The sequence below is a fragment of the Sphingomonas sp. H160509 genome, assembly GCF_024124765.2.
Lineage (GTDB): Bacteria > Pseudomonadota > Alphaproteobacteria > Sphingomonadales > Sphingomonadaceae > Sphingomonas.
Window position 1 is genome coordinate 773,756 of sequence record NZ_JAMXSR020000002.1, and the last position, 57,671, is coordinate 831,426.

Sequence of the window (57,671 nt, forward strand, 5' to 3'; positions counted from 1 at the left end):
GGACGGTGGCGCGGTCGGAGATCAGCGTGTTGACGCGGAGGTCTAGCGTGGCGCGGCCGGCTAGGTCTGTAAGGGCGGCGCCGTCGAGGCCGGAGGCGCGGAGGGCCTTGCTCAGCCACTGTGGCGCGACGCCGACACGGGCGCGGGGTTCATCCTTGGCGATCGGGGCTGGGGCGTGGGTAGAGCCGTCGAAGGTGGCGGCGACTTCCGGATCGGCATCGGCGACAAGCAGCATCGCGGTGCGGCCGTTTTCGGGGCGGTCTCCGGCCTTGCGGATCGCGGCGTAGACGAGTTCGCGGACGGCGCGGCGGTCCTTCGAGCCGGCATAGCGGCGGGTCGCGAAATAGCGCGCGATCAGCGTGTCGGCGGCGGCGCCGGACTCGCGGGCTGCGGCGATGATCTGGTCGAGGAGTTCGATCGCGGCTTGCGTGCGTGCGGGGGGAGTCACTTCTGGGCTCCCGACTTCGCGTGGGTTCGGGGGGGAGGCTTGGTACGGAGTGTTCGTCATCATCCCCTCCCCTAGCCCCTCCCGCGGGCGGGAGGGGAATAATTTCGGAACCCCGCCTCCAGCCCAGTCGCGAGCGGGGGGCTCGGCCCTTCCCTCCGTCATCCCGGCGAACGCCGGGACCCATGGACAGGGTGGCCCCGGCGATAGCGTTCAACCATCACCCGGGCCGCAACCATGGGTCCCGGCGTTCGCCGGGACGACGGAGGGGGGCGGCGGGACGACGGAGGGGGGCGGCGGTCTGTGAGTTAGCCTGCGGCCTGTGGAGCACCGCCCAGGCAAATATAGTTCGTCATTCCCGCGCAGGCAGGGATCCATATTCTCTAACGGTTGCGATCTAACTGCGACGTTAGCCAATATGGGTTCCCGCCTTCGCGGGAATGACGGGGAGCGTGGGAGCGAGCATCTACCTGCTCCCCTCCCTGGAAGGGAGGGGTTGGGGGGTGGGTTGACTCGTTTTAGCCACCGGCAGACGAGCTTGGGGAAGCCGACCCACCCCCGGCCCCTCCCTTCAGGTAGGGGAGAAGTTCCCGCCCCTAGCGCGTTGGGTAGTTCGGGGCTTCCCGCGTGATCGTCACGTCGTGGACATGGCTCTCCATGAGCCCAGCACCGGTGATCTGCACGAACTCCGCGCGCGCCTGAAGGTCAGGGATCGTCGCGGAGCCGGTATAGCCCATCGCCGCCTTGATCCCGCCGACCAGCTGGTGAACGACATCCCGCGCCGGGCCCTTGTACGCGACCTGACCCTCGATGCCCTCGGGGACGAGCTTCAACTGGTCCTTGATGTCGCCCTGGAAATAGCGATCCGCCGAGCCGCGGCCCATTGCGCCGACCGAGCCCATGCCGCGGTAGGATTTGTACGCGCGTCCCTGATACAGGAACGTCTCGCCGGGAGCTTCGTCGGTACCTGCAAGCAGCGACCCGATCATAACGGTCGATGCGCCAGCAGCGAGCGCCTTCGCCATGTCGCCCGAGGTGCGGATGCCGCCGTCGGCGATCACCGGCACGCCAGCCTTGTGGCCAGCCTCCGCGCAATCCATCACCGCAGTCAGCTGCGGCACGCCGACGCCGGCCACCACCCGCGTCGTGCAGATCGAGCCAGGGCCGATGCCAACCTTGATCCCGTCCGCGCCTGCACCGATCAGCGCGCGCGTCGCTTCGCCGGTCGCGACGTTGCCCGCCACCACCTGTACCGAGTTGGACAGCTTCTTCACCCGCTCGACTGCGCGGCCGACGTCGCGGTTGTGGCCGTGCGCGGTGTCGATCACGATCAGGTCGCAGCCGGCGTCGACCAGCTGTTCGGTACGGTCGAAGCCCTTGTCGCCGACCGTCGTCGCGGCGGCTACGCGCAGGCGGCCTGCTTCGTCCTTGGTGGCATCGGGGAACATCACCGCCTTCTCGATGTCCTTGACGGTGATCAGCCCGACGCAGCGGTACTGCGCGTCGACCACCAGCAGCTTCTCGATGCGGCGGGCATGGAGCAGGCGGCGTGCCTCTTCCTTGCCGACTTCGGTCGAGACGGTCGCGAGATTCTCGTGCGTCATCAGCTCGCTGACGGGCTGTTTCGGATCGCCCGCGAACCGAACGTCGCGATTGGTGAGGATACCGACGAGCTTGCCGTCCGCCTCGACGACCGGGATCCCGCTGATGCGGTGGCCCGACATGAGGGCCTGCGCCTCGGCGAGGGTGGCGGTCGGCTTGATCGTGATCGGGTTGACTACCATGCCCGACTCGAACCGCTTGACCTGACGGACCGCGATGACCTGCTCCTCGACGGTCAGGTTGCGGTGGAGCACGCCGATGCCGCCGAGCTGTGCCATGACGATGGCCATGTCGGCTTCGGTGACGGTGTCCATCGCGGACGAGAGGATCGGGATGTTGAGCGCGATGCCGCGCGTCAGCTGAGTCCGGGTATCGGCCTGGCTTGGCAGCACGTCCGATTCCCCCGGATACAGGAGGACGTCGTCGAATGTGAGGCCGAGGCGGATATCCATGAGAGCTGCCGTTCCTGGGTGTGAGGTGGCGCGCCATGTAACCAAAGCGCGCCCGTACGGCTAGGCCCTGTCGCGCGTGACGTGCTATAGCGGTGCGATACACGGATGGGGATGTTCGATGGGCTTGACCGTTGCCGCACTCTTATTGGCGCTGGTGCTGCTGTACCTCTTCACCAGCATCAAGATCGTCCACCAGGGCTATCAATACACGATCGAACATTTCGGGCGCTTCACGACGGTCGCGCGGCCCGGCTTCAATTTCTACCCGGCGTTCTTCTACCGCGTGGGACGGAAAGTGAACATGATGGAGCAGGTGATCGACATCCCCGGCCAAGAGATCATTACCAAGGACAATGCGATGATCTCGACCGACGGGGTCGTGTTCTTCCAGGTGCTCGACTCGGCCAAGGCGGCGTACGAGGTGTCGGATCTGTACCAGGCGCTGTTGCAGCTCACGACGACGAACCTACGCACGGTGATGGGGTCGATGGACCTCGACGAGACGCTGTCGAAACGCGACGAAATCAATGCGCGGCTGCTCAACGTGGTCGATCATGCGACGACGCCGTGGGGGGGTGAAGATCACGCGCGTCGAGATCAAGGACATTCGGCCGCCGGCGGATATCGTCAACGCGATGGGGCGGCAGATGAAGGCCGAGCGCGAGAAGCGGGCTAACATCCTCGATGCGGAGGGCTCGCGGGCTTCCGAGATCCTGCGGGCTGAGGGGCAGAAGCAGGCGCGGATTTTGGAGTCCGAGGGGCGCAAGGAGTCGGCGTTCCGCGATGCCGAGGCTCGCGAGCGGGCGGCGGTGGCGGAGGCTTCGGCGACGCGGGCGGTGTCGCAGGCGATCGAGGAGGGCGGCGCGCAGGCGATCAATTACTTCATCGCGCAGAAATATGTCGAGGCCATCGGCAAGTTCGCGACCTCGCCCAATGCGAAGACGATCCTGTTTCCGGTTGAGGCTACTCAGTTGATGGGGACGCTTGGGGGGATTGGGGAACTGGCTAAGGATGCTTTGCGCGATGCGGTCGCGTCGCCGCCGGCCAAGCCTGAACCGCGGAAGGGTCCGTTCGAGTTGCCGAAAAGCTGATGGACGCGATCGGGGCGGCCGGCGCGTGGCTGATCGCGGCGCTGGTGCTGGGGATCGCCGGGCTGGCGGTGCCGGGGGTGTTCCTAATGTTCCTCGCCATCGCTGCGGCGGTGACAGGGGTAGCGGTGTTCGTGTTGCCGGACTTGCCGGTGGCGGCGCAACTGGCGGCGTTCGGGATCTGGAGCGCGGTTGCGGTGCTGATCGGGAAGCGCTGGTATCGGGATTATCCGGTCGAGGGCGGGGATCCGATGTTGAACGATCGCTCTGCTCGGCTGGTGGGTCAGGTTGTGGTGGTGGAGACCGCGCTGGTTAGCGGGCGTGGCCGGGTATTGGTGGGCGACGGGAGTTGGCCGGCTCGGGGTGAAGATGCCGCGGTTGGAGTGCGGGTTCGCGTTGCTGCGGTTGTCGATGGCGAGGTGGTGGTGGAGCCTCTCTAAACCCTCTCCCTTCAGGGGAGAGGGAAGCCGCGTAGCGGCGAGGGTGAGGGCATGCCAAGCAGGGCCGTGCCCTCACCTTCCCACCCGACTTCGTCGGCCGGGCCCCCTTCCTCTCCCCCGAGGGGAGAGGAGTTTAGGCCGCCTCTCTCACCTCTGGCGCCGCCTGTCTTACACCCTCGTCGACATGCTCGGCGAACTGGGCGAAGTTTTCCACGAACAGGTCGACCAGTTTGGCTGCGGTCGCATCGTACGCGTCCTTGTCCGCCCAGGTCGTCCGCGGATCGAGGATCGCGCTGTCGACCCCGGCACGCTCACCGGCACCTGGAAACCGAAGTTCGGATCGGTCCGGAACTCGGCATCGTTTAAGCTCCCGTCTAGCGCCGCGTTCAGCAACGCCCGCGTCGCCTTGATCGGCATGCGGGTGCCGACGCCGTATTTGCCGCCGGTCCAGCCGGTGTTGACCAGCCAGCAATCGACGCCGCCCTTGGCGATCCGCTCCTTCAGCAGGTTGCCGTACACCGACGGATGTCGCGGCATGAACGGTGCGCCGAAGCAGGTCGAGAAGGTCGCGTCGGGCTCGGTCACGCCGATCTCGGTCCCAGCGACACGTGCGGTATAGCCAGAGAGAAAGTGGTACATCGCCTGGTCAGGCGTGAGCTTCGCGATCGGCGGCAGCACGCCGTACGCGTCCGCGGTCAGCATCACGATGTTGCGCGGCACCGGCCCCATGTTCTCCGCGGACGCATTCGGGATGAAGTCGATCGGATACGCACCGCGGCTGTTCTCGGCGAGCGTGTGGTCGTCGAGGTCAAGCAGCCGCGTCGCCGGATCCATCACGACGTTCTCCAGCACCGTGCCGAAGCGCTTCGTCGTCGCGAAGATCTCCGGCTCGGCATCGGCGGAGAGGCGGATCATCTTGGCGTAGCATCCGCCCTCGAAATTGAAGACGGCGGTGTCGGACCAGCCATGCTCGTCGTCGCCGATCAGCGTCCGGCTGGCATCGGCCGACAGCGTCGTCTTGCCGGTGCCCGACAGGCCGAAGAACACCGCGGTGTCGCCGTTCGCGCCCATGTTCGCCGAGCAGTGCATCGGCATCACGCCAGTCGGTGGGAGGAGGTAGTTGAGCAGCCCGAACACCGACTTCTTCATCTCGCCGGCGTATTTGGTGCCGCCGATCAGGATCAGCTTGTCGGTGAAGTTCACCGCGATCACCGTCTCGCTGCGGCAACCGTGGCGCGCGGGATCGGCACGGAAGCTCGGCAAGTCGACGATCGTGTAGTCCGCTACGAAGTCTTTCAGCGCAGCCTGCTCGGGCCGGACCAGCATCGTCCGGATGAACAAATTGTGCCAGGCCAGTTCGGTGACGACGCGAACGTTGACGCGGTGGTCCGCCTGCGACCCACCGTACAAATCCTGCACGAACAGCTCGTCCTTGGCGGCGAGCGCGGCGAAGAAATCCTCCTTCAGCGCGGCGAAATGCGCGGGCTCCATCGCCTTGTTGCTCTTGCCCCACCAGACCGTCGCGTCGGTCTCGGCATCGCGGACGATGAACTTGTCCTGCGCCGAGCGACCGGTATGCGCGCCCGTCTCGACGACCAGCGGGCCGTCCGCGGACAGCGTCCCCTCGTTCCGCTCCAGCGCCGCCTCGACGAGCTGCGCGGTGACCAGGTTCCAGTGTAAATTGGCGCGGGTTTCGATCCCCTGCGCGGATAGGCCGACGGCCGGAATACGCTCGCTCGACACGGGCTCTCTCTCCTAAGTTTTATCGCATACGTATGTATGTCGTTGCGGCCGGCTGTACGGGGCAGTTTTCCACCGGTCAAATCCACTGATCCGCAGCGCCGTCCCGATACGGCTCTAGTTGAGTGCGGCGGCGGTTTGCCCTACGCCGACACGCCAACGACCGAGGCAAAGCTCCCCAGATGACGGCAACGATCGCGCTGGTCGACGACGACCGCAACATCCTGACCTCCGTGTCGATCGCGCTGCAGACCGAGGGCTTCGTCACGCGTGTCTATTCGGACGGCGAGACCGCTCTGAAGGCGCTGACCGACAACCCGCCCGATCTTGCGGTGTTCGACATCAAGATGCCGCGGATGGACGGGCTCGAACTGCTCCGTCGGCTGCGCGAGAAGAGCCAGATCCCGGTGATCTTCCTGACCAGCAAGGACGACGAACTCGACGAGGCGCTCGGCCTTGCGATGGGCGCGGACGACTACATCGCCAAGCCGTTCTCGCAGCGCCTGCTGATCGCCCGCATCCGCGCGATTTTGCGGCGTACCGAGCTGACGCAGTCGCCGGGCACGGAGACCGAGGCCGAAGCCGCGGGGCCGCTCGATCGCGGGCGCCTCAGCATGGATCCGGCGCGGCACCGGACGTTATGGGGTGGCGAGCCGGTCACGCTGACTGTTACCGAGTTCATGATCCTCGAGACGCTCGCGCAACGGCCCGGGATCGTTAAGACACGCAACCAGCTGATGGATGCGGCGTACCAGGACGATATCTATGTCGACGACCGGACCATCGACAGCCACATAAAGCGACTCCGCCGCAAATTCCGGCAGGTCGACCCAGCCTTCGACGTGATCGAGACATTATATGGTGCCGGGTATCGATTTTCTGAGGAATGAGCTCGGCGTCGACGGCCGCGATCTCACACTGCGGTGGTCGGGCCAGATCTCGCTCACTCGGCGTATCCTGGCCGTCAACATCTTCGCGCTGTTGCTGCTCGCGGGCGGGTTCTTCTATCTCGATTCGTATCGCAGCCGGGTGGTCGACAACCGCGTGGCGCAGACCGCGCGTGAAGTACGACTGATCGGCGAGGCAATCGCCGCGGTCGATCCGGCGTTGCGCGATCCGCTGGTGTTGCGGCTTGCACGCGATACGGGGTCGCGGATTCGACTGTTCGATGCGGCAGGGCGGACGATCGCCGACAGCCGCGCGCTTGGCTTGCGCAACTTCGTGCTGATGGATCCGGACAAGGAAGACTGGGACCAGACGATCGCCCGGTTTCTCGACGCATCGATCGACGTGATCGTGATGGCCCCGCGCCCGCCGCTGTACCGGGAGCGTAGCGGTGCGCAGCAATGGCCCGACGTGAGCGCAGTCCGCGGCCGCAGCGCCGTCTCCACGACAGTCTGGCGCGCGCCCGACCGGACGCCCGTGCTGACCGCCGCCGCGCCGCTCAGCGCCGGCGGGGTCGTGATGACCACGGTCAACGCGCGGGACATCACAAAGACGGTCCGGATCGAGCGGTTCCGGCTCAGCATGGTACTGCTCGGCGTTTCCATCGTCTCGGTCCTGCTGTCGCTGTTCCTAGCCCGAACGATCGTCCGGCCACTCCGCCGTCTCGCCCGGGCGGCGGTCCGAGTCAGATTAGGTCGTGCACGTGAAGTCGTCGTGCCGCGCCTCCCCTCGCGCCGTGACGAACTCGGAATGCTCGCGCGCGCGCTTTCGGACATGAGCCTCGCACTCCGCGCTCGCATCGACGCGACCGAGGCGTTCGCCGCGGACGTCACGCACGAGATGAAGAACCCCCCTTGCCTCGCTCCGGTCCGCGGTGGAGGGACTGTCGCGCGTGAAGGACCCGGCGCTCCAGGCGCAGTTGCTCGCTATCGTCCGCGACGACGTACACCGGCTCGACCGGTTGCTCTCCGACATCTCCGAAGCCTCGCGACTCGACGCCCAGCTCAGCCGTGCGAAGTTCGAGCCGGTCGATATCGCCGCGATGATCGACGGCCTGGTCGCGCAACGCGACGCGCGTGGGGTCGAGCGCGGCATCCGCCTCCGGTTCGATCGCAACCCCGACGACCGAACGATCATACTCGGCGAAGGCGCGCGGCTTGAACGCGTGTTCGAGAACCTGATCGACAACGCACTCTCCTTCTCGCCCGACGCCGGCCTGATCGCCATCTCCGCGATCCGGGAAGGCGAGGATCTGGTCATCCGCGTCGAGGACGAAGGCCCCGGCGTTCCCGAGGACGCGCGCGAGGACGTATTCAAGCGGTTCCACTCGGTCCGCCCCGACAGCGAAACATTCGGGCAGCATTCCGGCCTCGGCCTCGCAATCGCGCGCACCATCGTCGACGGACACCAGGGAGCGATCTTCGTCGAATCGCGTGAGGACAGGCTTGATGGCGCGCGCTTTGTCGTAAGGCTACCGCTCGCCGAATTGACGGAGTAAGGACGCCGCGTGGTCGTCCCCTCCTCCGACAGGCTCCACGCCACCACGGTCGCCATCGACGGCATGGCCGTGTTGATCGAAGGCGCATCGGGATCGGGCAAGTCCGACCTCGCGCTGCGCCTGATCGACCGTGGCGCGATCCTCGTCAGCGACGACCAGACGCTAGTGGTCCGCGACGGCGAAACCTTGCTCGCGCGTGCACCGATGACGATCGCAGGACGGATCGAAGTCCGCGGAATCGGCATCCTTGCCATGCCCTATGTAGAGGACGTACCGGTCGCCCTGCTCGTCCACCTCGGTGGCGCGACCGAACGGATGCCCGACCGCCGCGCGCGGAAAATCGCCGGGGTCGACGTCCGCGAGGTCGCGATCGCCCCCTTTGAAGCCTCCGCCCCGATCAAAGTCGAACTCGCATTGCGCAATCCGGAGCCCATAGAATGACGCGTCCCAAGGACATCCTGCTCGTCACCGGCATGTCCGGGGCGGGCAAGTCCACCGTCCTCAAGACGCTGGAGGATCTCGGCTGGGAAGTGGTCGACAATCTTCCGCTGTTGCTGCTCGACCGCCTACTCGACGCGCCGCTCCCCGAAGGATCGACCAACGACTCGCAGCCGCTCGCGATCGGCATCGGCGCCCGCACGCGCGACTTCGACCCCGAACGGATCGTCGGCCGCATCCGTGATCTCCGCGACCGTCATGGGCTCGAGATCGGAATGCTGTTCCTCGACTGCTCGGGCGCCGAACTCGAGCGGCGTTATTCCGAGACCCGACGCCGCCATCCACTCGCACTAGACCGTCCCGCAAACGACGGGATCAGCCGCGAGCGCGAGCTGCTCGCGCCACTTCGCGACTGGGCGAACCGCCTGATCGATACGACCGACATGGCCGCCAACGAACTCGCGCAACAGATCCGCGCGAGCTTTGCGAGCGGGGAACTCGGCGCGCCGACGCTGTCGATCCGCTCGTTCGGTTTCGCCCGCGGCCTGCCCCGCAACGCCGACCTCGTGTTCGACATGCGCTTCCTCCGCAATCCGCACTGGGACCCGAAGTTGCGCCCCGGCACCGGGCTGGATGCGGACGTGTCCGCCTACATCATGGACGACCCCGCCTATGAAGCCGCGGTAAGTCGGATCGAGGAGCTACTGATACTGTTGCTTCCGCGCTACAGGGCGGAAGGCAAGTCCTATGTCACCGTCGCGTTCGGGTGTACCGGAGGGAGACACCGGTCGGTCCACGTCGCTGACCGCGTGGCGCGACGGTTGCGCGACGCGGGATTTTCGCCCAGTATCGCACACCGCGACCTGGGGGGCCGCTCCACAAGATGCGCTCGAAGGATCACCGGTCGTCTTATGAGTATGAAACGCTGACATGATCGGCCTTGTTCTGGTAACGCACGGTCGACTGGCCGAGGAATTCGTTCGCGCGATGATCCATGTCGTCGGCCCGCAGGAGCGCGTCGCGCCGATCGCGATCGGTCCCGACGACGACATGGAGGAGCGCCGCGCGGATATCGCCGCCGCCATCCAGGCGGTAGATGTCGGGCGCGGCGTGATCGTGCTGACGGACCTGTTCGGCGGCACCCCGTCCAATCTTGCCATCTCGCTCATGGAGCGCGGGCGGATCGAAGTGATCGCGGGCATGAACCTGCCGATGCTGATCCGGCTCGGGTCGGCGCGAAAGTCGATGACCGTCGTCGCGGCGGTTGCTGCAGCGCGTGAGGCCGGGCGCAAATACATTTCGGTAGCCTCCGAGGTTCTCGGCGAGGCCGCGGCGTGAGCGAGGTCTCGCGCACCGTCCAGATCACCAACCGTCGTGGGCTGCACGCGCGTGCGAGTGCCAAGTTCGTGACGCTGGCCTCGTCGCATCCGGTCGAGGTCAGCGTGACCAAGGACGGGTCGGATCACGTCACCGGCACCTCGATCATGGGATTGATGATGCTGGGTGCGGCGATGGGCGACGCGATCACGATCAGCGCGAGCGGCGATGGCGCGGAACATACCGTCGCCGCGCTCGCCGAACTGGTCGAGGCGAAGTTCGGCGAGGATTGACGATCTTCCCCCTCCCGCTTGCGGGAGGGGTCGGGGGAGGGCATGAGCGACGGCGTGTTTACAAACCCCTCCCCCACCCCTCCCGCAAGCGGAAGGGGCGCTAGATGCCCCGCGAGATAACCGCCTTTTCGAACCCGCTGATCAAGTACGTCCGCGACCTGCGCGACAAGCGGCATCGGCGTGCGGCCAAGCAGTTTCTCGCTGAGGGCCTGCGCATCCTCACCGAAGCGCGAGAAACCGGCCGCCTGCCCCGCACGCTGTTCTACGCAGCGGCGAGTGCGAACCATCCCCTCGTCCACGCGCTGTCGATGGACGTCGAGGATGCCGGCGGTGATTCGATTCAGACCACGCCGGATATTCTCTCGAAGCTGTCCGGCAAGGACAACCCGCAGGCGGTCGTCGGTGTTTTCGACGAGTTCGACGCGACGCTCGAAGACGTCGATCGCACCACCTCCGGCATCTGGCTGGTCGCCGAACGGCTGCGCGATCCGGGCAATCTCGGCACGATCCTGCGTACCGGCGATGCGGTCGGCGCGGGCGGACTGATCCTGATCGGCGAGTCGGTCGACCCCTTTTCGGTCGAGGCGGTCCGCGCGAGCATGGGTGCGCTGTTCACGATTCCTGTCGTGAAGACGGAGTGGGAGCTATTCCACACCTGGTTGCGCACCGGCCCCGGCCAACTGGTTGGTCTCAGCCTCGATACCGACACCGATTACCGGGCGGCGACCTATACCGGCCCGACCTTCCTGCTCACGGGCAACGAAGCGCAGGGCATGCCGCCCGAGATGGCCAAGGCGTGCGACGTGCTGGTCAAGATCCCGATGCTCGGCAAGGCAGACAGCCTCAATGCCGCCGTCGCGACCGCCGTGATGGCCTATGAAGTGCTAGCCCGGCAGGAAAAACCTGCTCTCCTGGCCTGAACCGTTAATTTTGCCCGATTGGCGATGCTTAGCGAGTCCGGTTCAGCTAAGGGAGAGCTACGTCGTGCGAAAGCATCGACCAGATACAAGACAGGACGATTATGGCTCGCGGTTTCGATGATGGACGAATGAAGACTGGCGTGATCCGGTCGGTGCTCGCGGCAACACCGCTGTTGATGGCGACCGCGTCGTTCGCGCAGGTTACGCCGCCGCCGGTCGTTCCGACCACGCCCGCTGCAATGCCTACGCCGACGCTCGCGCCGCCGGTAATCACCGTGCCGCCGTTGAGCGACCCGCAGGCCGCGCTGCTCGACAGGCTGCTCAATGGCGACATCGTCGCGCAGGGCCTGAAGTCGGCCGCAACCGCGTCGACCACCGCGCCGAGCAAGGACGAACTCGTCCGCGCGGCACTCGATCATGCGCGCGCGGTGCATGCCGGGCGGCTGAGCGAAGCCGACTTCCAGCGGGATTGGGGCCTGCGTCCACCGGCCTATGATCCGACGCCTGCCTTTGCCGACGCCGTGCGTCTAGACCGGATCGCGGCGTGGTTCGCATCATTGCCACCGCCTTATGCAGGGTATGACGGCCTGCGGAAGGGCCTCCAGAACTATCGCTCGATCGCGTCTGCTGGGGGGTGGGCACCGCTCGCGTCCGGTCCCGACTTCACGATCGGCGCGACCGGTCCTCGCGTGATCGCGCTGCGCAAGCGTCTCGCGGCGGAGGACAAGGACGTCTCGACCAGCGGCGACCGGTTCGACGCGCCGCTGGTCGAAGCAGTACGCCGTGCCCAGCGTCGCTATGGCCTCAACCCCAGCGGGATCGTGTCGACGCAGACGCTCGCCGCGCTCAACGTCACCGCCGGCGGCCGCGTGCGCCAGATCATGGCGAACATGGAGCGCTGGCGCTGGCTGCCGCAGGACCTGCCGCGCGACCGTATCCAGGTGAACATTGCCGCGGCCGTGCTGACGGTGTTTGACGGCGATACCCCCGTGCAATCGATGCGCGCAGTCACAGGCCGTCCGGGCGACGAGACGCCGATGCTGTCCTCGACGATCCACAGCATCGTGATCAATCCGCCGTGGAACGTGCCGACGTCGATCGCGACCAAGGAGCTATGGCCGAAGGAGCGCGCCAACCCGGGCTATTTCAAGCGCAACGGCATCAAGGTGATCGACGGCACGCGGTTGCAGCAGCAGGCCGGTGACCAGAGCGCACTGGGCCGGTTCAAGTTCGATTTCGCCAACGACTATTCGGTCTATCTCCACGATACGCCGAGCCGTGCGAAGTTCGCGAGCTTCAGCCGGCTTGCGAGCCATGGCTGCGTTCGCCTTGAAAAGCCTGAGGAACTCGCCGACCTGCTGCTCAAGGGTGATCCTGCCTGGACGCCCGAGATGGTCGATGCCGCAGTCGCCAAGGGTGACACGGTCCGTGCTCGCCTGACCAAGCCGGTGTCGGTGTATCTGCTCTACTGGACCGCATTTGCCAGCGGCAACGGCCAGATGAACTTCCGCGCCGATCCCTATAACTGGGACGGCACCCTCGCTTCCAAGATCGAGGCGCGCACGGCTCGCCAGACGATCGCCGCTCGTTGAGAGGACCAGACATGACGATTTCCAACCGCACGCGTACCGCCATTGCCGGCGGCCTGCTTGCCGCAATGACCATGGCCGGCTGCTCGCGCTCGGAGCCCGATCAGCCGCCGACCGATACCAATATGGTCGAGGATACCGGCGTCACCGAGTCCGAAGCGGCGCCGACGCCCGCGCCGGCGCCGGTCGAGACTGCACCGGTCGAGACTCCCCCGACGGTGAACGCCGTCGAGCCGGAACGCGAACCGCCGGTCGCGCCCGACGAGCAGATGCGCGACGACGCCGATGCGACGGGTATGACGGCACGCGTGACGCGCGACGAAGCGCCGGTCGAGAACGACACCGTTCCTCAGCAGTAAGCAAAACTATTCTACAACAGCGGCTTGGCAGCGTTACCTCGGTGGAGCTGCCAAGCCTGTACGCTGTTAGACGTTAGTCGAGCAGCAAGGGCGCGTGGCGATCGACCAGCGTTTCGCTCGCTGCGTTGAGCCCGACGACTTCGACGATCGTGCCGTGACGCCGCAGCTTGGCCACTACGTCTTCCAGCGCGGCGACGGCGGTGACATCCCATAGATGTGCTCTCGTCAGGTCGATCCGCACCGCACGCGCGGTCTCGCGAAGATCGAAGCGGTCCGCGAAGATATCGGCGCTGGCGAAGAACACCTGACCGCCGACACGGTAGATCCGCGTGTCGCCCGCCGCGTCGTGCTCGACCGTGACGTCCATCAGCCGCGTGACCTTCCATGCGAAGAACACGCCGCTGAGCAGCACGCCGACACCGACGCCGAGCGACAGGTCGTGCGTCGCAACGGTGACGATAACGGTTGCGACCATCACCACGCTCGACATCTTGGGATGCCGCGCAAGGTCGCGGATCGAGCCCCAGGAGAAGGTGCTGATTGACACCATGATCATGATCGCGACCAGCGCCGCGACCGGCACCTGCGCGACCCACGGCCTCAGCGGCACCATCACGACGAGCAGGAACACGCCGGCGACCAGCGTCGACAGCCGCCCGCGCCCGCCATAGCGGACGTTGCCGACGGTTTGCCCGATCATCCCGCACCCGGCGATACCGCCGAACGCACCCGCGGCGATGTTGGCGAGCCCGAGCCCGGTGCACTCGCGCGCCTTCGAACTGGTCGTCTCGGTCAGGTCGTCGACCACACTGGCGGTCATCATCGACTCGAGCAGCCCAACCGCCGCCATGGCGAGCGCATAGGGAGCAACGATCCGCAGCATGTCCCAGGTGAACGGCACGTCGGGAAGCCCGAACGACGGCAGCGTGGAGGGCAGCTTGCCGAGATCGCCGACTGTCTTCAGCGGCATCGGCACCCACATCGCGATCGCGGTCAGCACGACGATGCAGATCAGCGGCGACGGGATGGCGTTCGAGATGCGCGGCATGAGGTAGATGATCGCGAGACCACCGGCGATCATCGCATAGGCCTGCCAACTGACGCCGACCATCTGCGGCACCTGCGCGGAGAAGATCAGGATTGCGAGTGCGTTGACGAACCCGGTGCGGACCGACTTCGAGACGAACCGCATCAGCACGTCGAGCTTGGCGAGCCCGAACGCGATCTGGAGTGCACCTGCGAGCATCGTCGCGATGAGCAGGTATTGCAGGCCATGGGCGTGAACCAACGCGGCCGCGACGAGTGCGACGGAGCCGGCTGCGCCCGAGATCATCGCGGGGCGACCGCCGGCGAACGCGATGACGATGCCGATCACGAACGACGCGAACAGGCCGACTTCGGGATCGATTCCGGCGACGAACGAGAAGGCGATCACCTCGGGGATAAGCGCGAACGTGCCGACCATGCCGGCGAGCACGTCGCGGCGTGCGGCGGTCGGGCCGCTAAACCATTCGGCGCGGTAACGAGAAAGAGATAAGGATGTCATGGATTTATCCGCATAGGACGCACGAACCGCAGCGCTGTCTTGGCAGGCGGTTCACTTCAGAGGCGTCGTTGCGTTGTCCGGCGGATCGGCGGCCGGAATAGCCACCCGGAATTGCACCGGGTCCAGGGCGAATGGGTGCTCGTTAGCGGCGACTGGGGCTCGATGCAACTTTCGGCCATGAACCCCTGCACGTCATCCTGACGAAGCGTTTGAAGCGAGTTCGACCTTTCCTAGGTAAACAGATCCACCACTTCGGCCCCCTCACCCACCGCCTGCAGCAGCAAGGTGCGGTGGCAGTGGCAAGGGTCGCGCTCGTAGCAGAGCAGCGCGCTCGGCTTCTCGGCTGCCAGCCCCGGAGCATGATCGCCGCAGCAGCCTGAGCCTCGGGAAGCTCGAGCTGTTCGTCATAGACCGCGGTCAGGGTCGCGACGTCGCCCTTCTTGGCCGCATCGCGCCCGCGCTTCGGCGTCCCGAGCGCCTTCAGGTGCACGTAATCGATCTCGACCTCACGCAGCGACGCGGCGAGCGAGGTCTTCGAAAACCCCTGGTCGCCGCGACAACGGAAGCGCCCGGACGTCGATCACCCGCTCGACCCCCGCCGCCTTCAATGCCGCGAGGAAATCGGCCATCGTCGTGGCCTCATAGCCGATCGTGAAGATCTTCGTCGGGTCTGTCATGCAGGCGAAGTGGTATTGCGGACCTGACACGGCAAGCGTCCGTCGCTATCTGACCCGAATGACCCACGATATCCATGTCATCGGCGGCGGGCTCGCCGGTTCCGAAGCCGCCTGGCAACTCGCTGAAGCCGGCCTCAAGGTCCGCCTGTCCGAAATGCGCGGCAGCGGCGAAGAGACGCCTGCGCACCAGACCGACGGCCTCGCCGAACTCGTCTGCTCGAACAGCTTCCGGTCGGACGATGCCGAAGCCAACGCGGTCGGGTTGCTCCACCAGGAACTCCGTACGCTCGGCTCGCTGATCATGCGGCAGGCTGACATCCACCGCGTTCCGGCCGGCTCCGCACTCGCCGTCGACCGCGACAATTTCTCGGCCAGCGTGACGGAGGCGATCGACCAGCATCCGAACATCACGCTCGTCCGCGAACGCATCGACGCACTGCCCGATGGCCCGACGATCATCGCCACCGGTCCGCTGACCGCCGCCTCGCTCGCCGCGGGGATCGGCGCCGAGACCGGCCGCGAGGCGCTGGCGTTCTTCGACGCGCTCGCGCCGATCGTCCACCGCGACTCGATCGACATGGACACCGCGTGGTTCGCGTCGCGCTGGGACAAGGGCGCCGATGTTGAAGGGGGCGGCAAGGACTACATCAACTGCCCGATGGACAAGGACCAGTATCTGGCCTTCCACCAGGGCCTGATCGATGGCGAGAAGACCCCGTTCAAGGAATGGGAGAAGGACACGCCCTATTTCGACGGCTGCATGCCGATCGAGGTGATGGCGGAGCGCGGCGTCGACACGCTGCGCTACGGCCCGATGAAGCCCGTCGGGCTCGACAACCCGAAGACCGGGCGCTGGCCGCACGCCGTCGTCCAGCTTCGCCAGGACAATGCGCAGGGCACCCTGTGGAACATCGTCGGCTTTCAGACCAAGATGAAGCATGCCGACCAGGTCCGCCTCTTCCGCACGATCCCCGGCCTGGAGAACGCTGAGTTCGCCAGGCTGGGCGGTCTGCACCGCAACACGTTTATCCGCTCGCCAGAATTGCTGGACGAGACGCTGCGACTGAAGTCTCGCCCGCACATCCGTTTCGCCGGGCAGATCACTGGCTGCGAAGGGTATATCGAGAGCTGCGGGATCGGCATGCTCGCGGGACTGTTCGCGGCGGCCGAACTCACTGGCAAGACTCTAACGCCCCCGCCCTACGCGACTGCTCTCGGCGCGTTGCTCGGCCACATCACAGGCGGCGCCGAGGTCGAGACGTATCAGCCGATGAACGTGAACTTCGGGCTGTTCCCGCCGATCACGGGCCGCACAAAGAAGGCGGATCGCAAGCGGATGTACACGGATCGCGGTCGAGCGGCGCTCGCGGAATGGCTCAACTCTCCTCGGCCACAGGCTGAACTGGCGGACAATTCGCCCGAGCTGGCCCCTTCCGCTTGACCGCCGTCGTGGCAAATTCCGGGGCGGTCATCGCGCCGGATTTGTCACGGTCGGCGTCGGCGAACTTGGTTGTCGCCTTCACCGCCCATTCGTCGAACGACAGCTTGCCATCGCCGTCCACGTCCAGCCGCGCGTAAGCCTTGCGCCGCTGGACCAGATATTCCTCGCGCGTGATCTTCGCATCCCGATCCTTGTCGTAGCGATCGAACCGCTTTTGCTCGCGCGTCTTGTCGGTCGCCTCGGGCGCGGCATCAGGTAGCGGATCGGACGCGCCCGTGCCGCCACTCACCTGTGCCATCGGCTGAGGCGGTAGCAGCGGCCCCGGCCGCGCCTTCCCGCTAAAAAACATGAACCCCGCAGCGATCAACGCGATCACCGCCGCCCCACCCGCCAAATACCGCCTCATCGCCGCCGCCCCCATTGCCCAGCCTGCACGCTAGGCCTGACCGCAGACGATCCCCATCCGATTGGTCAGTATCCGGTCAATCTATGCCACGCCAACCGCGCCACGCGCCGAGCAGGGCTCGGCAAAGCATCCGATTCAACGGCGATATCGAACCTCGCTATCAACGCAACCGCGCCCAACGCGCGGGCAGCGCGTGGCCAGCGCGTCCCGAACGCCGTGTCAAACCGTGCTTTGGCCAACGACCGCGCGAGATCGGCCAACGACGCATCCGTTACGCTGCAAGCAAGATCCGCGAGCGCCCATCCTTCCCCCGCCGCGCCGATATTTCGATCCTCCACTCCGAGGACTTTCAACGCCGCTTCGAACAGTCGACCGCCCCGTTCCGTAGCAAACGCTTCGATCGTAGCTGGACCGACCTCCGCCTGAAGAAGCATCTCCCAACCGTCGGTCATTGAAGCAAGTGACGTCCCCAATACGCCGCTGGGCAACACCGAACAAGTGATCGCTTGCAACACTGGTTCCTGCGGTGCGGGTACCGAGTCGAGGCGTGTCAACGCCTCATGCCACCAGGTCAACCGCATCTGACCGACCAGCGGCTCACGCGTCGATCTGACGATTGCGGCTAGCGTATCGTCCAGCGTGAACAGGGCCGTTATCCCGTCGCGCGCGGAGGGTGACGCGTAACTCAATGCGAGGGGCGAATGCAGCGGTGTCGCGGTTCATGCCGACGCGATAGCCCACTGTATCAGGCGAGATAAGTCATGTCCGACAACCACTACGGTAGTTATTTGACCATTAACCATGTCTCTTGAGTTCGACTTACGGGCTTGCAGTTCAAAGCCTGTCACAGATCAACCCCTGATCGGATACGGAAACCGACGATGCGAAGTAGAGCGGCGGCGACAGGCACTTTTCTTGCACGCCTGCGCCGCGACACCGGAGGCAATACGCTGGCAATCATGGCAGCGGCGTTGATTCCGATGTGTGCGATTGCCGGGTCCGCGATCGACATGGCGCGACTGTATGTCGTCAAGAGCAGGATGCAACAGGCCTGCGATGCGGGCGTGCTCGCCGGTCGCAAGTTCATGACCGACGGCAACGATGCCACGCTGGACAAGACTGCGTCGGATCAGGCCAAGGTGTTCTTCAACAACAACCTTCGTTCAGGTTGGATGGGCACGAAGAGCATTAGCTTCGTACCGACGAAGACCAGCGAGAACCGAGTCGCAGGCACGGCGAAGGTGCTCGTCCCGATGACGATCATGAAGATGTTCGCAGCGCCCGACATCACCCTAAATGTCGCTTGCGAAGCCCGCTACGACGTTGCGGACACCGACATCCTGTTTGTCCTCGACACGACCGGATCCATGGCCTGCCTGCCCGCGGATAGCGACAGCGTCTGCAACGCATATGTCAGCAGCATGCTCAACAACAACCAGATCAGGAGTTACAAGCGTCCTGCACAGGTAAGCGCGGACTCCCTCCTCAGGCTATTCGGGGCTCCCAGACCAGACCAACGGCTATGCTGGCACGACGGGATACGCCGTTCCGGAAAAAACGGGTCACGCATCGCGGCGTTGCGCCAAGCCGTCGTCGATTTTTACAAGACGATGGACGCGAACGTCCAGGCGACTACGCATGTGCGCTATGGTTTCGTGACGTACAGTTCCAGTGCGAACGTCGGCGCGGCCATCCAAGCGAAATCGTCGAGCTATATGCTGGGCGGTTCGGGCGCTGGATCGACCTGGAGCTATCAGTCTCGCAAGGTGACGAACGACTTCAACGACGGCAACCCGGTCCTCACCTATGACAACCGGACATCGCAGAACTGCCCGTCGACGACAGTCCGGACACCGGCTGGCACGACGAACACCCCCTATGCGTACAACACCGGGACGCAGCGTGCGTCAATCGCTACGCAATATTGGGACAGCGGGGCGAGGCGGTGCACGACGTCGACCCAGCGTGTCGGTGCGGTCTGGACCTACAAGCAATGGCCGTGGGACGTAACCAGCTATGTCGCCGGTGCAGCGGCCCCCCGACCCCACCGAAATCAACGGCGCAACATCGTCGTGGCTCGGCTGCATCGAAGAACGGGCAACGACCGCGAGGGCGATGACGTTCGACACCGACGATCTCCCGGCGGATCTGGATCCGGATCTGGTTCCGAACAGCGACGACACGCGTTGGCGCCCTCTTTGGCCGGACGTCGAATATGAACGCTTCACTCTGAACCGGTACAACCAGTCGAGCTATACGACCAACACCGTCGTTGCGAACGACAACGCGTCACCAACTCCTGCTACCAACATGAACTCGGTCGCCAAGCAACAGGCCGGTTTCGTCGCCTGCGGCAAACCCGTGCAACGCCTGACGACGATGACGCAGGCGCAGGTCGATTCGTACGTCAATGCCGTGGACTTCGTGCCGCTCGGCGGCACCTATCACGACGTCGGTATGATCTGGGGCACCCGCATGCTGTCGACGGACGGGATTTTCTCGAACGACAATGCCGCATGGGGCGGTCGCGGGGCAACCAACAAGGTTATCGTCTTCCTTACCGACGGCGATATGTCGCCATCGCCCTATTCCTACGGGCTTTACGGCATGGAATATTATGACGGACGGGTCACCGACGGTGACTGGGCGAGCGCGAACGATCGTCAAAAACAATACCACAACGCGCGTCTGCTTGCGGAATGTGCGAAAGCTCAGGACATGCACATCGACGTCTGGACCGTATCGATCGCGCCGAGTGCGACCGCGGAAATGACACAGTGTGCGACGACGTCGGACCAGGCATTGTTCACGACCAGCGGCGCCGATCTTTCCGCGGCCTTCGTTCGCATCGCCAAGCAGGTCGCCAGGTTGCGACTGTCCAAATGAATAGGTCTCGTCGGTACGATATCCTTTTGGGCCGCAGGATCGCTGCCGATCGTCGCGGCGCCACGATCATCGAATTCGCGATGGTCATTCCGGTACTGATGATTCTACTGATGGGATTGTTCGATCTGCTCCACCAGATCTACGTGCAGTCGATTCTCGATGGCGCGCTGCAAAAGGCGGCGCGTGATTCGGCGATCGAAGGCGGCGCCGCGAATGCCGACATGTTCGACAAACAGGTGTGGAACATGGTCAAGATCGTCGCGCCCGGCGCAACATATAAGGCCACGCGAAAGAGCTATTCGACGTTCCAGGGCCTCAAGCCCGAGGACTTCACCGACAAGAACGGGGATCGGATTTGCAACAAAGGTGAGTCTTTCACGGATATCAACGGTAACGGTACATGGGATGCCGACCCCGGACTGACGGGCCAGGGTGGCGCCGAGGACGTGACGCAATACACCATGACCATCACCTATCAGCGATTGTTTCCCGTCGCGGGCTTGATGGGCTTGCCGCCCACGATGAACATCGCCGCGACCACGCTGCTCAAGAACCAGCCCTATGATTCGCAACGCGTGCCCCCCCTGCCCCGAAGACCTGCACATGATACCGCGCCGTACTCTCCGCTCCGCACCTTCGATCGTATCCGGCCGGTTGCTACGCGAACTGCGCGGGGACCATAGTGGCCTCGCTCTGCTCGAGTTCGCGCTCGGTCTCCCGCTGGTGCTGTCGCTCGGACTTTATGGCGTGGAAACAGCGAACTTGGCGCTTGCCAACCTCCGCGTAAGCCAGGTCGCGATGAACCTCGCCGACAACGCTTCGCGTGTCGGAATCGCTAGCAACTTGACCACAGTCCAACTTCGCGAAGTCGACATGAACGACGTGCTGCAGGCGGCACGCATCCAGGGGACCAGAATCAATCTATCCAAGTATGGACGGGTCATTGTCTCCAGCCTGGAGAACATGTCGGGCACACAGCGCATTCATTGGCAGCGATGCTTCGGCCTGATGAAGGGGACGAGCTACGACTCGAGCTACGGCACGACCAAGGTCGCGGACGGCACCGACGGTTCGGCAACCAACAGAGGCACCGACACGACAACGAGTACCGATTCGGGCATGGGCGACAATGGTGCGAAGGTTACAGCACCGCCCAATTCAGGCGTGATGTTCGTCGAAGTGAATTATCAGTATCAGCCGATCGCCCCCAACTGGCTGATCGGGCCGACACGACTTCATTACATCGCATCGTTCATTGTTCGCGATAACCGCGACTTCACGCAAATCTATAACCCAAACCCGACCGCAACCGCCTCGACCTGCGACAAATACACCGTCTAAGTTTGAACTGGCGAAGACAGGGTCGCGGCAAATGGCCGCGACCCTTACGCGATTACTTGTATGTAACCTTCTTCACCGCCGTCACGACCTTAGCCACGTCGACCAGCATCAGCTTTTCCAGGTTCGCCGCATACGGCATCGGTACGTCTTCGTTCGTCACGCGGAGTACCGGTGCGTCGAGGTCGTCGAAGCCGTGCTCCATCACCACCGAGACAATCTCCGAGGCGATCGAGCAGGTTGCCCAATTCTCTTCGACGATGATCATGCGGTTGGTCTTGGCGAGGCTCTTCAGGACCGTCTCGGTGTCGAGCGGGCGCAACGTGCGCAGGTCGATGACCTCCGCGTCGATGCCCTCCTCGGCGAGCTTCTCGGCAGCTTCCAAGGAAATGCCGACGCCGATCGAGTAGCTGACGATCGTCACGTCCTTGCCCTCGCGGACGATCCGCGCCTTGCCGATCGGCAGGACGTGGTTGTCCAGCTTGGGAACGTCGAAGCTGCGGCCGTACATCAGCTCGTTCTCGAGGAACACGACGGGATCCTCGGTGCGGATCGCAGCCTTGAGCAGGCCCTTCGCGTCCGCCGCATCATACGGCGCAATCACGATCAGGCCGGGGACGCTCGCATACCACGCCGCGAAGTTGTGCGAATGCTGTGCTCCCACGCGCGACGCCGCGCCGTTCGGACCACGGAACACTATCGGGCAGCGCATCTGGCCACCCGACATGTAGTTGGTCTTGGCGGCCGAGTTGATGATGTGGTCGATCGCCTGCAACGCGAAGTTGAAGGTCATGAACTCGACGATCGGGCGAAGGCCGCCCATCGCCGCGCCTGCACCGATGCCGGCAAAGCCGTATTCGGTGATCGGCGTGTCGATCACGCGACGGTCGCCGAACTCGTCGAGCAGCCCCTGCGTGACCTTATATGCGCCCTGATACTGCGCGACTTCCTCGCCCATCACGAAGACGCGGTCGTCCTCGCGCATTTCCTCGGCCATCGCGTCACGAAGGGCTTCGCGGACGGTCGTCTTGACCATCTCGGTGCCCTCGGGAATCGCCGGGTCGGAGATGCCGACCTTCTCGGCCGATGCGACGAGCTGTTGCGTGCCGCTCTCGGCCTTGGCGGGCGACGCGCCTTCGGGAACCGGTGGAGCCTTGTCGTCCGACGGCGTTTCCTTCGGCGCGGCGTTGGCCGCATAGCCCGAGCGTACCTCGGCGGGCTTCTGGTCGCTCGCGCTCTCGCCCTCTTCGAGGATCGTCGCGATGACGGTGCCGACCTTCACGTTGTCGGTGCCCTCGGCGACGCTGATCGAACCGATCGTGCCTTCGTCGATCGCCTCGAACTCCATCGTCGCCTTGTCGGTCTCGATCTCCGCGAGGATATCGCCCGACTTGACGCTGTCGCCTTCCTTGACGAGCCACTTGGCCAGCGTGCCCTCTTCCATCGTCGGGGAGAGCGCGGGCATCTTGATCTCGATCGCCATCAGTACTTCTCCACCAGAACATCGGTGTAGAGCTCGGCAGCATCCGGCTCCGGGGTCTGCTCGGCGAAATCGGCGGCTTCGTTCACGATTTTCCTGATTTCCTGTTCAAGGGACTTGAGGTCCGCCTCGGTCACGCCCTGCGCGTCGAGCAGCTTCTTCATGTGATCGATCGGATCCGACTTGTCGCGAACCGCCTGGACCTCGTCGCGCGTGCGGTACTTGGCCGGATCGGACATCGAATGGCCACGGTAGCGATAGGTCTTCATCTCGAGGATGACGGGGCCCTTGCCCGCGCGGACCCACGCCAGCGCTTCCTCGGCGGCACCGCGGCAGGCGAGCACGTCCATGCCGTCGACCTGGATGCCGGGAATGCGGAAGCTCTCGCCGCGGCGATACAGCTGGTCCTCGGCCGAAGCGCGATTGACGCTGGTGCCCATTGCGTACTGGTTGTTCTCGATCACGAAGATGATCGGCAGCTTCCACAGCTCGGCCATGTTGAAGCTCTCGTACACCTGGCCCTGGTTCGCGGCGCCGTCGCCGAAATAGGCCATGCAGATGCCGCCGTCGTTCGAGTATTTATGCTTGAACGCGAGGCCGGTGCCGAGCGACACCTGCGCACCGACGATACCGTGGCCGCCGTAGAATTTATGCTCGGTCGAGAACATGTGCATCGACCCGCCCTTGCCCTTCGAGATCCCCGAATTGCGTCCGGTCAGCTCGGCCATGATCACCTTCGGGTCGATCCCGTAGGCGAGCATGTGGCCGTGATCTCGGTAGCCGGTGATCACCGAATCGGTCTCGCCGTTGAGCGCGGACTGAAGGCCGACGGCAACCGCTTCCTGGCCGATATACAGATGGCAAAAACCACCGATCAGACCCAAGCCATAGAGCTGGCCCGCTTTTTCCTCGAAACGGCGGATCAGCAGCATCTGCCGATACATTTCGAGCAGTTCGTCCTTCGACGCCTCGTACGGCTTTGGTTCGGCCGGTCGTTCGCGGTTCGTAATCGGCGGTTCGGCGATTGCGCGTGCTGGTGGGGGGGGTCTTGGCCACGATGTGGGAAACCTCGTTTTCCGTAGGGGAGTTGAGGGAGCCTATAGGCGCGGACGGGGCGGAACATCAATTCCCGTCTGGGGTATGTTAGTTTTCGGGGTGTGGGATGGGGCGCTCGACAGGTCGCGCGAGCCCTACCGCGCGAGCAAACCACCCCGGCGAAGGCCGGGGCCCAATTGGAGAGGTCGCAGTAACGACGTGCATCGCTCAGTTGGCGCCGTCCCCCAATTGGGCCCCGGCCTTCGCCGGGGTGGTGCTGATATGATGGACGAGTGATCGCACGGGCACGCCTGTCACAACGTGCACCCGCTCCCCCTCCTTGTTCTCCCGCGAAGGCGGGAGCCCATTCTGGGTCCCCGCCTTCGCGGGGAAACAAGACTTCTTCGGTTAAGCATCCTCGGCCAGTCCTCTATCCCCACCCCAAGCAAAGCTCCGGTTGCCCTTCCCTCTCGCCACCGCCTAAAGCCAGTCGCGATGGACTCCACCGCAGACCCCCCACCAGCATCCCTTACGGATCGCCAATTTCCGCGCTTATTGGCTGTCCCGCTTCACCGGCACCATAGCCGTCAGCGCAATGTCGATCGTGATCGGGTGGCAGGTCTACAACATCGCCCGCGAAACGATGGACATCCGCCAGGCCGCCTTCATGCTCGGCATGATCGGGTTCGCACAGTTCGTGCCGTTGTTCCTCCTCACCCCAATCACCGGCCTCGTCGCCGACAGCTTCGACCGCCGCTGGATCGTCCGCGGCACGACCGCGCTGCTGGTGCTAACCGCCGCGACGCTGTGGTTGCTGACCTGGACCGGCCACCTCACGCTCGGCGTGCTGTTCGTCGCCGCGGTCGCGTTCGGCGTCGCACGCGCCTTCTCCGGCCCGGCCTATTCCGCGCTCGCCCCCAACCTCGTCCCCCGCGCGGTCCTCCCCACCGCGATCGCGATCAGCTCGATCGCTTGGCAGGTCGGCACGATCGCGGGCCCCAGCGTCGGCGGGCTCCTCTACGCGATCCACCCGGAGGTCGCGTACGGCGTCGCGACGATCCTGTTCGTCGTTGCGCTGCTCTTCATGTTCCTGATCGGCCCGGTGCCGCAGCCCGCCGCGCAGACCGATCACCGCCCCCCTCGCCCGCATCATCGAGGGCTTCACCTATGTCCGCCGCAACCGCCTCGTCCTCGCGACCATCACGCTCGATTTGTTCGCGGTGCTGCTAGCCGGGGCGACGTCGCTTCTCCCGGTCTATTCGCGCGACATCCTCCACGTCGGCTCGCAGGGGCTAGGCGTCCTCGCGGCGGGCATGGGGATCGGCGCGGCGGTGACGGCAATCTGGTTCTCGGTCCGCCCGATGAGCACCAATGTCGGCGTAAAGATGCTGATCGCCGTCGTCGTGTTCGGCCTCGCGATCCTGACTTTCGGCGTCGCCACGCCCATCGTAAACCTGCTCGGCATCGCACCCGGCACCATAGCCGGCATCCCCGTCCAGCCTGCCTTCGTCCTCAGCCTCGTCGCGCTGATCGTCGCGGGCGGCGCGGACATGATCTCGGTCTATGTCCGCCAGTCACTGATCCAGCTCCACACGCCCGACGCGATGCGCGGCCGCGTCAGTGCGGTGTCGCAGCTCACGATTTCGGCCTCAAACGAACTGGGCGAATTCGAGAGCGGGGTGATGGCATCGTTGCTCGGCCCGGTCGGCGCGGTGGTGTTCGGCGGCGTCGGTGCTATTGCGATCACGATCGGCTGGGCGCGACTGTTCCCGGAACTAGGCCGCGCGAAAACCTTTGATCCCCCAGAGATCCTAGAGACCGAACCCGAACACGGAGAAGCCAAGCCATGAAGGCCAACTCGATCCTCGATACGATCGGCAACACGCCGCACGTCCGCCTGTCGAAGCTGTTCCCCGAATCCGAAGTCTGGGTGAAGTCCGAGCGTTCGAACCCCGGCGGGTCGATCAAGGACCGCATCGCGCTCGCGATGATCGAGGCTGCCGAGAAGGACGGCCACCTCCAGCCCGGCGGCACGATCATCGAGCCGACCAGCGGCAACACCGGCATCGGCCTGGCGCTCGTCGCCGCGGTGAAGGGGTACAAGATCGTCCTCGTCATGCCCGAGAGCATGTCGATCGAACGCCGTCGCCTGATGCTCGCATACGGCGCGACCTTCGACCTGACCCCCGCGCGAGAAGGGCATGAAGGGGCGCGATCGAGCGTGCGAAGGAACTGGTCGAGCAGATGCCGGGCTCGTGGATGCCGCAGCAGTTCGAAAACCCTGCGAACATCGCGGTGCATGTCGCTACGACCGCGCAGGAAATCCTCGCCGACTTCCGCGATACGCCGATCGACGTGATCATCACCGGCGTCGGCACCGGCGGCCACATCACCGGCGTCGCCGAGGCGCTAAAGAAGGAATGGCCGTCGCTCAAGGTCTACGCTGTCGAGCCCGCCGCGTCGCCGGTTATCGCTGGCGGCCAGCCGGGACCGCACCCGATCCAGGGCATCGGTGCTGGCTTCATCCCGGTCAACCTGCACACCCAGGCGCTCGACGGCGTGATCGAGGTCGATGCCGCGGTGGCCAAGGACATGGCGCGGCGCTCGGCGACCGAAGAGGGCATGCTGGTCGGCATCAGCTCGGGCGCGACGCTCGCGGCGATCCTTCAGAAGCTTCCCGATCTGCCTGACAACGTTCGGGTTCTCGGGTTCAACTACGACACCGGCGAGCGCTATCTGTCGGTCCCGGACTTCCTGCCCGAACAGTGACAGCAGAGCTTTCCCGCGCGCGGCACGAACGTGCTGCGCGCCACTCTCATCGGCATCTCCGCGCTGGCGATCGTCGGGCCTGCGTTGGTCGTCGCCAACCCGCCCACGATCGTCCACGCCTCGAAGCGGGTGAAGCTGCCCGCGGGCCGGGTCGTGCCGCAAGCCGAAGTGCCCGAGGTCGAGCCGGTCAAGTTCGTCGATCTCAGCCCTGAAGATGCGCGTGCGTTCAATGCGACCGTGCCGTTCTCGACCGATCCGAATCCGGCAGCGCGGCCGTTCCGCTTCGCCGGCGGTCCGGAGGATCTGGCGCGCGCAACGGACTGCATGGCGGCGGGTATCCTATACGAGGCTGGCGACGACACGCTTGGCGAACGCGCGGTGGCGCAGGTCGTGCTCAACCGCCTGCGCCACCCGGCCTTTCCGAAGACCGTGTGTGGCGTGGTGTTCGAGGGGGCAGGACCGTTCGACCGGCTGCCAGTTTAGCTTCAGCTGCGACGGCGCGCTAACTCGCTGGCATCCGACCGACGACGCTTGGCGCCGCGCACGCGAAGTCGCGGCCGCTTCGTTGTCCGGCGCGGTGTTCAAGCAGGTCGGCTATGCCACGCATTACCATACCGACTGGGTCGTGCCGTACTGGCAGTCGAGCCTGGACAAGATCACCGCGGTGAACACACATTTGTTCTTCCGCTGGTCGGGCTGGTGGGGCACCCCGCCTGCGTTCGGTCGTCGCCCGGAGACCGTCGAGCCGGTCATCGCGCAGCTCGCCGAGTTGTCGGATGCGCACAAAACCGGCGCTGCGTTGGCTGAGGCGGATGCCGCGCTTGCGGAGGCGTCGATCGCGATGGGGTTCGGACCCGTTGCGGAAACGACACCTGCTCCCGCGGTGCCCGTCGATGCCGATACGATCCTCGTGGCCCTGCCCCGTGGTCAGACCGCCGACGGACTCACTACGCTTGCGGCTCAAGCGTGTGGAGACAAGCAGTTCTGCCGGTACATGGCGTGGACCGACGGCAGCAAGGCGGCGACATCGCTCCCGCTGGCACCCGCCCAGACCGCCGCGCTCAGTTTCAGTTATCTGCGGGATCGAGCCAGCGGCTACGAGAAGTCGCTCTGGAACTGCCGCCAGTTCAAGCGCGCCGACCCCGCTCAGTGCGTGAAGGTCCAGGCGACGTTGACTGCGGTGCCAGTACCGGTTGTTGCCCCGCCGGGCTCGGTTCCCGCGACGGTCGAACTGAACGGCGTACGGCGCAAGCCCACCGCAACCACTTCGCCTCCTACGACTACGGTTGCGCAGACACCAGTCGCCGCTGGGCCCAAATAGCCGCCAAACCCCGTTCGTGCCGAGTAGAGACCGAGTAGCCCGCAGGGCGTATCGAGGGCTCGTATCGAGGTACAATCACCGCACGGTCAAGTCCTTCAATACGCGCTCTCGACAAGCTCGATCGCTACTCGGGACGAACGGGTGAGTTTGGTATCACTTATTCAGGACAGGCGGCGGACCGCTCCGACAAGCCGCCCCACCCGCAATTAAGCCGCCATGAACATCTCGGGCGGCAGTGCCATCAGCGACTCCGCGCCACCCTCGATCTTCCGACGCAGCGCACCCGCATCCGGCAGGATCCGCTCGGCATAGAACCGCGCCGTCACCAGCTTGGCGTCGAGGAACGCAGTCTCACCCTCGCCCGCCGCCTTCAGCTTGGTCGCAGCGACCGCCATCCGCAGCCACATCGTGCCGACCGCGACGATCCCCATCAGATGCATGTAGCTGACCGCACCCGCGCCGACGTTCTCCGGGTTCTTCATGCCGTTCGCCATGAACCACATCGTCGCCGCCTGAAGCTGGCCGTTCGCCTTCTCGAGCGCCTCGGCGAACGCTGCGGTCGCCGGATCGGCCTTCGCCGCGGCGACGTCGTCCGCCACCAGCTTGAAGAACGCCTGGATCCCGCGCCCGCCATTCTGTGCGAGCTTGCGGCCGACCAGGTCCATCGCCTGTACGCCGTTGGTGCCTTCATAGATCATCGCGATCCGGGCATCGCGGACATATTGTTCCATGCCCCACTCAGCGATGTAGCCGTGGCCGCCGTACACCTGCTGCGCGTTGGTCGAGATCGCATAGCCCATGTCCGTGCCGTAGCCCTTGATGACCGGGGTCAGCAGGCTGATGATGTCGCCAGCGACCTGGCGCTCTTCCTCGGTCTCGGCATGATGCTCGAGATCGGCCTGGAGCGCGGTCCACAGGATCAGCGCGCGCAGGCCCTCGGTCAGCGACTTGCCCTCCATCAGCATGCGGCGGATGTCGGGATGGACGAACAGCGTGTCCGCCTTCTCCTGCGGCTCCTTCGGCCCGGTCAGCGCGCGACCCTGGCGACGGTCGTGCGCGTACTGGACGGCGTTCTGATACGCGACTTCGGCCACGCCGAGCCCCTGGAGGCCGACGCCGAGACGCGCCGCGTTCATCATGATGAACATCGCGGCGAGGCCCTTCATCTCCTCGCCGACCAGCCAGCCGGTCGCCGAATCATAGTTCATCACGCAGGTCGAGTTCGCGTGGATGCCCATCTTGTGCTCGATCGAGCCGCAGGTGACGCCATTGCGCGCGCCGAGCGAACCGTCTTCCTCGACGAGGAACTTCGGCACGACGAACAGCGAGATGCCCTTCGAGCTGTCCGGCGCGCCCGGCGTCTTCGCCAGAACGAGGTGGATGATGTTCTCGGTCAGGTCATGCTCGCCAGACGAGATAAAGATCTTCGTGCCGGTGATCGCGTACGAGCCATCCGCCTGCGGCTCGGCCTTGGTACGGATCAGGCCGAGATCGGTGCCGCACTGCGGCTCGGTCAGGTTCATCGTCCCGCCCCATTCGCCCGACACCATCTTCGGCACGTACATCGCCTTCTGCGCGTCCGAACCCTTGGCGATCAGCGCGGCGATCGCGCCGTGCGTGAGCCCCGGATACATCGCGAACGCCATGTTCGACGAGATCATGTATTCCTGGAACGCGGTCGACACGACGTGCGGAGCTGCCCTGCCCGCCATATTCGGGCTGGTTGCCGAGCGTCGCCCAGCCGCTCTCGACATACTGCTTGTACGCTTCCTTGAAGCCGTCCGGCGTCGTCACCGAGCCGTCCTCGTGGCGTGTGCAGCCCTGCTGGTCGCCCGACAGGTTGAGCGGGAACAGCACTTCGGCGACGAACTTGCCGCCCTCTTCGAGCACCGCATCGACGACGTCGGGCGAGGCCGCATCGAAGCCGGGGAGGTTATTATAGCGATCGAGACCGACGACATGCTCGAGGACGAAACGCGTGTCGCGGACGGGGGGCGTATACTGGGGCATGGTTTATCCTTGGTTGTCTTGGGCGCGGCTCACTTCGAGGAGGGCCACGAAACTGGTAAGTTCGTCGATCGCGAGATCGATGTCGCGCTTCTGCGCGGTGAGCAGCGCGATCCGCGCCTGGCTGCGCTCGATCACGACCTGGCGCTGCGCACGGCGACCATCGCCGAGATCGTAGAGGTCGATCATCTCGCGGATTTCGCCAAGGCTGAACCCGACGCGCTTGCCGCGCAGGATCCAGGCGAGACGCGCGCGATCACGGTGCGAGTAGATGCGTTGCGTGCCACGACGCTCGGGCGCGATCAGGCCCTCGTCCTCGTAGAACCGCAGCGCTCGCGCGGTGACGTCGAACTCTGCGGAGAGATCGGAGATCGTGAAACTTTCGCGATCATGCCGCGGCTCGATCACCGCGTAGGACTGCGGGGTCGCCTGCACTCGAGGGGATGCTTGTGTCGCCATCCCCGGAGAAATAACTCTCGTTTACGTCAACGTCAATTGCCGCAAAGCAACTTTCCCTTAGTCGACCGTAGCGTCGCGGCCTCCGATCGCGATTCGCTGAGCCGGTCGACGGTCAGTGCCGCTAGCGAGGCGCGGCCGGTGCAGAGGGACTCGCAGGCTTCGGGGACTTCGGCGGGAAACACGATCCGATCGCCGTCGAAGCGCGCGTCGAACTTGCAGGCGCCGAACGCGAGTTTCAGCGCATCGCCCGAGCGCTCGACGGTTCCCGATCCGGCGCATGACTGGTCCTCGCCATAGTCGACGCTGACGCCGATCCGGGCAGTCTTTTCCGTACCAACCACGCAGACCCGGTCAGTATCACGCGCCCAAGATCCTTGCAGCGGCGCGTTCGGGTCGGGCACGATCCCCGCCGTCTCGGCCGCAGCTTCGAGCCGAGCCCCCGCGCTGTCCGCCACAGCAGTCGCCGGCTCCCGCCCGCACCCGCTGAGCATCAGCGCGAGCAGCAGAACCCGCTTCATTCGGCCGGCACCAGCTTGCCCCCCCTCGATCCGCCGGAAGAAGCAGGTGCGCTCGCCGGTATGGCACGCCGGCCCCGCGGCATCGACGATCACCCATACCGCATCCTGATCGCAGTCGATCCGCAACTCGGCGACGCGCAGCACGTTCCCCGACGTCTCGCCCTTCTTCCAGAGCTTCTCCCGGCTCCGCGACCAGAAATGCGCCTCGCCGGTCGCCTGCGTTTCCGCCAGCGCCTCCGCATTCATATGCGCGACCATCAGCACGTCGCCCGATACGCGATCGGTGACGACCGCAGTTAGGAGCCCGGCGGAATCGAATTTCGGATCGAGCGTCAGGCCCGTGTCGCGGCTGTTTGTCATGGCCTAGATATACCCGAAACCCGCCGCGATGCGACCAGCGACGCGCAATGTTATTACAAACAGGCGACAAGCCGGCGATCCGCTCGTATAGGGCAGCTTCCGCACGACGTGAGAACCGGCATGCTGACGACAAACCCTTATGATGACGACAAACTCCGCGAAGAATGCGGGGTGTTTGGCGTTTCGGCCACCGATGGCGCAGCCGCGCTCGTAGCCTTGGGGCTGCACGCGTTGCAGCACCGCGGGCAGGAAGCTGCCGGCATTACGACCTTCGACGGTGCGCATTTCCACACGCACCGCGCGATGGGACACGTCGCCGGGAACTTCGACCGCGACGACGTTATCCGGTCGCTGCCGGGCACCGTTGCCTGCGGCCATGTCCGCTATTCGACGACCGGCGAGACGGCGCTGCGCAACGTCCAGCCGCTCTATGCCGAGTTGTCGACCGGCGGCTTCGCGATCGCGCATAACGGCAACATCTCGAATGCGATGCGTCTGCGACGCGAGCTCGTCCGCCGCGGGTCGATCTTCCAGTCGACCAGCGATACCGAGACGATCATTCACCTCGTCGCGACCTCGAACTACCGCACGCTGCTCGACCGCTTCATCGATGCGCTGAAGCAAATCGAAGGCGCGTATTCGCTGATCGTGATGACGCCCGAGGGCATGATCGCCTGCCGCGATCCGCTCGGCATACGCCCCCCTCGTCATGGGCAAGCTCGGCGACGCGGTGATCTTCGCGTCGGAGACGGTCGCGCTCGACGTCGTCGGTGCCACTTTTGTCCGCGCGATCGAGCCCGGCGAACTGGTCATCGTCCAGGGTTCGGAGATTCGCTCGATCCGCCCATTCGCGCCGATGGCGGCGCGGCCGTGCATCTTCGAATGGGTGTATTTCTCGCGCCCCGATTCGATCGTCGACGATCACTCAATCTATTCCGTCCGCAAAGCGATCGGCGCGCAGCTCGCGATCGGATCGCCGGTCGATGCCGATCTCGTCATCCCGGTCCCCGATTCGGGCACGCCGGCCGCGATCGGCTATGCCCAGCAATCGGGCATCCCGTTCGAGCTCGGCATCATCCGCTCGCATTATGTCGGCCGCACGTTCATCTCGCCCGGCGACAAGGTCCGCCACCTCGGCGTGAAGCTGAAGCACAACGCCAACCGCGCGCTGATCAAGGGCAAGCGCGTCATCCTCGTCGACGACTCGATCGTCCGCGGCACGACCTCGCTCAAGATCGTGGAGATGATGCGCGAGGCAGGTGCCGCCGAAGTCCACATGAGGATCGCCAGCCCGCCGACGCGGCATTCATGCTTCTACGGCGTCGATACGCCAGAGCGCGAGAAGCTGCTTGCGGCCAAGCTCGATCTCGGCGGCATGACCGGCTTCATCCATGCCGACAGCCTCAACTTCATCTCGATCGACGGGCTCTACAAAGCGCTCGGCGAGGCGAAGCGCGCGGATGTCCGCCCGAAATATTGCGATGCGTGCTTCACCGGCGACTATCCGACCACGCTGACCGACCATGACGAAGGCTCGGAAGTCGACCAGTTCGCGATGCTCGCCGAACGCGTCATCTGATCATCCCGGAGCTGATATGACGGACAAGCCTCTCGAAGGCCGGCTGGCCCTAGTCACCGGTGCCAGCCGCGGCATCGGTGCCGCGACCGCGATTGCGCTGGCGGCGAAGGGCGCGCACGTCGTCCTGACGGCGCGCACGCCTGGTGGCCTCGAAGAGGTCGAGGCGACGATCCACGCGGCGGGCGGCTCCGCGACGATCGCCCCGCTGGATCTTGCCGAGAGCGAAGCCATCGCCCGGCTGGCGACGGCGATCGGCGATCGCTGGGATGCGCTCGACATCCTCGTCCTCAACGCGGGCATGCTCGGTTCGCTGTCGTCGGTCCCGGCGATCGACCCGAAGGAAATGGCGCAAGTCCTGACGCTCAACGTCAGCGCGCAGGCCGCCATAATCGCTGCGTTCGACACGATGCTGAAGAAGGCCATATCGGCCAGAGTGATCGGCGTGACCTCCAGCGTTGGCCGCAAGCCTCGCGCGTATTGGGGCCTTTACGGCGCATCGAAAGCCGCGTTCGAGACGCTGCTCGGCGCGTACGGCGACGAGATGGCCGAGATCAGCGCAATCCGCACCGCGATCGTCGATCCCGGCGCGACGCGGACCAAGATGCGGGCGCGGGCGTATCCGGGCGAGGACCCGAACTCGGTCAAGGAGCCGACAGTCGTGGCCGACCGCATCGTCGCGCTGGCGATCGAAGGCTTCGAAGCTGGTCACTTCGAGCGGGTCGGCTAACCGTTCTCCTGCGAACGCAGGAGCCCAGGGTCACAATCGCCACGGCCCGTTACCCTGGATTCCTGCGTTCGCAGGAAAACACTACCGCTTCACTAGCGTAACCTGCGCGACATCGATCCCACCGCCGAGGAACCCGCCCTCGCAATACATCAGATAGTAGCGCCACAACGCCACGAACCGCGCATCGAACCGCGCCGGCAACCGCCCTTCCGCAACCGCGGCATCGAACGCGCCCCGCCATCGCCGCAACGTCTCGGCATAATGCAGCCCGAACCCGCGCCGGTCTTCACACGCCAGCCCGCGCGCCTCTGCCAGCGCCCGAAACCGCGGCTCCGACAACAGCATCCCGCCCGGAAACACGTAGCGCTGGATGAAGTCGACACTCCGCGAATAGGAATCGAAGATCGCATCGTCGATCGAGATATACTGCAACGCCGCGCGGCCACCGGGCTTCAACGCCCGCGCGATGACGTCGAGATACACCGGCCAATATTCCTCGCCGACCGCCTCGACCATCTCGATGCTCGCGACCGCGTCATAGGTGCCGGTGACGTCGCGGTAATCGGTCAGCGCCACCTGCACCCCGTCGAGCCCCGCCGCCGCGATCCGCTCGTCGACCTGCCGCTTCTGCTCGGTCGACAGCGTCAGCGCGTGCACGCCGACCCCCGCGCGCGCAGCCATCTCGGCGAACGATCCCCAGCCACAGCCGATCTCTGGGATCGTATCACCAGCCCGCGCCCCGGTCCGGTCGAGGATCGCACGCAGCTTGGTCCCCTGCGCCGCCTCATGCGGTTCGGCATCGTTGAACGGCTCGGCGAATATGGCGCTCGAATAGGTCAGGCTCTGGTCGAGCCACGTCTCGTAGAAGTCGTTCCCAAGGTCGTAATGCGCGGCAATGTTCTTGCGCGATCCGGTGAGGTCGTTCCGCCGCATCCGGTGCCACGCGCGTGCTGCCAGCCGCACCACGCCACCCGACCGCGCCGAACTCCCGAGCGAGCGCCGGTTGCGCATGAACAGGTCGAACAGCGGTACCGGGTCCGGGCTCGACCAGTCGCCTGCCGCCCAGCCCTCGTACCAGCCGACCGATCCCGCGGTCGCCAGACGGACCAGCGCGCGCCAGCGGTGCAAAGTCACGACGGGCAAAGGCCCCGGAGCCCGTCCGCCGATCAGCCGTCGCGTGCCGTCGGGCAGGTGCGCGTCTATGCCGCCTGTCTCCAGCCCCGCGTCGATCCGGTCGAGCAGACGGTGAAACACCGGCGCGACGATGCGCGCAACCGGGGAAACCTGCGCGGCGGGCACATCATCGAAAGCGGGAACGGCGGTCATCGCGGCGCTCCATGCAACACGGGCGGCGGCTAGGAAAGAGTTGTCCGCGCGGAAACGGCTGGAACGTAATTCAAGGCCACAACGCACTCCCCTCCCTGGAAGGGAGGGGCCGGGGTGGTTTGGCGGGTTCGAGCCACTGACGGTCGACCGAGCGGAACCCGACCCACCCCCAACCCCCTCCCCTTCCAGGGAGGGGGAGCAGATGCGACCCTAGCGTGCGTGTCGCCCAGCCTCGAGCGCTCGCTCACGGCCTTCGCGATGTCCGACGACCTTCGCCGGGTACGCCTTAGGGCGGCAGCCGGACTCCTCCGGATCATGGATCGCGTCGCCGGTCACCTTCGCTAGTTCCGGCACCCACTCGCGGATATAGTCCCCCCGCATCGAACTTCTCCGACTGCGTCAGCGGCGCCATGATCCGCCCGAACATGTTCAGAATCCACCCCGGTCCCCGAGACCCATTGCCAGTTCACCGAATTATTCCCGTAATCCGCATCGACCAGGCAGTCCCAGAACCAGCGCTCGCCCTCGCGCCAGTCGATCAGCAGATGCTTCACCAGGAAACTCGCCGTGATCATCCGCACGCGGTTGTGCATCCACCCGGTCGCCCAGAGCTGACGCATCCCCGCATCGACGATCGGATAGCCGGTCTTGCCCTCCTGCCACGCCTTCAGGTCCGCCTCGGCGTCCTTGCCCGACCGCCACGGCAGCTTGTCGAACTTGGGCCGGCCGTTCGTATCGCCGTAGTCCGGCATCGTCAGCACGACGCCATCGGTGAAATCGCGCCACGCCAGTTCCTTGCGGAACGTCGTCGCGTCGCCGTGACCATCGACCGCATGCCACACCGTACGCGGCGAGATCTCGCCGAAATGCAGGTGCGGCGACAGGCGCGAAGTGCCCTCGATCGACGGCATGTTGCGATCGACGTCATACGCCTCGACGATCGGCGCCATCGCTTTCGCGTTCTCCAACGCCTGCGCCTCGCCCGGCGTCCAGTCGCCGAACCCCGCCGACCAGTCCGGCTTGGTCGGCAGCAGATCCCAGTCCGCCAGCGTATCGCTCTTCGGCCATTTCGACGGCGCGGGGATCGTCCGCGGCGCAGGCTCGGGGTCGCCCGGCGGCATCATCTGGTTCAGCGCCTTCCAGAACGACGAATACACCTTGAACTGCCCGCCCGATCCCGTCCTCACGTCCTCGACGCGAGCGAGGTGGTTGCCGTCATGCAGGCACAGTCTATCGCCAAGCGCCGCCTCGGCCTTGCGCCACCACGGCTCGTAATGCCGAATCGCATAGACTTGCTCGGCACCGGTCTCCTCCATCAGCGCCTTCAGCACCTCGACCACATCCCCGCGTCGCAGGATCAGCTTCGACCCCTTGTCCGCCAAGGACTTGTCGAACGAATCTAGCGTGTGGTGCAGCCACCAGCGCTGGGCGCCGCCCATTGTCCATTTCCCCGGCGCGTCGTCGTCGAGCACATAGACCGGGATCACCGGCCCGGCATGCGCGGCGGCAATCAGCGCGGGGTGATCGTGAAGGCGGAGGTCCTGGCGGAGCCAGAGAAGCACAGGTGTCGTCATCGCTTGCCCAACGCAGCAACCCGCGATCCAGCATCACGCCGCTGCGAAAGTTTCCCCCAGCGTCAAGATTGCCGCCACGTGCCGCTCCGCGATCGCGAGCGCATCGTCGCCGTAGCCCCCCGCCGACCGTACTCGCGAGCGGAAGACCTCGCCTGATCGCGAGGCTAGCGACGAGCCGTTCCCGCCGCGCTAGACCGTCCAGTGTCAGCGCCAACCGCCCAAGCCGATCGCCCTCGAACGGGTCAACCCCCCGCCTGGTACAGGATCAACTCGGGCCGGAACTCGTCGAGCAAAGGCACCAGGGTCGCCTCCAGCATCTCCAGATACGCCTCGTCGCCCACCTTGTCCGGCAACGGCACGTCGACCGTCGAACGCGCCTTCCGCACCGGAAAGTTCTTCTCCGCATGGATCGAATAGGTCGCGATCTCCGGCCGCCCCGCAAGTAGCGCTGCGGTCCCGTCGCCCTGATGCACGTCGCAATCGACGACGAGCACGCGCGCCACCCGCCCCTCGTCGATCAGCCGTGCCGCCGCTACCGCCAAGTCGTTGAACACGCAGAACCCCGCACCTGTATTAGCCAGCGCATGATGGCTCCCACCCGCGGTGTTCGCCGCGAACCCGTGCTCCAGCGCGAGGCACGCCGCGAGCCAAGTCCCGTGCGGTACGATCGCCGCGCGCGACGCCACCGCTGCGGTCACCGGAAAACCGATCCGTCGCTCCTTCTCCTTCGGCACGTCCGCACGGAGAACTTCGGCAACATAATCCTCGTCATGCACCGCCTCCAACCACGCGGTCGGCGTCGTCTCGGCCCGGTGCCACGCGACCGCATCGCCCTTTTCGAGCAGCAGGTCGCGGATTAGCCCATTCTTATTCCAGCGATAGGTCGACCGCGCCGGCGCTGGAGTGACATAGTCGGGATGGTGGACGACATGGATCATGCTCCGTAGGTAGGAGCGCGCCTGCCGACCCCCAAGTTGCCCGAGCCCCAAGCACCTGCGTTGCGGAGATTATTTTGACCGACGTTTCGACCCTGCCCTACCGCCCCCTGCGCCGGCATCATTCTCATGAACGCGGACGGCAAGATCTTCGTCGGCCAGCGCAACGATTCGCCGCTGGAGGCATGGCAGATGCCGCAGGGTGGGATCGACCCTGGCGAGGACGCCGAAGCCGCCGCACTGCGCGAGCTTGGCGAGGAAACCGGAGTCATGCCCGAGCACGTCGAACTCATCGCGGAAGCACCCGGCGAGTTCGTCTACGACCTCCCCCCGAGCTGCTCGGCAAAGTGTGGAAGGGCAAATGGCGCGGCCAGACGCAGCGCTGGTTCCTGTACCGCTTCCTCGGCACCGATGCGGACGTGAACATCGCCACCGACCACGAGGAGTTCCGTGCATGGCGCTGGAGCGATCCCGCCGACCTGCCGCGGCTGATCGTCCCGTTCAAGAAGGCGCTTTACGAACAGGTACTCGCCGCCTTCGCGCCACATCTCGGCGCAACCTCGACACGCTGAGCAGTTCCCATTCCGTCACGCTGCCGTTACGGAACGGCTGTGCGCCGCTTAGCCCCTCTTCTGCTCGCCCCGCTGCTGCTGGCGAACGCGCCCGATCCGCAATCGGTGATGATCCCCGAGACGATCCGCGCGATGCTCGACGCGGCGCTGGAGGCAGGGAACGAAGCGGACGTCAACACGATCGCCAAATACGCACGCGCCGCCGATCCCCTCAGCGGCGACGCGGTGCTGGCGATCGCCGAAAAGTGGAAAGCCGACCGCGCGGCACAACGTACGCAGGTGATCCGCCAGGCCAGCTTCCTCGATCTGTGGAGCGGCAAGGCGGAAGTCGGCGGCTATCTAACCACCGGCAATTCCGACACGGCCGGCGGCACCGCGGTGCTAGACCTCAACCGCGAAGGCCTTCGCTGGCGCCAGAAATTCCACGCTCAGGCGGACTATCAGTCGAACCAGAACATCACGACGCGCGAGCATTATCTCGCCTCGTACGAACCCAACTACAAGATCGACGACCGCGCCTATATCTACGGCGTCGCGCAATATGAAGGCGATCGGTTCCTCGGCTATTTCAACCGCTACTCGACGTCGGTCGGTGCAGGCTACAGCGTCATCAAGACCGCGGGGACCAAGCTCGATCTCGAACTCGGGCCAGCGTATCGCTACACCGAATTTACTGACGATACCGAGCAGAGCAGCATCGCCGCGCGTGGCACGGCGAATTTCAGCGTGCGAATTCTGAGCGGCCTGTCGATCAGCCAGGTCGCCTCCGCCTATGTCCAGCGCTACAATAGCACGCTCAGCGGCACGACGTCGCTCAACGCTAAGCTGATCGGGCCGCTGTCCGCAGCTTTGTCGTACAGCGTCCAGTATGAAAGCGAACCGCCGGTCGGCTCGGTCTCGACCGACACCACCAGCCGCGCGTCGCTGGTCTACAGCTTCTGACGCTGTTCCCACGTGCGCCCGGCTTCGCTAGGGGTCGCGTGATGAGGGGACTTACACCGATAGAGCGCGATGCCGTCGATACGGCGGGCGCTACACCGATGCTGGCGCAGGTCGAGGCATGGGCGGCCGTCAACAGCGGCACGCGCAACCTTGCCGGGCTGGCGACGATGGCCGGATTGCTCGGCGACGCGTTCGCGAGCCTGCCGGGCGAGATCACGCTTGTCGAGCCGACGCCCGTCGACAATGTCGGCGCGGACGGCGTGGTCTCTGCTATCGAGCACGGCAAGCACCTGCACCTCGTCGTGCGGCCCGCCGCGCCCGTCCGCATGCTGTTCACGGGCCATATGGACACGGTCTACCCGGTCGATCACGCGTTCCAATCGCTGCAATGGCTCGATGACGGCCGGCTGAACGGCCCCGGCGTCGCGGACATGAAAGGCGGGCTGGCGGTGATGCTTGCCGCGCTTCGGGCGGTCGACGCCAGCCCCCTCGCCGCGCGGATCGGCTATGACGTCGTCATCAATTCGGACGAGGAAACCGGCTCCTTCTCCTCCGCCGCGCTGCTCGCTCGCGCCGCGCACGGAAAGGTCGCCGCGCTGACCTACGAACCCGCGCTCGCCGACGGCACGCTCGCCGGCGCACGCGGCGGCACGGGCAACTTCTCGATCATCGTCCACGGTCGCAGCGCGCACGCCGGTCGCAACCCCGAGGACGGCCGCAACGCGCTCGTCGCAGCCGCCGACATCGCGGTGCGCTTGTCGAAAGTCCGCGGCCCCCGTCTCGCGGTGAACCCGGCGCGGATCGAGGGCGGTGGCCCGAACAACGTCGTCCCCGAACTCGCCATCCTCCGCATCAACTTCCGCCCCGCCACGCTCGACGACATCGCGCGGGCGCAATCTCATATCGACTCCGCGGTCGCGATGGTCGCTGCCGAGCACGACGTCCGAATCGAGGTCCATGGCAGCTTCAACCGCCCGCCGAAGCCGATCGACGACGGCGCTGCGCGGCTGTTCGATCTGGTCAAGGCATCCGGCGCGGACCTCGGTCTCGACATCGCCTGGAAAGCCACCGGCGGCGTCTGCGACGGCAACAACATCGCCGCCGCCGGCGTGCCGGTCGTCGACACGATGGGCGTTCGCGGCGGCGCGATCCATTCGACCGACGAATTCATGATCCCCGACAGTCTCGCCGAACGTGCGGCGCTGTCGGCGGTCACCATATTGCGTATCGCGGAGGGCCGCTTGTGAGCTTCAGGATCCGGGCCGCGGTCGACGACGACCTCCAGCACCTTTACGAGATGGCCAAGCTGACCGGCGGCGGCTTCACCAATTTGCCGCCCGATCGTCGCGCGCTCACCGCCAAGCTCGAACGCAGCCACGCGGCCTTCGCGCGCACCGACGGCCCGGTCCAGGACGAGCTGTTCGTACTCATCCTCGAGAACATCGAGACGAAGGAAGTCCGCGGCACCTGCCAGATCTTCACGCAGGTCGGCCAGAGCTACCCGTTCTACAGCTACCGGATCGGCCAGCTCACGCAGCACAGCCGTGAGCTGAACCGCACCTTCCGCGCCGACATGCTGACGCTCGCGACCGATCTCGAAGGCGCGAGCGAAGTCGGCGGGCTGTTCCTTCATCCCGGCGAACGCGCCGGCGGCCTCGGCCTGTTGCTCGCGCGCAGCCGCTACCTCTTCATCAAGATGCACCGCGCGCGTTTTGCCGACCGGATCCTCGCCGAACTGCGCGGCGTCATCGACGAAGCGGGCGGCTCGCCGTTCTGGGACGGCCTCGCAGGCCGCTTCTTCGGAATGAATTTCCAGGACGCTGACCAGTTTAATGCCATCAACGGGCACCAGTTCATTGCTGATTTGATGCCTAAGCACCCGATCTACACCGCGATGCTGACCGAAACCGCGCGCGCCGCGATCGGCCTGCCGCATCCCTCGGGCCGCGCTGCGATGCGGATGCTCGAGAACGAGGGGTTCGCGTTCGAGAACTATGTCGACATCTTCGACGGCGGCCCGACGATGACCGCCCGCACCGATCAGGTCCGCTCGATCGCCGACGCGCGCGAGAGCAGCGTGGTCGGGATCGGTGGCGACGACGGCAAAGACGCCCTGGTCGCGACGGGCAACCTCGCCGACTTCCGCGCGGCGTTCGGCAAGGTCCGCGAGACTGAGGACGGCGTTATGCTGGCCGAGGATTGCGCGCGGTCGTTGGGCGTCGGCGAAGCCGACCGGGTCACGCACGTCGCTCGCATCTGACCGCCGCAATCCAACGTAAAACGTCGAGTTAATTTACAGGTAACCATATTTTCTAGCGTCAGAATCGCGCATATCAGCCACTGGTACGCATCTTGCTCAGACGTCCACCATGTGGACCCGGTTTGCTCGCCTCTTCATCATCAAGACCAAGTTCGAGGCCTTCCTCGTCATCTACGGCCTAGGCGTTGGCGCGGTCGAACGCGGGATGCATTATCTCCAGCAATATCCCGGATATGGCGGCTGGCTGTTGTTCGCCGCCTGCCCGATCGCCGTCTTCATGGCTGGGGGGCGGATCATCGATTCGGTCGATCACGCGCATCAACGATAGAAGCGACTAGCTGGTCTGTTGCGCGAGGTGGAGGTAGCGGCTCGAAAAGTCTGCGAGTTCACGCAGTGCATCCCATTGCGGAAAGCTGATCCGGCGACGATTGCGACCGATCAGACCGTCCGCCTCGAGCGACTTTATCGTGCGGTTCACATGCACCGCCGTCAATCCGAGTGCGTCGCCGAGCTGCTCCTGGCTCATCGGCAATTCATAGCCATCGGCGCCAGTCAGCCCCTGCATGTCGAGACGGATCGCGAATTCGCACAGGAAATGCGCCAGCCGCGACCGCGCATCACGGCGACCGATATTGAGTATCCATTCGCGAAATATCGATCCCTCGACCAGCGTATTGACGAAGATCGCGTTGCTGATGGCCGCACGGTTCCGCGCCAGTTCGCGCAGCGCCGACCGCGGGATCGTCGCAACCTCGGCGCGGGTCAGCGTCTGAACGTTGTGGTCCGCAACGTCGAGGAACAGATGCTGGAAGTCGAGCGGCTCACCGGGAATGTGCAGCGACACGATCTGCCGCATGCCCGCGCCGGTCAGCTTCTGGCGATACGCGAACCCCGACAACAGTACCGCGCATTGATCCGGCGCATCGCCTTCGCGCACGAGGTAGGAGGACGGCTCGAACGTGCGAAGGGTATATGGCAGCGCGAGCAGCGCCTTGCGGTCGCCGTCGTCCAGCACAGCGTGCGTTTCCAACTTCCGAACCATCAGCGCCAAGGGGCTGAGCGTCGTAGCCATGAGAGTAATCCCGCAAAATTCGGGGCGGGAGCACATGCATCTCTCGGTCGTCAGGGCCCAAAAATCGGCTGGCGATAAGCTCTTTTAACATAGCTCGAACGGAAATGTTTTAATTAATGTTTGAGTGGACCGATCTGCTCCAATTAATTTTGGAGTCGCGCAAATAAAATTAAAAATATCGGTTTCACGATCTGCCGATCATATTGCCGAAATTCGAGATACTAAAAACCAGATCAGTTTTTTATATCACACAAATGATCGCTTCCGGGCACGGCGAATACTTGCTCATCGCGAAAAAGGTGTTCGCTAGTCGTTCTGAGATCTCTAATCCGCGTTCGGGGTCTTCCAGCGCTGGACCAACCCGGCCATGACGATGTCGACGGAATCGACCTCCGCGGCGATCCGCTGATGCAGCAACCCTGCCGCATCCCGGAAACGCCGGGCCAACACATTGTCCGGGACGATACCCAATCCGACTTCGTTCGACACAAGGATGACGCGGCCTTCCAACCGGGCAATCATCTCAACCAAATCGTCCACGCGCGCGGCGACAGCCTCGTCGGCCAGCAGCAGGTTCGACACCCACAGCGTCAGGCAATCGACCAGCATCACGACGTCAGGGCCGTCTTCGCTCTTCAGTGCCTCGCCAAGCGCCAGCGGAGCCTCGACGGTCCGCCACCGATCGTCACGGTCGGCACGATGGCGCGCGATCCGATCCTCCATCTCGCCGTCGAATGCCTGCGCGGTCGCGATATAGACGAGCCGCGTCGCGTGGTCCGTCGCCGCGGCTTCGGCCAAGCCTTGCGCGTGGCGGCTTTTCCCCGAACGCGCGCCGCCCAGTACGAACAGGCTTTTTCCGAACGGCGTCCCGACCGATTGCATCCTACCGTTTCCTTCGCGCTTGCTCGACGGGCCCGGAATGACGATGACGCCCGGAAGATCAAGCGAAAGCCCGCGGGCCTGAATGAAAGACGGTATGAACGCCCTGCGCATCCACGGTGGACGGATCGATCTCGCCGCCGTCCACTATCCGGATGCGCCTCGGCCCTGGCTCGACCTGTCGACCGGCATCAATCCCTACGCGTGGCCGACCGAGAGCGTCCCGACGGTCGATCTGCACAGCCTTCCCTCGCCCGCAGCGATCGCCGATTTGGAAGCCTCCGCTGCTGCGGTGTTCGGTACGACCGCAGACCGGGTCGTCGCGCTGCCCGGTACCGAACTCGGTCTTCGGATGCTGGCTGCACTGGACCTGCCTAGCCCCGTCCGGTTCGTCGTGCCGAGTTACGCCACGCATGCCGAAGCGATCGACGGTGCCGTTCCGATAGCGCGGGCCACCAGCGAGACGGTAGCGGACGGCACGCTATTGCTGGCCAACCCCAACAACCCCGACGGCCATCGGGACACGCCGCAACGCCTGCTGACGATCGCCCGCAGCGGTGCCTTCCTGATCGTGGACGAAGCGTTCGCTGACGTCGCGCCCGAATCTAGCCTCATCCCACTGCTCCGCCCCGACGATCGCGCGATCGTGTTTCGGTCGTTCGGCAAATTCTTCGGCCTGCCCGGCGTGCGGCTCGGGTTCATGATCGGGCCGCCGGAGTACGTCGCCGAGATGCGACAACGGCTCGGCAGCTGGCCGATATCGGCGCATGCCGTAGCCTATGGTATCGCCGCCTACCGAGACGCCGCGTGGATCGCCACCGCGCGGGTCTCGATCGTCGAACGCGCAGCCAGACTTAACGCGATGTTGGCACGTCGTGGCCTCTACGCCCGCGGCGAATGCGCGTTGTTCCGGCTGATCGAGACCGATGCAGCACCGGCGCTGTTCGAACGGCTTGCACAAGTCGGCATCCTGACTCGAACCTTCGATCATTCGCCGCGCTGGCTTCGTATGGGCGTCCCGGGCAGCGACCAAGCCTTTGCACGGCTCGACGAGGCACTTGGCGGTGGTTGAGCCGGTCGCCGTGCTGGCGATCATCATCGACGCCGCGGTCGGCTGGCCGGCGCCGCTCTATGCGCGGATCGGTCATCCGGTTGGTGGCTTCGCGCGGATGATCGGCTGGGCCGAGACGCGCTGGAACCGCCCTACGCTATCGGACACGTTCCGCCGTGCCGCCGGTGTCGTCACGATCGTTTCACTCATCGCTGTGGCGGTCGGCGTCGCGCTCGCTGCGACTTCCCTCGCGCGGCTCGTTCTTGGTCCCATGGCCTGGATCGCGATCGGCGTGGTGGCGGCGCCCGGCCTCGCGATCCGTAGCCTGTACGACCATGTGGTGCCGGTCGCGCGCGCCCTCGAAACCGGTAACTTGGAAGCCGCACGCGCCCGCGTCGCGATGATCGTCGGTCGGGACGTCGCGACACTCGACGAAGCCGGCGTCGCGCGCGCCGCGATCGAAAGCCTCGCGGAAAGCGTCTGCGACGGCGTCGTCGCGCCGCTGTTCTGGCTACTGGTCGCCGGCCTGCCCGGCCTATGGGCGTACAAGGCGATCAACACCGCGGACAGCCTGATCGGACACCGCGAGGCACGATGGCGCGCATTCGGCTGGGCGGCGGCGCGGACCGACGACGTCGCCAACCTCATCTCCGCGCGGATCAGCGGCGTTGTGCTCTGCCTTGCCGGATTGGGTGGATGGCGGACGATGTGGCGCGATGCCGGCAACCATGCCTCGCCCAACGCGGGTTGGCCTGAGGCGGCAATGGCCGGTGCGCTTGCGCTGAAACTTGCGGGTCCGATCGCCTATGACGGCGTTATCAACGCCAAGCCCTATATCGGTGACGGTCGCACCGACGTAACCGCCACGGACCTCCGCGCGGCGCTGGGCATCTATCGCCGGGCCTGCATCCTTCTCCTCGTCATTGCCGGAGTACTCGCATGGCGGCTCTGATGCTGCAGGGCACCGGCTCCGACGTCGGCAAGTCGGTACTCGTCGCGGGACTGTGCCGCGCATTTGCGAACCGTGGCCTGTCGGTCCGACCGTTCAAGCCGCAGAACATGTCGAACAACGCCGCCGTAACCGCCGATGGCGGCGAGATCGGCCGCGCGCAAGCCACGCAGGCGATCGCGTGCCGAGTCGAGCCCAGCGTCGACATGAACCCGGTGCTGCTCAAGCCGCAGGGCGATCGCACGTCGCAGCTGATCGTCCGCGGGCAGGTCCGCGGTACGCTCGCCGCCGCGCGCTGGCGCGAGGGGCGCGAAGGGCTGCTGGTCGACGTGCTCGACAGTTTCACACGACTGTCGGCGAGCTGCGACCTCGTCATCGTCGAGGGGCGCGGGCAGCCCGGCGGAGATCAACCTGCGCGCGAGCGACATCGCCAACATGGGGTTCGCCCGCGCCGCCAATGTCCCCGTGATTCTGGTCGGCGATATCGACCGCGGCGGTGTCATCGCCTCGATCGTTGGCACGCGCGCGGTGATCGACCCTGCCGACGCGGCGATGATCCACGGCTTCCTCGTTAACAAGTTCCGCGGCGATCCCGCACTGTTCGACGATGGCTATCGCGCGATCGAGGCGCGCAGCGGATGGCGCGGCTACGGCGTCGTACCCTGGCTAACGGACGCCGCGCGCCTGCCCAGTGAAGACGCCGTGATCCTCGAACGCCGCTCCGCGTTGGTCGACCGTCGCGTAACGATCGCGTGCCCGATTACGCCGCGGATCGCTAATTTCGACGACCTAGATCCGCTACGCCTCGAACAAGGCGTCGCGCTGGTGATGGTCCCGCCCGGCACGCCGATCCCCGAGGCGGACATGATCGTGCTTGCGGGCTCGAAAGCCACGATCCCCGATCTCGCCTTCTTGCGCGCGCAAGGCTGGGACATCGATATCCTTGCGCATCACCGCCGGGGAAAGCCGGTGCTGGGCCTCTGCGGTGGTTTCCAAATGCTGGGTCGCAGCATCGCCGATCCGCACGGTATCGAAGGCGCGGCGACGACGGTCGCGGGGCTGGGGCTACTCGATATCGACACGGTGCTCACACCGACCAAGACGCTCGAGCGGATCGAGGGGATCGCCAAGGGCGCGCGCTTCGAAGGCTATGAGATGCACATGGGCGCGACGACCGGCGGCGACCTGAACCGCCCCGTCGGTCACCGCGCCGACGGCAGCGCGGAGGGTGCGACAAGCGCCGACGGACTGGTCCACGGGAGTTACGTCCACGGCCTATTCGGGCTTGCCGAGCAACGCGCGGCGTGGCTGGCCCGGCTCGGCGTCGACGCGGTCGGACCTGACCATGCGGCCTCGATCGATGCGGCGCTCGACGCGATCGCGGCGACGCTCGAACGTCACCTCGATCTCGATGCGATGCTCGACCTAGCGCAGCGCGCCGGCTGACGCACCGGCGATCGCAAAAGCGAGCAGGACGCCCGTCTCGACAAGCTCGATCCCCGCCCCGTGCGCGTCTCCGGTGACGCCTCCCAGTTTACGCCGCAACCACGCGGCGACGGCCAGTATCAGGAGTGGAACCGCCAACAGCGCGGGAGCCGCGACGGCAGCCAGCGCCAGCAGGAGCCCCCAGCCGACCAGGTCGCGCGATCGGACTGCGCCGGCGACCGCGGCGCCCAATCCCGTCGCCCGCAACGGCGGCAACAGCACTGCCCAGGCTAGCGGCCCCATGCGCGCCGCAAACGGTACCAGGATGACCAACCACCACGCCGTCAGCCCGACCGCGTGCAGCAGAACGAGTTTGGCGAGCATCTGGGCGACGATCGCGACGACACCGAAGCTGCCGATATGCGGATCGGCCATCACCGCGAGCAACCGCGTCCTGTCGCCATGCGCCGCACCCAGCCCATCGGCCAGATCGGCCAGCCCGTCGAGGTGCAATGCGCCCGTGACGGCGATCCACGTCAGCAATGCGGCGCACGCGCCGGTCCAGGGGTCGATCGATGCGCCTGCCCGTCCGGCTCCGGCGACAAGCGCGCCGATCGCCAGTCCAACCAGCGGATAGCACCGGATCGCCGCGGCAAAGTCGTTCGCCCCGGCCTCGACGCGCGGCATCGGCAGGCGCGTCAGGAAACCGAAAGCGACGACCAGCCGCTTCACGTCGAAAGTCCGACGATCTGAACAGTCCGATCCGGCCCAGGCCAGATCCGCAACGACACGAGCGCGGCATAAGGCAGGTCGAACGCCCATGTCTGCCGCCGGTCGAACCCACACAGGTCCGCGAGCGCCGCCCGGATCGCGCCACCGTGCGTGACGACCAAGGTCGGCACCGGCGGAAGTACCGCCAAGGCATTGCCGACCCGGTCCAGCAACAACGACCATCGCTCACCGTCCAGCGGCGAAGCCGCGTCCGGATCGTCGTGGAACCGCGCGAAGGCCTCCGGATCGATATCGGCTGGACGCATTCCATCCCACACTCCGAAGTCGAGTTCACGCCACCGTCGATCGGCCTGACCGACGATGCCCCGCACGCTGCCGATCGCCGTCGCGCAATCGCGTGTACGCTTCAGGTCTGACGACACGATCGCGGCGACCTCCAATCCTGCGGCGCGCTGGACGCATGCCGCAACGCCGGCCTCCGTCACCGGATCGTCGGTGCGCCCCAGCAACAGGCCTTCGCGGACGGGAGCGCCATGCCGCATCAGGTACAGCATGTGCGAGCCGGTCACGCGACCGAGACCCCCGCCTCGGCAAAGGTCGCCATCTCGTCATGCGCCGCCAGCGCCGCGCGAACGAGCAAGGTCGCAGTCGCTGCGCCGCTTCCCTCGCCGAGCCGCATGCCTAGCGACAGCAGCGGATCGAGCCCCAATGCTCGCAACAGGCGCGCATGACCCGGCTCGGCCGACACGTGGCCGGCAAGACAATGCGCGAGGATATCCGGGCACGCAGCGGCGATCGGCGCGACCGCGGCACAGCATATGAAGCCATCGAGCATGACGGGCACGCCAGCGAGACGCGCCGCGATGACCGCGCCTGCGATCGCCGCGAGTTCGCGCCCGCCCAGCCTGCGTAGCGTCTCGAACGGGGTGGTTAGTGCATCCCGGTGCACCGCCAGCCCGGCCTCGACGGTCGCGATCTTGCGGGCCATGCCGTCGTCGTCGACTCCGGTACCGGGCCCGACCCAGTCGCGTGCCGATCCATCGAAGCTGGCGAGGCACAGCGCGGCGGCCGAGGTCGAGTTGCCGATCCCCATCTCGCCGAGCACGATCAGATCGGGCGCGTCCGCAACGACGGCGGCGCCCGCGTTGATCGCCGCGAGGCATTCCTCCTCCGACATCGCCGGGGCGACGGTGAAATCGATCGTCGGCTGGTCGAGATCGAGCGGGACGACTCTGAGGTCGAGCCCCGCCGCGCGCGACAGCGCGTTGATCGCCGCGCCGCCATGTTCGAAATTGGCCACCATCTGCGCGGTGACGGAGGCCGGAAACGCACTGACGCCGCGATCGACGATGCCGTGATTACCCGCAAAGATCACCGTCCGGCCGCGATCGAGCCGCGGGCGTTCATGGCCCTGCCAGCCGGCCATGAAGACGGCAATCTCCTCCAACCGCCCGAGCGAGCCCGGCGGCTTGGTCAGTTGCCCCTGGCGCGCCACCGCTGCCGATCGAGCGGCTTCGTCCGGCTGCGGCAACGCGCTCAAGGATGATAGAAATGCCCCGGCCGTCGGAAAAAAGGTCATTCCACGACGAACCCAGCAGGCGGCGTGCGGGTGATGAAGTGGCCCTTCACCCCCTGCGGCCATTGCTTGAACGGCACCTGTCCGAACGCACTTTCACCGTAGAGCTTCGCGTAATCGAGGATCGCACGGGCAGCGTCTTCGGTTGGCTCGAACCGGCCGAGCACATAGCCGACCTTGGCGGGTGCGCGCAGATGGATCGTGCAGAAATCCTGGCACGCGAACAGGCACGGCATCTCCTGCACGGCTACGTCGGCATAGGCGGGATCGCTCGCCTGCACCGCCTTCAGCGCACTGACCAGCCGCGCGCCGCCACGCTGGCCCTGCTCGTCGTCGCGCGCGTCGGCGGAATGGCGGCACGTGTTGCACGCGACCACCGCGACGCCGTCCTCGACCGGCTTCAGCATGTCCGTTCCCGGACGATCTTGGAATGATGTGTACTTGGCATAGGAACCCCTTCGGACAGTCGGTCCCGCACCGCGCAAAGGGCGAGAGGCGCACGCCTCCAGCCTCCGCGCGACGCGAAGCGATGTCGTCGCTCGGGGTGTTACCCGTCCGTTCGGCGCACCCTGGCCGGACGAAAGACGACCGCGACGGGCAGGTCTCCTGGCTCGCGGGTCAACGCCGTCCGCGCCGCCTTCTCGGGAACATCCCAATGGCATGAGGCACGATGGCTCGCCGCGTACAGTTGCAGGGGCAGCCGGGTGTTTCCCGTTCCCATTTTCATCCCCCTCGGCGTGAGCATCGGGAGAACCTGTCGCGGGGGGGAGCGATACGCGTACGATCGACCGTAGACAAGCAGCCTCTAATCCTCCCCTTGCAGGGGAGGTGGCAGCCCATTTGGGCTGACGGAGGGGTGACCCGCCATCGAGATCGCAACACCCCTCCGTCTGGCAAGTGCCAGCCACCTCCCCTGCAAGGGGGAGGATCAAGAAGTCAGAACTCCACGCCCGCCTGCGCCTTCACCCCCGACCGGAACGGATGCTTCACCTGCGTCATCTCGGTCACCAGGTCCGCCACCTCGATCAGCGCGTCCGGCGCGTTCCGCCCGGTCACCACGACATGCGTCATCTCCGGCTTCGCCGCCAACACGGCGAGAACCTCGTCGACCGGCAGATACTCATACCGCAAAACGATGTTCAGCTCGTCCGCGACCACCATCGCATAGGACGGATCCGCGATCATCCGCTTCACCTCGTCCCAAGCCTCGCGCGCCACCGCGATGTCGCGCGCGCGATCCTGCGTGTCCCAGGTGAAGCCCTCTCCCATCGGCTTGAACTCGCACAGCGCGGGGAACGCATCGAAGATCGTCTTCTCGCCGGTCGCCATCGCGCCCTTGACGAACTGCACCACGCCGACCTTGCGGCCATGCCCGATCATCCGCACCGCCATGCCGAACGCGGCGGTCGACTTGCCCTTGCCCTTGCCGGTGTGGACGATGACCAGCCCCTTCTCGATCGTCTTGCTGGCGACGATCCGGTCGTGGACCTCCTTGCGCTTGGCGCTCTTGGCATTCTGCTCGTCGTCGGTCCGCATGATCATGTCCTCTCGCGCTCCCGATGGCGGATCGCGCCGCGCGGCGCTAGAGCGACCGACATGCTCCGCATTACCGACCTCAAGCTGCCGCTCAACCACGCCGACGAAGCGCTCCCCGCCGCGATCCGCGATCGTCTTCGCGTCACCCCGCGCGACCTGATCCGCTACACCATCGCCAGACGCGCGCACGATGCCCGCGACAAGATGGACATCCAGCTCGTCTATTCGGTCGATGTCACGCTGAAGAACGAGGACACCGTCCTCACGCGCTTCCGCAAGGATCGCCACGTCCAGCGCACGCCGGACACGGGATATCGCTTCGTCACCAAGGGCGGCGCGAGCTACACCGGCCCCCGCCCGGTCGTCGTCGGCGCAGGCCCCTGCGGCCTGTTCGCCGGGCTCATCCTGGCGCAGATGGGCTTCCGCCCGATCATCCTCGACCGCGGCAAAGTCGTCCGCGAGCGCACCAAGGACACGTGGGGGCTCTGGCGCAAGAGCGTCCTCAACCCCGAATCCAACGTCCAGTTCGGCGAAGGCGGTGCCGGTACCTTCTCCGACGGCAAACTCTGGAGCCAGATCAAGGACCCGCGTCACCTCGGCCGCAAAGTCCTGACCGAGTTCGTCAAAGCTGGCGCCCCACCCGAAATCCTGACCGAAGCGCACCCGCACATCGGCACCTTCCGCCTCGTCACGATGGTCGAGAGCATGCGCGAGACGATCGAAGCGCTCGGCGGTGAATACCGCTTCTCGACGCGCGTCGACGGTCTCGACATCGTCGAGGAGGCAGGCACCCGTCAACTCCGCGGCCTGCACCTGAGCACCGGCGACTATCTCGAAGCCAACCACGTCGTCTTCGCGGTCGGCCATAGCGCCCGCGACACGTTCGAAATGCTGCATGCGAAGGGCGTATACGTCGAAGCCAAGCCGTTCTCGATCGGCGTGCGCATCGAGCATCCGCAGTCCTGGATCGACGAAGCACGGTTCGGGCCATGCGCGGGCCATCCCGATCTCGGCGCGGCGGCGTACAGCCTGTCGCACCACTGCAAGAACGGGCGGACGGTCTACAGCTTCTGCATGTGTCCGGGCGGCACCGTCGTCGCCGCGACCTCCGAGGAAGGGCGCGTCGCGACCAACGGCATGAGCCAATATTCGCGCAACGAACGCAACGCGAACTCGGGGATCGTGATCGGCATCGACCCCGAGCGCGACTATCCCGGCCACCCGCTCGCCGGGATCGAACTCCAACGCCACTGGGAATCGCGGGCGTATGTCGCCGGCGGCTCGAACTACAAGGCGCCCGCGCAACGCATCGGCGACCTGCTCGCAGGGCGCGCGTCGACTGCGCTCGGGTCGGTGATCCCGTCGTACAAGCCGGGCGTGCACATGACCGACCTGTCGGAGTGCCTGCCAGAGTTCGCGATCACTGCGCTGCGCGAGGCGTTGCCGGCGTTCGGGCGTGAGATTTCGGGTTACGATCATCCTGATGCGGTGCTCACAGGGGTCGAGACGCGGACGTCATCGCCGGTCAGGATCACGCGCGGCGATGATTTCGTCAGCCTCAACACGGTTGGCCTGTTCCCGGCAGGTGAAGGCGCAGGCTATGCTGGCGGGATCCTGTCCGCGGCGGTTGACGGGATCAAGGTCGCGGAAGCGGTTGCGCTTAGCCTGGTGGCGTAACTCGGACATTCCTTGTTCCCCCGCGAAGGCGGGGGGTCCAGGAACCACAAACGCCGACGTCCGTAACCCTGGGCTCCCGCCTTCGCGGGAGATCAGATAAGGCTGCGACACTGAGGTTTCAGGCCTGATTGTCAGGACGACTTCAGGGCACCTCCCCGGCGGAGGCCGGGGTCCAGTTGGGGGACAGCCGTGACTGCGCGAAGCGTTCGCTTACTAAGCTTTCCCAACTGGGCCCCGGCCTTCGCCGGGGAGGTGCGTGGGCGGGACGACGATTGTATTCGAAGGCTGCTAAGTCGTTCGCGGGCAAGAACCGTGGTGCTCCCGGTGCGCTTAAAATAAAAGCTCGCCCCCCACCCCCTCACTTCCGCCGTTGCGGCCCCGTCTCGATCAACCATGCTCGTGGCAGCCCGGTCGGCTTGACCACCCCATCCAACCGCCGCGCACTCACCAGCGCGACCCGCTTCAGGATCATCTGGTCCTTGAACGCGTCCATCCCGCCGCCGGTCGGCTTGGCGAGGATCCGCTTCACCACGTCCATCCCCGCGACGACATGCCCGAACGCCGCATAGCCCGGATACCCCCGCGCGCGCGTCCATCGCCGGGGCGGGCCCGATCGTGATGAAGAAATTCCCGCCCGCCGATGCCGGCGTCATCCCGCGCGCCATCGAGATCGTCGCGTCGAGATGCTTAATCCCGGTCATTGCGGTAGTCTCGAGCGGAAACGGCGGCAGGATCCGCCGTGCATCGGTTCGGATGCCCGCCTGTATGAAGCCGAGCTTCGGCGCGGACTTCTGGCGGCTCGCTCGGTAGAAGTCCGTGCCGTCGAACCGGCCGTCATCGACATAGGCGAGGAAATTCGCGGTGGTCTTCGGCGCATGGCGGGCGTCGAGCGCCAGCAGGATCGGCCCCTCCGACGTGACTAGGCGCACGCGAACAAGGCCCGGCTTCGGTCCCGGTTCGGCGCGCTGTACCGCCCGCCTTGCCGGCTGCGCCGTTCCTGCCGTCGCCAAGGCCGCAATGGCTACGAAGCCGATCATCAAACGTCGCATTTCGATCACCCACGCCTTTACCGATTGGCGGCGGCTACCTGTCCGTTTGCGGCGAGGCAAGCGCGGGGGGGATATCTAGTGACGTGGAGTAAACCGGTTATCACCGTTGGTACCAACGTCAGTTTTGCACCGCTCAGCATGCACCAGCGAGCGCTTCGGCTTAGTTCCATTCTTCCGAGTAGGCACCTCCCCGGCGGAGGCCGGGGCCCAGTTGGGAAACGTCGGTGATGTAGGTTTGCGCTTTGTCACTCAGGCCATGCCAACTGGGCCCCGGCCTTCGCCGGGGTGGTGTACCTGTGGGCAATTCGTCTTAAACCTTCTTGCGCGCAGGGTAGCTCGTAGAGCCGAATCACACCGCTACGACCGCCCCCCTGCCCCCTCAAACATAGCGCGGGATCGGCCCCACCTGCGGCGTCTGGTCCGGCAGGTCCACCATCGTCTCGTCCACGAAACACCAGCCCCAGCCCTCCGGCGGGTCACAGCCCTCGATGATCGGATGCCGCGTCGCGTGGAAGTGTGCGGTCGCGTGGCGGTGCGGGGAGTCGTCGCAACAGCCGACATGACCGCATTCGCGGCACAGCCGCAGATGCACCCATTCGCTGCCGATCCGGAGGCACTCCTCGCACCCCTTCGCGCTCGGCGTTACGTCGCGGATCGTCTCCATGTGCGTGCAGCCGTAGCTCATTCCGCGTGCCTTTCCGCCATGTCTGCCAAAACCGTATGGATCTGCGCGACCACCGCCGCGCCTTCGCCAACCGCCGCCGCGACGCGCTTGGTCGATCCGGCGCGCACGTCGCCGATCGCGAACACACCCGCGCGGCTCGTCTGCAACGGCAGCGCGGCGGCGCCGGTGACGATGAACCCCTTCTCGTCGGTATCGACACAGCCCTTCAGCCAACCCGCATTGGGGTCCGCGCCGATGAACAGGAACAGGTGTCGCATCGCGCACCGCGTCTCGGCGCCGTCGCTGCGTTGGCGGAAGATTGCCCCGGTTAGCCCTGTCGCGCGCTCGCCCTCCAGCCCGACGATCTCGGTGCCGACGCGGATCGTCACGTTGGGCAGCGCGGCGATCCGATCGATCAAATATTTCGACATCGTCGCGGCCAGCGGGCGGCGGACGATCAGGTGCAGGTGCTTCACGCGCGGCGCGAGGAACACCACCGCCTGCCCGGCCGAGTTGCCGCCGCCGACCAGCGCGACCTCCTCACCCTCGCACAACCGCGCCTCGATCGGCGATGCCCAATAGGACACGCCGGCGCCCCTCGAACTCTGCAAGGTCCGGGATGTCGGGCCGCCGATACCGCGCGCCAGACGCGACGATCACGGTCCGCGACTGGACGCGTCGATCGCCGGGCAGTTCGAGCGCAAGCGGGTCGCCCGCGGGCCGATCCTCGTCGCAATCGAGATGCTCGACGGTCAGCGGGATCGCGATCTCCGCGCCGAACTTGAGCGCCTGGTTGAATGCGCGCCCGGCCAACGCCTGCCCCGAAATGCCGGTCGGGAAGCCCAGGTAATTCTCGATCCGCGCCGATGCCCCCCGCCTGCCCGCCGATCGCACGCTCGTCGAGCACGATCACCGACAGACCTTCGGACGCCGCATACACCGCCGCCGCCAGCCCCGCCGGCCCCGCACCGACGATCGCGACGTCATACACGGTGTTCGGATCAAGCTCCGGCGTGATCCCGAGGCACGCGGCGACCTCGATATCCGACGGCCGTTTCAGCACAGTACCGTTGGGACAAACGACCAGCGGCAGATCGCTCGACGCGACACCGGTCCGCTCGACCAGTGCACGCCCTTCGTCGTCGGATGCCGCATCGAGGACGATGTTCGGATAGCCCGATCGCGTGAGAAACCCCTGTAGTCGAACGACGTCGGGACTGTCCGGCAGGCCGACGATCACCGTCCCCCCGCTGCCCTGCTCGATCAAGCCGACGCGGCGCAGGATCAGTGCGCGCATCACGATCTCGCCGACGTCCGCGGAGCCGACCATTAGCGCGCGCAGGTGCGCCGGATCGAACGGCAGCGCGGTACACCCTTGGGGGCCAGCGGTGCCGCCCGCGATCGTCGGGCGTCCGGCGAGCTGGTTGACCTCGCCCGTCAACTGCCCCGGGCCGTGCGAGGTAATCGGTGCCTCGTGACTGAGCCCGTCGCGACGGACGACGTCGATCGTTCCTTCGAGCACGAGCCATGCCGCGACGCCGTGCTCGCCGATCGCATAGACCTGCTCGCCCGGAGCAAACACGCGCGCTGGACCGCTCGCAAAGCGCTTTGCCGTCTGAAGCTGTTCCGCGTTGAGCACCGGGAACATCTGGTGATCGCGCGCGCCGAGATCGCTCATGTCTGCGCCACTGGTTCGAGCCCGAGCAACAGCGTCGGGATCAATTCGGACACGGTCGGATGGATCGGCACCGCCCAACGCAACGCGGACACCGGCTGGTCGGCGTTCATCATGTCGAGGATCCCGTGGATCGCCTCGTCGCCGCCGGTGCCGAGGATCGCCGCCCCCAAAATCCGTTGTGTATCCGCATCCGCCACGATCTTCATGAACCCCTTCGTCTCGCCTTTTTCGACCGCGCGCCCGACGCGGGTCATCGGCCGTTTCGAGACCAGGATCAGCCGCCCCGTCTTCTCTGCCTGCGCCTGCGTCAGCCCGACGCGGGCGAGCGGCGGATCGGTGTAGAGCGCATAGCCAACCAGCCGCTCGCTCAGCGTCCGGTCGTCATGATCGAGCAGGTTCGCCGCGGCGATCTCGAAATCGTTATACGCGGTATGCGTGAATGCGCCGCGCCCGTTGCAATCGCCCAGCGCCCATACGCCCGGCACGTTGGTCTGCAGCATGTCGTCGACGGTGACATAACCCCTCTCGTCCGTCGCGATCCCCGCGAGATCGAGCCCGAGGTCGTCGGTATTGGGGCGCCGGCCGACCGCCAGCAGCACATGGCTCCCGATCACCTTCGGATCGCCCGCCTGGCAATCGACCGATACCGCGACGCCGTCCGCATGGCGCGCGAACGCGATGCAGTTCGCGCCGGTTCGCACGGTGATCCCCTCGTCTTCCAATATGCCCCGCACGGCGTCCGACACGTCGGCATCCTCGTGCGCGATCAGCCGTTCGCCGCGCTCCACCACCGTCACCGCGGCGCCGAACCGCCGATACATCTGCGCGAACTCGAGCCCGACATAGCTTCCGCCGACGACGACGAGATGCGCGGGAATCTGCTCCAGCGCGACCATGTCGGTATTGTCGAGATGCGGCACGTCGCCGACACCGGGCATGTCCGGCACGCTCGCGCGGCCGCCGACATTGAGGAAGATGCGCGGCGCGGTCATCTCCTCGCCGTCGACGGCGATCGTCCGCGGTCCGGTGAAGCGGGCGTGGCCGCGCAGGAACGTGAGGCCCACCATATTCTCGAGCCAGCGCTCGTTGCCCGATCGCGCATCCATCACGACCTTGCGCGCGCGCGCCGCGACGGCGGGCATGTCGACCGTGACGTCACCGGTCGCGATCCCGAAATCCGCCGCGCGTCGTGCGAGGTACGCGGCATAGGCACTCGCCACCAGCGTCTTGGTCGGCATGCAGCCGGTATTGACACAGGTTCCGCCGACCAGCTTCCGCTCGATCAGCGCGACCGTCATGCCCGCGGCGGTAAGGCGGCCTGCCAGCGGTGGCCCGGCCTGCCCGGCACCGATGATGATCGCGTCGAAATTCCGCATCAGATCGACAGCACCACCAACACCGCCAGGAGGATCGCGACCGCATCCTCGATCAGCGCGGCCGGTCGATCGCTGCCGAACGTTGCCGCCAGTCGCGCGCGCAAAGCCGCGCCGCCATAAATTCCGAAGACCGCACCGACGATCCCGAGAACGATCCCCGGCAACGGCACGCCGATGCCGTAGCCGACGGCCGCACCCGATACCCCGCCCGTGAGCAGCCGCGCGACGAACTGAGGCGGCACCTTGCGGCTGGGCGTGGACGGCAACTGATCGGTGACGAGTTCGGTGGCCGCGAGCAGCGTGAAGATCCACGGCGTGAACCGGTAGCCGAGGAACGCGAGCCATGTCCCCTGCAACGGCAGCATACCCTTGCTCGCAACCCAGGCGATCGCAGCCGGCGCCAGCATCGCGCGCAAACCGGCGACGATGCCGATGACGAAGGCGAGGATCAGTCCGTGAACGATCTGGGGGACGAGCATGGCGGTCTCCGATCCGGTGTGTTCGACATCGTCCCACGCACCGCCCCGAGCGTCAATTCGTTACGCATCCGATCTGGCCTCGATCCATTCGCGAGTTACCTTCAGCCAACCACCCGACCGGACCAAGCACCTGATATCGAAAGCGAACACGAGGCCATTTTCGCTCGAAATTATTTCGCCGCAGTCGCCTCGATCTCGACCAGGAACGCCGGCCCTGCAAGGGCCGCGACCTGGACGGTCGATC

43 protein-coding genes, 17 pseudogenes, 1 riboswitch and 1 other annotated feature (2 of these 62 running past the window's edge) are annotated in these 57,671 nt (G+C 65.7%); of the genes and pseudogenes, 31 read left to right on the forward strand and 29 right to left on the reverse strand.

What is annotated here, in order from left to right:
- Together NHF48_RS05345 and guaB are read right to left on the reverse strand one after the other, a co-directional pair.
- Positions 1–448 (reverse strand): annotated as a pseudogene (locus NHF48_RS05345) (RsmB/NOP family class I SAM-dependent RNA methyltransferase) (it extends 742 nt beyond the left edge of the window).
- A 593-nt stretch (positions 449–1,041) separates the two neighbouring features.
- Positions 1,042–2,499, reverse strand: coding sequence for an IMP dehydrogenase (guaB, locus tag NHF48_RS05350; protein ID WP_060525500.1), 1,458 nt, complete (start codon positions 2,497–2,499; stop codon positions 1,042–1,044).
- A 118-nt stretch (positions 2,500–2,617) separates the two neighbouring features.
- Here guaB and NHF48_RS05355 point away from each other — a divergent pair.
- Positions 2,618–3,590 (forward strand): annotated as a pseudogene (locus NHF48_RS05355) (SPFH domain-containing protein).
- Complete coding sequence (locus NHF48_RS05360; protein ID WP_253070504.1) at positions 3,590–4,027, forward strand: NfeD family protein; 438 nt, start codon at positions 3,590–3,592, stop codon at positions 4,025–4,027. Before NHF48_RS05355 ends, NHF48_RS05360 begins: the two are co-directional and overlap by 1 nt.
- A 133-nt stretch (positions 4,028–4,160) precedes the next feature.
- Here the strand turns inward: NHF48_RS05360 and NHF48_RS05365 are convergent.
- Positions 4,161–5,770: pseudogene (locus NHF48_RS05365) on the reverse strand (phosphoenolpyruvate carboxykinase).
- Between the two features lie 179 nt (positions 5,771–5,949).
- Here NHF48_RS05365 and NHF48_RS05370 point away from each other — a divergent pair.
- The 9 genes and pseudogenes from NHF48_RS05370 (at position 5,950) to NHF48_RS05410 (ending at position 13,126) form a co-directional block, all read left to right on the forward strand.
- Positions 5,950–6,657, forward strand: coding sequence for a response regulator transcription factor (locus NHF48_RS05370; protein ID WP_253070505.1), 708 nt, complete (start codon positions 5,950–5,952; stop codon positions 6,655–6,657).
- A pseudogene (locus NHF48_RS05375) lies at positions 6,626–8,210 on the forward strand (stimulus-sensing domain-containing protein). The gene NHF48_RS05370 and the pseudogene NHF48_RS05375 overlap by 32 nt, the downstream one beginning before the upstream one ends.
- 9 nt (positions 8,211–8,219) lie before the next feature.
- Positions 8,220–8,651, forward strand: a complete 432-nt coding sequence (locus NHF48_RS05380; RefSeq protein ID WP_263816736.1) for an HPr kinase/phosphorylase — start codon at positions 8,220–8,222, stop codon at positions 8,649–8,651.
- Positions 8,648–9,563: pseudogene (gene rapZ, locus NHF48_RS05385) on the forward strand (RNase adapter RapZ). The gene NHF48_RS05380 and the pseudogene rapZ overlap by 4 nt, the downstream one beginning before the upstream one ends.
- Positions 9,564–9,578: 15 nt before the next feature.
- Positions 9,579–9,986 carry a PTS sugar transporter subunit IIA gene (locus NHF48_RS05390; protein WP_056058662.1) on the forward strand — a complete coding sequence of 136 codons (408 nt, stop codon included), beginning with the start codon at positions 9,579–9,581 and terminating at the stop codon, positions 9,984–9,986.
- Positions 9,983–10,258, forward strand: a complete 276-nt coding sequence (locus NHF48_RS05395) for an HPr family phosphocarrier protein (protein ID WP_056481934.1) — start codon at positions 9,983–9,985, stop codon at positions 10,256–10,258. The genes NHF48_RS05390 and NHF48_RS05395 overlap by 4 nt, the downstream gene beginning before the upstream one ends.
- 104 nt (positions 10,259–10,362) lie before the next feature.
- On the forward strand, positions 10,363–11,178 hold the full coding sequence (locus NHF48_RS05400) for a TrmH family RNA methyltransferase (protein WP_253070506.1): 816 nt from the start codon (positions 10,363–10,365) through the stop codon (positions 11,176–11,178).
- A gap of 128 nt (positions 11,179–11,306) precedes the next feature.
- The gene (locus NHF48_RS05405; RefSeq protein ID WP_253070507.1) at positions 11,307–12,770 is read left to right on the forward strand and encodes a L,D-transpeptidase family protein; all 1,464 of its coding nucleotides are present in this window, start codon (positions 11,307–11,309) and stop codon (positions 12,768–12,770) included.
- A gap of 11 nt (positions 12,771–12,781) precedes the next feature.
- Positions 12,782–13,126, forward strand: coding sequence for a hypothetical protein (locus tag NHF48_RS05410; RefSeq protein WP_253070508.1), 345 nt, complete (start codon positions 12,782–12,784; stop codon positions 13,124–13,126).
- A gap of 73 nt (positions 13,127–13,199) precedes the next feature.
- Here NHF48_RS05410 and NHF48_RS05415 read toward each other — a convergent pair whose 3' ends face one another.
- Positions 13,200–14,672: a SulP family inorganic anion transporter gene (locus NHF48_RS05415; RefSeq protein ID WP_253070509.1), complete on the reverse strand. Its 1,473-nt coding sequence runs from the start codon at positions 14,670–14,672 to the stop codon at positions 13,200–13,202.
- Positions 14,673–14,743: 71 nt separating this feature from the next.
- Positions 14,744–14,799 (reverse strand) — a sequence feature (sul1 is cis-regulatory element that is thought to sense ions involved in sulfur or methionine metabolism; They are found in Alphaproteobacteria).
- 103 nt (positions 14,800–14,902) lie between these two features.
- A pseudogene (locus NHF48_RS25785) lies at positions 14,903–15,349 on the reverse strand (DUF488 domain-containing protein).
- Between the two features lie 58 nt (positions 15,350–15,407).
- Between NHF48_RS25785 and trmFO the strand changes: the two are divergent.
- Positions 15,408–16,790 (forward strand): methylenetetrahydrofolate--tRNA-(uracil(54)-C(5))-methyltransferase (FADH(2)-oxidizing) TrmFO, encoded by a 1,383-nt coding sequence (gene trmFO, locus NHF48_RS05435; RefSeq protein WP_253070510.1) that lies wholly within the window; start codon positions 15,408–15,410, stop codon positions 16,788–16,790.
- Here trmFO and NHF48_RS05440 read toward each other — a convergent pair.
- From NHF48_RS05440 to NHF48_RS05450, 3 genes are all read right to left on the reverse strand, one after another.
- Positions 16,726–17,196, reverse strand: coding sequence for an EF-hand domain-containing protein (locus tag NHF48_RS05440; protein ID WP_253070511.1), 471 nt, complete (start codon positions 17,194–17,196; stop codon positions 16,726–16,728). The two genes, trmFO and NHF48_RS05440, sit on opposite strands and share 65 nt — an antisense overlap.
- Before the next feature lie 65 nt (positions 17,197–17,261).
- Positions 17,262–17,885 carry a squalene/phytoene synthase family protein gene (locus tag NHF48_RS05445; protein WP_253070512.1) on the reverse strand — a complete coding sequence of 208 codons (624 nt, stop codon included), beginning with the start codon at positions 17,883–17,885 and terminating at the stop codon, positions 17,262–17,264.
- Positions 17,886–18,040: 155 nt separating this feature from the next.
- Complete coding sequence (locus tag NHF48_RS05450; protein ID WP_263817049.1) at positions 18,041–18,208, reverse strand: hypothetical protein; 168 nt, start codon at positions 18,206–18,208, stop codon at positions 18,041–18,043.
- Between NHF48_RS05450 and NHF48_RS05455 the strand changes: the two genes are divergently transcribed.
- The 4 genes from NHF48_RS05455 (at position 18,177) to NHF48_RS05470 (ending at position 21,423) form a co-directional block, all read left to right on the forward strand.
- A complete protein-coding gene (locus NHF48_RS05455) occupies positions 18,177–19,415 on the forward strand; it encodes a Tad domain-containing protein (protein ID WP_263817023.1) in 1,239 nt (412 codons plus the stop codon). The two genes, NHF48_RS05450 and NHF48_RS05455, sit on opposite strands and share 32 nt — an antisense overlap.
- On the forward strand, positions 19,312–20,082 hold the full coding sequence (locus NHF48_RS05460; protein ID WP_253070514.1) for a hypothetical protein: 771 nt from the start codon (positions 19,312–19,314) through the stop codon (positions 20,080–20,082). The genes NHF48_RS05455 and NHF48_RS05460 overlap by 104 nt, the downstream gene beginning before the upstream one ends.
- Positions 20,083–20,108: 26 nt before the next feature.
- On the forward strand, positions 20,109–20,765 hold the full coding sequence (locus tag NHF48_RS05465) for a TadE family protein (RefSeq protein WP_253070515.1): 657 nt from the start codon (positions 20,109–20,111) through the stop codon (positions 20,763–20,765).
- Between the two features lie 115 nt (positions 20,766–20,880).
- Positions 20,881–21,423 carry a histidine kinase gene (locus NHF48_RS05470; protein WP_263816740.1) on the forward strand — a complete coding sequence of 181 codons (543 nt, stop codon included), beginning with the start codon at positions 20,881–20,883 and terminating at the stop codon, positions 21,421–21,423.
- A gap of 52 nt (positions 21,424–21,475) precedes the next feature.
- On the opposite strand, the gene NHF48_RS05475 is transcribed toward NHF48_RS05470, so the two are convergent.
- The gene (locus NHF48_RS05475) at positions 21,476–22,903 is read right to left on the reverse strand and encodes a pyruvate dehydrogenase complex E1 component subunit beta (RefSeq protein ID WP_263816741.1); all 1,428 of its coding nucleotides are present in this window, start codon (positions 22,901–22,903) and stop codon (positions 21,476–21,478) included.
- On the reverse strand, positions 22,903–23,910 hold the full coding sequence (gene pdhA, locus NHF48_RS05480; protein WP_107955681.1) for a pyruvate dehydrogenase (acetyl-transferring) E1 component subunit alpha: 1,008 nt from the start codon (positions 23,908–23,910) through the stop codon (positions 22,903–22,905). Before pdhA ends, NHF48_RS05475 begins: the two co-directional genes overlap by 1 nt.
- 560 nt (positions 23,911–24,470) lie before the next feature.
- Between pdhA and NHF48_RS05485 the strand changes: the two are divergent.
- From NHF48_RS05485 to NHF48_RS05500, 4 genes and pseudogenes are all read left to right on the forward strand, one after another.
- Positions 24,471–25,785, forward strand: a pseudogene (locus NHF48_RS05485) (MFS transporter).
- Positions 25,782–26,704: pseudogene (gene cysK / locus NHF48_RS05490) on the forward strand (cysteine synthase A). Before NHF48_RS05485 ends, cysK begins: the two co-directional pseudogenes overlap by 4 nt.
- A gap of 30 nt (positions 26,705–26,734) precedes the next feature.
- Entirely contained in the window at positions 26,735–27,187 is a 453-nt protein-coding gene (locus NHF48_RS05495; protein ID WP_253070517.1) for a cell wall hydrolase, read from the forward strand.
- Positions 27,138–28,025, forward strand: a complete 888-nt coding sequence (locus NHF48_RS05500; RefSeq protein WP_253070518.1) for a cell wall hydrolase — start codon at positions 27,138–27,140, stop codon at positions 28,023–28,025. The genes NHF48_RS05495 and NHF48_RS05500 overlap by 50 nt, the downstream gene beginning before the upstream one ends.
- Before the next feature lie 206 nt (positions 28,026–28,231).
- On the opposite strand, the pseudogene NHF48_RS05505 reads toward NHF48_RS05500, so the two are convergent.
- The 3 genes and pseudogenes from NHF48_RS05505 to hisI form a co-directional block, all read right to left on the reverse strand.
- A pseudogene (locus tag NHF48_RS05505) lies at positions 28,232–30,035 on the reverse strand (acyl-CoA dehydrogenase C-terminal domain-containing protein).
- A 3-nt stretch (positions 30,036–30,038) separates the two neighbouring features.
- Entirely contained in the window at positions 30,039–30,491 is a 453-nt protein-coding gene (locus NHF48_RS05510) for a MerR family transcriptional regulator (protein WP_446741109.1), read from the reverse strand.
- Between the two features lie 539 nt (positions 30,492–31,030).
- Positions 31,031–31,369 (reverse strand): annotated as a pseudogene (gene hisI, locus NHF48_RS05515) (phosphoribosyl-AMP cyclohydrolase); the annotation flags it as partial.
- Between the two features lie 120 nt (positions 31,370–31,489).
- Here hisI and purF point away from each other — a divergent pair.
- Positions 31,490–32,948: pseudogene (gene purF, locus NHF48_RS05520) on the forward strand (amidophosphoribosyltransferase).
- A 16-nt stretch (positions 32,949–32,964) separates the two neighbouring features.
- Positions 32,965–33,675 (forward strand): SDR family NAD(P)-dependent oxidoreductase, encoded by a 711-nt coding sequence (locus NHF48_RS05525; protein WP_253070519.1) that lies wholly within the window; start codon positions 32,965–32,967, stop codon positions 33,673–33,675.
- An 81-nt stretch (positions 33,676–33,756) separates the two neighbouring features.
- Here the strand turns inward: NHF48_RS05525 and NHF48_RS05530 are convergent, their stop codons facing one another.
- The 3 genes and pseudogenes from NHF48_RS05530 to NHF48_RS05540 all read right to left on the reverse strand — a co-directional run bounded on the left by NHF48_RS05530 (position 33,757) and on the right by NHF48_RS05540 (position 37,513).
- Positions 33,757–35,001, reverse strand: coding sequence for an SAM-dependent methyltransferase (locus NHF48_RS05530; protein ID WP_253070520.1), 1,245 nt, complete (start codon positions 34,999–35,001; stop codon positions 33,757–33,759).
- 210 nt (positions 35,002–35,211) lie between these two features.
- A pseudogene (locus NHF48_RS05535) lies at positions 35,212–36,575 on the reverse strand (cryptochrome/photolyase family protein).
- A 33-nt stretch (positions 36,576–36,608) separates the two neighbouring features.
- A pseudogene (locus tag NHF48_RS05540) lies at positions 36,609–37,513 on the reverse strand (histone deacetylase family protein).
- A gap of 74 nt (positions 37,514–37,587) precedes the next feature.
- Between NHF48_RS05540 and NHF48_RS05545 the strand changes: the two are divergent.
- The 5 genes and pseudogenes from NHF48_RS05545 to NHF48_RS05565 all read left to right on the forward strand — a co-directional run bounded on the left by NHF48_RS05545 (position 37,588) and on the right by NHF48_RS05565 (position 41,612).
- A pseudogene (locus NHF48_RS05545) lies at positions 37,588–38,082 on the forward strand (RNA pyrophosphohydrolase).
- Positions 38,083–38,121: 39 nt separating this feature from the next.
- A complete protein-coding gene (locus NHF48_RS05550) occupies positions 38,122–39,024 on the forward strand; it encodes a DUF481 domain-containing protein (RefSeq protein ID WP_253070521.1) in 903 nt (300 codons plus the stop codon).
- Positions 39,025–39,065: 41 nt separating this feature from the next.
- A complete protein-coding gene (locus NHF48_RS05555) occupies positions 39,066–40,271 on the forward strand; it encodes a hydrolase (protein ID WP_253070522.1) in 1,206 nt (401 codons plus the stop codon).
- Positions 40,268–41,284, forward strand: coding sequence for an arginine N-succinyltransferase (locus tag NHF48_RS05560; RefSeq protein ID WP_253070523.1), 1,017 nt, complete (start codon positions 40,268–40,270; stop codon positions 41,282–41,284). Before NHF48_RS05555 ends, NHF48_RS05560 begins: the two co-directional genes overlap by 4 nt.
- Before the next feature lie 109 nt (positions 41,285–41,393).
- Entirely contained in the window at positions 41,394–41,612 is a 219-nt protein-coding gene (locus NHF48_RS05565; RefSeq protein WP_056058579.1) for a hypothetical protein, read from the forward strand.
- A 6-nt stretch (positions 41,613–41,618) separates the two neighbouring features.
- On the opposite strand, the gene NHF48_RS05570 is transcribed toward NHF48_RS05565, so the two are convergent.
- A complete protein-coding gene (locus tag NHF48_RS05570; RefSeq protein ID WP_056058576.1) occupies positions 41,619–42,356 on the reverse strand; it encodes a Crp/Fnr family transcriptional regulator in 738 nt (245 codons plus the stop codon).
- Positions 42,357–42,680: 324 nt separating this feature from the next.
- Complete coding sequence (cobU, locus tag NHF48_RS05575; protein WP_253070524.1) at positions 42,681–43,238, reverse strand: bifunctional adenosylcobinamide kinase/adenosylcobinamide-phosphate guanylyltransferase; 558 nt, start codon at positions 43,236–43,238, stop codon at positions 42,681–42,683.
- A gap of 94 nt (positions 43,239–43,332) precedes the next feature.
- Here cobU and NHF48_RS05580 point away from each other — a divergent pair, with 94 nt between their 5' ends.
- The 3 genes and pseudogenes from NHF48_RS05580 (at position 43,333) to NHF48_RS05590 (ending at position 46,681) form a co-directional block, all read left to right on the forward strand.
- The gene (locus NHF48_RS05580) at positions 43,333–44,307 is read left to right on the forward strand and encodes an aminotransferase class I/II-fold pyridoxal phosphate-dependent enzyme (protein WP_253070525.1); all 975 of its coding nucleotides are present in this window, start codon (positions 43,333–43,335) and stop codon (positions 44,305–44,307) included.
- Entirely contained in the window at positions 44,300–45,238 is a 939-nt protein-coding gene (gene cbiB, locus NHF48_RS05585) for an adenosylcobinamide-phosphate synthase CbiB (RefSeq protein WP_253070526.1), read from the forward strand. The genes NHF48_RS05580 and cbiB overlap by 8 nt, the downstream gene beginning before the upstream one ends.
- A pseudogene (locus NHF48_RS05590) lies at positions 45,226–46,681 on the forward strand (cobyric acid synthase). Before cbiB ends, NHF48_RS05590 begins: the two are co-directional and overlap by 13 nt.
- Here NHF48_RS05590 and cobS read toward each other — a convergent pair.
- From cobS to cobO, 5 genes are all read right to left on the reverse strand, one after another.
- Positions 46,661–47,392, reverse strand: a complete 732-nt coding sequence (cobS, locus tag NHF48_RS05595; RefSeq protein WP_253070527.1) for an adenosylcobinamide-GDP ribazoletransferase — start codon at positions 47,390–47,392, stop codon at positions 46,661–46,663. The pseudogene NHF48_RS05590 and the gene cobS overlap by 21 nt on opposite strands.
- On the reverse strand, positions 47,389–47,946 hold the full coding sequence (locus NHF48_RS05600; protein WP_253072348.1) for a histidine phosphatase family protein: 558 nt from the start codon (positions 47,944–47,946) through the stop codon (positions 47,389–47,391). The genes cobS and NHF48_RS05600 overlap by 4 nt, the downstream gene beginning before the upstream one ends.
- An 11-nt stretch (positions 47,947–47,957) precedes the next feature.
- Entirely contained in the window at positions 47,958–48,971 is a 1,014-nt protein-coding gene (gene cobT, locus NHF48_RS05605) for a nicotinate-nucleotide--dimethylbenzimidazole phosphoribosyltransferase (RefSeq protein WP_253070528.1), read from the reverse strand.
- Positions 48,968–49,375, reverse strand: a complete 408-nt coding sequence (locus NHF48_RS05610) for a DUF1636 domain-containing protein (protein ID WP_253070529.1) — start codon at positions 49,373–49,375, stop codon at positions 48,968–48,970. Before NHF48_RS05610 ends, cobT begins: the two co-directional genes overlap by 4 nt.
- 172 nt (positions 49,376–49,547) lie before the next feature.
- Positions 49,548–49,741, reverse strand: a riboswitch (cobalamin riboswitch).
- Between the two features lie 163 nt (positions 49,742–49,904).
- Positions 49,905–50,510, reverse strand: a complete 606-nt coding sequence (cobO, locus tag NHF48_RS05615) for a cob(I)yrinic acid a,c-diamide adenosyltransferase (RefSeq protein WP_253070530.1) — start codon at positions 50,508–50,510, stop codon at positions 49,905–49,907.
- A 54-nt stretch (positions 50,511–50,564) separates the two neighbouring features.
- Between cobO and NHF48_RS05620 the strand changes: the two genes are divergently transcribed.
- Positions 50,565–52,181, forward strand: coding sequence for an NAD(P)/FAD-dependent oxidoreductase (locus NHF48_RS05620; protein WP_253070531.1), 1,617 nt, complete (start codon positions 50,565–50,567; stop codon positions 52,179–52,181).
- Positions 52,182–52,539: 358 nt separating this feature from the next.
- Here NHF48_RS05620 and NHF48_RS05625 read toward each other — a convergent pair.
- The 6 genes and pseudogenes from NHF48_RS05625 to NHF48_RS05650 all read right to left on the reverse strand — a co-directional run.
- Positions 52,540–53,230 (reverse strand): annotated as a pseudogene (locus tag NHF48_RS05625) (peptidylprolyl isomerase).
- Between the two features lie 379 nt (positions 53,231–53,609).
- A complete protein-coding gene (locus NHF48_RS05630; protein WP_253070532.1) occupies positions 53,610–53,915 on the reverse strand; it encodes a UBP-type zinc finger domain-containing protein in 306 nt (101 codons plus the stop codon).
- Positions 53,912–55,572 (reverse strand): annotated as a pseudogene (locus NHF48_RS05635) (FAD-dependent oxidoreductase). Before NHF48_RS05635 ends, NHF48_RS05630 begins: the two are co-directional and overlap by 4 nt.
- Positions 55,569–56,951: an FAD-containing oxidoreductase gene (locus tag NHF48_RS05640; protein WP_253072349.1), complete on the reverse strand. Its 1,383-nt coding sequence runs from the start codon at positions 56,949–56,951 to the stop codon at positions 55,569–55,571. Before NHF48_RS05640 ends, NHF48_RS05635 begins: the two are co-directional and overlap by 4 nt.
- Entirely contained in the window at positions 56,948–57,427 is a 480-nt protein-coding gene (locus NHF48_RS05645) for a DUF4126 domain-containing protein (protein WP_253070534.1), read from the reverse strand. Before NHF48_RS05645 ends, NHF48_RS05640 begins: the two co-directional genes overlap by 4 nt.
- A gap of 170 nt (positions 57,428–57,597) precedes the next feature.
- Positions 57,598–57,671, reverse strand: partial view of a Rid family hydrolase gene (locus NHF48_RS05650; RefSeq protein ID WP_253070535.1) — the end only. Its footprint extends 439 nt past the window's final position; only the last 74 of its 513 coding nucleotides appear in the window; its start codon lies off the right edge, out of view — the gene reads right to left on this strand; the stop codon is at positions 57,598–57,600.

Coding starts and splice junctions, on each gene's coding strand:
- NHF48_RS05370 (WP_253070505.1), top strand. CDS start 5,950: ATGACGGCAACGATCGCGCTGGTCGACGACGACCGCAACATCCTGACC.
- NHF48_RS05475 (WP_263816741.1), bottom strand. CDS start 22,903: ATGGCGATCGAGATCAAGATGCCCGCGCTCTCCCCGACGATGGAAGAG.
- NHF48_RS05460 (WP_253070514.1), top strand. CDS start 19,312: ATGACGTTCGACACCGACGATCTCCCGGCGGATCTGGATCCGGATCTG.
- NHF48_RS05510 (WP_446741109.1), bottom strand. CDS start 30,491: ATGGCGACACAAGCATCCCCTCGAGTGCAGGCGACCCCGCAGTCCTAC.
- NHF48_RS05580 (WP_253070525.1), top strand. CDS start 43,333: ATGAACGCCCTGCGCATCCACGGTGGACGGATCGATCTCGCCGCCGTC.
- NHF48_RS05620 (WP_253070531.1), top strand. CDS start 50,565: ATGCTCCGCATTACCGACCTCAAGCTGCCGCTCAACCACGCCGACGAA.
- cobT (WP_253070528.1), bottom strand. CDS start 48,971: ATGACCTTTTTTCCGACGGCCGGGGCATTTCTATCATCCTTGAGCGCG.
- NHF48_RS05455 (WP_263817023.1), top strand. CDS start 18,177: ATGTGTGCGATTGCCGGGTCCGCGATCGACATGGCGCGACTGTATGTC.
- NHF48_RS05565 (WP_056058579.1), top strand. CDS start 41,394: ATGTGGACCCGGTTTGCTCGCCTCTTCATCATCAAGACCAAGTTCGAG.
- NHF48_RS05405 (WP_253070507.1), top strand. CDS start 11,307: ATGAAGACTGGCGTGATCCGGTCGGTGCTCGCGGCAACACCGCTGTTG.
- NHF48_RS05415 (WP_253070509.1), bottom strand. CDS start 14,672: ATGACATCCTTATCTCTTTCTCGTTACCGCGCCGAATGGTTTAGCGGC.
- NHF48_RS05530 (WP_253070520.1), bottom strand. CDS start 35,001: ATGACCGCCGTTCCCGCTTTCGATGATGTGCCCGCCGCGCAGGTTTCC.
- trmFO (WP_253070510.1), top strand. CDS start 15,408: ATGACCCACGATATCCATGTCATCGGCGGCGGGCTCGCCGGTTCCGAA.
- guaB (WP_060525500.1), bottom strand. CDS start 2,499: ATGGATATCCGCCTCGGCCTCACATTCGACGACGTCCTCCTGTATCCG.
- NHF48_RS05400 (WP_253070506.1), top strand. CDS start 10,363: ATGCCCCGCGAGATAACCGCCTTTTCGAACCCGCTGATCAAGTACGTC.
- NHF48_RS05470 (WP_263816740.1), top strand. CDS start 20,881: ATGAACCTCGCCGACAACGCTTCGCGTGTCGGAATCGCTAGCAACTTG.
- NHF48_RS05440 (WP_253070511.1), bottom strand. CDS start 17,196: ATGAGGCGGTATTTGGCGGGTGGGGCGGCGGTGATCGCGTTGATCGCT.
- NHF48_RS05600 (WP_253072348.1), bottom strand. CDS start 47,946: ATGCTGTACCTGATGCGGCATGGCGCTCCCGTCCGCGAAGGCCTGTTG.
- NHF48_RS05645 (WP_253070534.1), bottom strand. CDS start 57,427: ATGCTCGTCCCCCAGATCGTTCACGGACTGATCCTCGCCTTCGTCATC.
- NHF48_RS05410 (WP_253070508.1), top strand. CDS start 12,782: ATGACGATTTCCAACCGCACGCGTACCGCCATTGCCGGCGGCCTGCTT.
- cobU (WP_253070524.1), bottom strand. CDS start 43,238: ATGCAATCGGTCGGGACGCCGTTCGGAAAAAGCCTGTTCGTACTGGGC.
- NHF48_RS05610 (WP_253070529.1), bottom strand. CDS start 49,375: ATGCTGAAGCCGGTCGAGGACGGCGTCGCGGTGGTCGCGTGCAACACG.
- NHF48_RS05525 (WP_253070519.1), top strand. CDS start 32,965: ATGACGGACAAGCCTCTCGAAGGCCGGCTGGCCCTAGTCACCGGTGCC.
- NHF48_RS05390 (WP_056058662.1), top strand. CDS start 9,579: ATGATCGGCCTTGTTCTGGTAACGCACGGTCGACTGGCCGAGGAATTC.
- cobO (WP_253070530.1), bottom strand. CDS start 50,510: ATGATCATGCGGACCGACGACGAGCAGAATGCCAAGAGCGCCAAGCGC.
- NHF48_RS05570 (WP_056058576.1), bottom strand. CDS start 42,356: ATGGCTACGACGCTCAGCCCCTTGGCGCTGATGGTTCGGAAGTTGGAA.
- NHF48_RS05555 (WP_253070522.1), top strand. CDS start 39,066: ATGAGGGGACTTACACCGATAGAGCGCGATGCCGTCGATACGGCGGGC.
- NHF48_RS05450 (WP_263817049.1), bottom strand. CDS start 18,208: ATGTCGATCGCGGACCCGGCAATCGCACACATCGGAATCAACGCCGCT.
- NHF48_RS05360 (WP_253070504.1), top strand. CDS start 3,590: ATGGACGCGATCGGGGCGGCCGGCGCGTGGCTGATCGCGGCGCTGGTG.
- NHF48_RS05630 (WP_253070532.1), bottom strand. CDS start 53,915: ATGAGCTACGGCTGCACGCACATGGAGACGATCCGCGACGTAACGCCG.